Origin of the sequence: Micromonospora sp. DT43 (assembly GCF_049841645.1) — a bacterium.
Taxonomy (GTDB): domain Bacteria; phylum Actinomycetota; class Actinomycetes; order Mycobacteriales; family Micromonosporaceae; genus Micromonospora.
Genome location: NZ_JBNCKR010000006.1, coordinates 280,930 through 337,815 on the forward strand (window position 1 = coordinate 280,930; position 56,886 = coordinate 337,815).

The 56,886-nt window shown below is 72.3% G+C and carries 51 protein-coding genes (2 of these 51 cut by a window edge); 25 read left to right on the forward strand and 26 right to left on the reverse strand.

What is annotated here, in order from left to right:
* The 4 genes from ACLQ26_RS17580 to ACLQ26_RS17595 all read left to right on the forward strand — a co-directional run.
* Positions 1-397, forward strand: partial view of a BMP family lipoprotein gene (locus ACLQ26_RS17580; protein ID WP_425745507.1) — the end only. 674 nt of this gene lie to the left of the window's left edge; 397 of the gene's 1,071 nt are visible here — the last part of the coding sequence; its start codon lies off the left edge, out of view; its stop codon occupies positions 395-397.
* Between the two features lie 95 nt (positions 398-492).
* Complete coding sequence (locus ACLQ26_RS17585; protein ID WP_425745419.1) at positions 493-2,199, forward strand: ABC transporter ATP-binding protein; 1,707 nt, start codon at positions 493-495, stop codon at positions 2,197-2,199.
* Complete coding sequence (locus ACLQ26_RS17590) at positions 2,196-3,548, forward strand: ABC transporter permease (RefSeq protein ID WP_425745420.1); 1,353 nt, start codon at positions 2,196-2,198, stop codon at positions 3,546-3,548. The genes ACLQ26_RS17585 and ACLQ26_RS17590 overlap by 4 nt, the downstream gene beginning before the upstream one ends.
* A 3-nt stretch (positions 3,549-3,551) precedes the next feature.
* On the forward strand, positions 3,552-4,832 hold the full coding sequence (locus tag ACLQ26_RS17595; RefSeq protein WP_425745421.1) for an ABC transporter permease: 1,281 nt from the start codon (positions 3,552-3,554) through the stop codon (positions 4,830-4,832).
* Between the two features lie 58 nt (positions 4,833-4,890).
* On the opposite strand, the gene ACLQ26_RS17600 is transcribed toward ACLQ26_RS17595, so the two are convergent.
* Complete coding sequence (locus tag ACLQ26_RS17600; protein WP_425745422.1) at positions 4,891-5,397, reverse strand: nitroreductase/quinone reductase family protein; 507 nt, start codon at positions 5,395-5,397, stop codon at positions 4,891-4,893.
* Positions 5,398-5,783: 386 nt separating this feature from the next.
* On the opposite strand from ACLQ26_RS17600, the gene ACLQ26_RS17605 reads away from it, so the two are divergent.
* From ACLQ26_RS17605 to ACLQ26_RS17615, 3 genes are all read left to right on the forward strand, one after another.
* Entirely contained in the window at positions 5,784-6,488 is a 705-nt protein-coding gene (locus ACLQ26_RS17605; protein WP_425745423.1) for a cytidine deaminase, read from the forward strand.
* A 140-nt stretch (positions 6,489-6,628) separates the two neighbouring features.
* Positions 6,629-7,909, forward strand: coding sequence for a thymidine phosphorylase (locus ACLQ26_RS17610; protein WP_425745424.1), 1,281 nt, complete (start codon positions 6,629-6,631; stop codon positions 7,907-7,909).
* 111 nt (positions 7,910-8,020) lie between these two features.
* Positions 8,021-8,701 carry a DUF4272 domain-containing protein gene (locus ACLQ26_RS17615; protein ID WP_393293363.1) on the forward strand — a complete coding sequence of 227 codons (681 nt, stop codon included), beginning with the start codon at positions 8,021-8,023 and terminating at the stop codon, positions 8,699-8,701.
* 3 nt (positions 8,702-8,704) lie between these two features.
* Here ACLQ26_RS17615 and ACLQ26_RS17620 read toward each other — a convergent pair whose 3' ends face one another.
* Together ACLQ26_RS17620 and ACLQ26_RS17625 are read right to left on the reverse strand one after the other, a co-directional pair.
* Positions 8,705-9,553 carry a putative RNA methyltransferase gene (locus ACLQ26_RS17620; protein WP_425745425.1) on the reverse strand — a complete coding sequence of 283 codons (849 nt, stop codon included), beginning with the start codon at positions 9,551-9,553 and terminating at the stop codon, positions 8,705-8,707.
* A gap of 1 nt (position 9,554) precedes the next feature.
* On the reverse strand, positions 9,555-10,052 hold the full coding sequence (locus ACLQ26_RS17625) for a MarR family winged helix-turn-helix transcriptional regulator (RefSeq protein WP_425745426.1): 498 nt from the start codon (positions 10,050-10,052) through the stop codon (positions 9,555-9,557).
* Positions 10,053-10,161: 109 nt separating this feature from the next.
* On the opposite strand from ACLQ26_RS17625, the gene ACLQ26_RS17630 reads away from it, so the two are divergent.
* Positions 10,162-10,575: a PPOX class F420-dependent oxidoreductase gene (locus tag ACLQ26_RS17630; RefSeq protein ID WP_425745427.1), complete on the forward strand. Its 414-nt coding sequence runs from the start codon at positions 10,162-10,164 to the stop codon at positions 10,573-10,575.
* A gap of 52 nt (positions 10,576-10,627) precedes the next feature.
* Positions 10,628-11,701: an adenosine deaminase gene (locus ACLQ26_RS17635; RefSeq protein WP_425745428.1), complete on the forward strand. Its 1,074-nt coding sequence runs from the start codon at positions 10,628-10,630 to the stop codon at positions 11,699-11,701.
* Positions 11,702-11,703: 2 nt separating this feature from the next.
* Here the strand turns inward: ACLQ26_RS17635 and ACLQ26_RS17640 are convergent, their stop codons facing one another.
* Positions 11,704-11,997 (reverse strand): hypothetical protein, encoded by a 294-nt coding sequence (locus tag ACLQ26_RS17640; RefSeq protein WP_363678352.1) that lies wholly within the window; start codon positions 11,995-11,997, stop codon positions 11,704-11,706.
* A 502-nt stretch (positions 11,998-12,499) separates the two neighbouring features.
* Between ACLQ26_RS17640 and ACLQ26_RS17645 the strand changes: the two genes are divergently transcribed.
* From ACLQ26_RS17645 to ACLQ26_RS17660, 4 genes are all read left to right on the forward strand, one after another.
* Entirely contained in the window at positions 12,500-16,144 is a 3,645-nt protein-coding gene (locus ACLQ26_RS17645; RefSeq protein WP_425745429.1) for a nitrate- and nitrite sensing domain-containing protein, read from the forward strand.
* Positions 16,141-16,545: a roadblock/LC7 domain-containing protein gene (locus ACLQ26_RS17650; protein WP_007455462.1), complete on the forward strand. Its 405-nt coding sequence runs from the start codon at positions 16,141-16,143 to the stop codon at positions 16,543-16,545. Before ACLQ26_RS17645 ends, ACLQ26_RS17650 begins: the two co-directional genes overlap by 4 nt.
* Positions 16,546-16,643: 98 nt before the next feature.
* Positions 16,644-17,018 (forward strand): DUF742 domain-containing protein, encoded by a 375-nt coding sequence (locus tag ACLQ26_RS17655; RefSeq protein WP_354817333.1) that lies wholly within the window; start codon positions 16,644-16,646, stop codon positions 17,016-17,018.
* A gap of 1 nt (position 17,019) precedes the next feature.
* Entirely contained in the window at positions 17,020-17,613 is a 594-nt protein-coding gene (locus tag ACLQ26_RS17660) for a GTP-binding protein (protein WP_007455465.1), read from the forward strand.
* Between the two features lie 252 nt (positions 17,614-17,865).
* Here the strand turns inward: ACLQ26_RS17660 and ACLQ26_RS17665 are convergent, their stop codons facing one another.
* Together ACLQ26_RS17665 and ACLQ26_RS17670 are read right to left on the reverse strand one after the other, a co-directional pair.
* A complete protein-coding gene (locus ACLQ26_RS17665) occupies positions 17,866-20,301 on the reverse strand; it encodes a transposase (RefSeq protein WP_425745508.1) in 2,436 nt (811 codons plus the stop codon).
* A 39-nt stretch (positions 20,302-20,340) separates the two neighbouring features.
* Entirely contained in the window at positions 20,341-21,306 is a 966-nt protein-coding gene (locus ACLQ26_RS17670) for a DNA primase (protein WP_425745430.1), read from the reverse strand.
* A 160-nt stretch (positions 21,307-21,466) separates the two neighbouring features.
* Between ACLQ26_RS17670 and ACLQ26_RS17675 the strand changes: the two genes are divergently transcribed.
* Positions 21,467-21,808 carry a PadR family transcriptional regulator gene (locus ACLQ26_RS17675; RefSeq protein ID WP_363678359.1) on the forward strand — a complete coding sequence of 114 codons (342 nt, stop codon included), beginning with the start codon at positions 21,467-21,469 and terminating at the stop codon, positions 21,806-21,808.
* 28 nt (positions 21,809-21,836) lie between these two features.
* On the opposite strand, the gene ACLQ26_RS17680 is transcribed toward ACLQ26_RS17675, so the two are convergent.
* From ACLQ26_RS17680 to deoC, 10 genes are all read right to left on the reverse strand, one after another.
* Positions 21,837-22,511, reverse strand: coding sequence for a permease prefix domain 1-containing protein (locus ACLQ26_RS17680; protein ID WP_425745431.1), 675 nt, complete (start codon positions 22,509-22,511; stop codon positions 21,837-21,839).
* Positions 22,512-22,579: 68 nt separating this feature from the next.
* Positions 22,580-24,370, reverse strand: a complete 1,791-nt coding sequence (gene cydC / locus ACLQ26_RS17685) for a thiol reductant ABC exporter subunit CydC (protein WP_425745432.1) — start codon at positions 24,368-24,370, stop codon at positions 22,580-22,582.
* Complete coding sequence (gene cydD / locus ACLQ26_RS17690; RefSeq protein WP_425745433.1) at positions 24,367-26,043, reverse strand: thiol reductant ABC exporter subunit CydD; 1,677 nt, start codon at positions 26,041-26,043, stop codon at positions 24,367-24,369. The genes cydC and cydD overlap by 4 nt, the downstream gene beginning before the upstream one ends.
* Positions 26,040-27,047: a cytochrome d ubiquinol oxidase subunit II gene (locus ACLQ26_RS17695; protein ID WP_425745434.1), complete on the reverse strand. Its 1,008-nt coding sequence runs from the start codon at positions 27,045-27,047 to the stop codon at positions 26,040-26,042. The genes cydD and ACLQ26_RS17695 overlap by 4 nt, the downstream gene beginning before the upstream one ends.
* Positions 27,048-27,067: 20 nt before the next feature.
* Complete coding sequence (locus ACLQ26_RS17700; protein WP_425745435.1) at positions 27,068-28,315, reverse strand: cytochrome ubiquinol oxidase subunit I; 1,248 nt, start codon at positions 28,313-28,315, stop codon at positions 27,068-27,070.
* Positions 28,316-28,619: 304 nt separating this feature from the next.
* A complete protein-coding gene (locus ACLQ26_RS17705; protein WP_425745436.1) occupies positions 28,620-29,525 on the reverse strand; it encodes a M56 family metallopeptidase in 906 nt (301 codons plus the stop codon).
* Positions 29,526-29,535: 10 nt separating this feature from the next.
* Entirely contained in the window at positions 29,536-30,000 is a 465-nt protein-coding gene (locus ACLQ26_RS17710) for a BlaI/MecI/CopY family transcriptional regulator (RefSeq protein ID WP_363678371.1), read from the reverse strand.
* Between the two features lie 438 nt (positions 30,001-30,438).
* Positions 30,439-31,263, reverse strand: coding sequence for an aldehyde dehydrogenase family protein (locus tag ACLQ26_RS17715; RefSeq protein WP_425745437.1), 825 nt, complete (start codon positions 31,261-31,263; stop codon positions 30,439-30,441).
* Positions 31,256-32,686 carry an aldehyde dehydrogenase family protein gene (locus tag ACLQ26_RS17720; protein WP_425745438.1) on the reverse strand — a complete coding sequence of 477 codons (1,431 nt, stop codon included), beginning with the start codon at positions 32,684-32,686 and terminating at the stop codon, positions 31,256-31,258. Before ACLQ26_RS17720 ends, ACLQ26_RS17715 begins: the two co-directional genes overlap by 8 nt.
* A gap of 6 nt (positions 32,687-32,692) precedes the next feature.
* Positions 32,693-33,652 carry a deoxyribose-phosphate aldolase gene (deoC, locus tag ACLQ26_RS17725; protein ID WP_425745439.1) on the reverse strand — a complete coding sequence of 320 codons (960 nt, stop codon included), beginning with the start codon at positions 33,650-33,652 and terminating at the stop codon, positions 32,693-32,695.
* A gap of 123 nt (positions 33,653-33,775) precedes the next feature.
* Here deoC and upp point away from each other — a divergent pair, with 123 nt between their 5' ends.
* Both upp and ACLQ26_RS17735 read left to right on the forward strand, forming a co-directional pair.
* The gene (upp, locus tag ACLQ26_RS17730; RefSeq protein ID WP_425745440.1) at positions 33,776-34,408 is read left to right on the forward strand and encodes a uracil phosphoribosyltransferase; all 633 of its coding nucleotides are present in this window, start codon (positions 33,776-33,778) and stop codon (positions 34,406-34,408) included.
* A 73-nt stretch (positions 34,409-34,481) separates the two neighbouring features.
* On the forward strand, positions 34,482-35,159 hold the full coding sequence (locus ACLQ26_RS17735) for a GOLPH3/VPS74 family protein (RefSeq protein ID WP_425745441.1): 678 nt from the start codon (positions 34,482-34,484) through the stop codon (positions 35,157-35,159).
* Positions 35,160-35,169: 10 nt separating this feature from the next.
* Here the strand turns inward: ACLQ26_RS17735 and ACLQ26_RS17740 are convergent, their stop codons facing one another.
* The gene (locus ACLQ26_RS17740) at positions 35,170-36,843 is read right to left on the reverse strand and encodes a phospho-sugar mutase (protein WP_425745442.1); all 1,674 of its coding nucleotides are present in this window, start codon (positions 36,841-36,843) and stop codon (positions 35,170-35,172) included.
* A 48-nt stretch (positions 36,844-36,891) separates the two neighbouring features.
* Entirely contained in the window at positions 36,892-38,961 is a 2,070-nt protein-coding gene (locus ACLQ26_RS17745) for a protein kinase domain-containing protein (protein WP_425745443.1), read from the reverse strand.
* Between the two features lie 206 nt (positions 38,962-39,167).
* On the opposite strand from ACLQ26_RS17745, the gene ACLQ26_RS17750 reads away from it, so the two are divergent.
* Positions 39,168-40,751, forward strand: a complete 1,584-nt coding sequence (locus tag ACLQ26_RS17750) for an acyl-CoA mutase large subunit family protein (RefSeq protein ID WP_425745444.1) — start codon at positions 39,168-39,170, stop codon at positions 40,749-40,751.
* Between the two features lie 445 nt (positions 40,752-41,196).
* On the forward strand, positions 41,197-42,456 hold the full coding sequence (locus ACLQ26_RS17755) for an amidohydrolase (RefSeq protein WP_425745445.1): 1,260 nt from the start codon (positions 41,197-41,199) through the stop codon (positions 42,454-42,456).
* On the opposite strand, the gene ACLQ26_RS17760 is transcribed toward ACLQ26_RS17755, so the two are convergent.
* Positions 42,413-43,369, reverse strand: coding sequence for a DUF4349 domain-containing protein (locus tag ACLQ26_RS17760; RefSeq protein WP_425745509.1), 957 nt, complete (start codon positions 43,367-43,369; stop codon positions 42,413-42,415). The two genes, ACLQ26_RS17755 and ACLQ26_RS17760, sit on opposite strands and share 44 nt — an antisense overlap.
* A 93-nt stretch (positions 43,370-43,462) precedes the next feature.
* Between ACLQ26_RS17760 and ACLQ26_RS17765 the strand changes: the two genes are divergently transcribed.
* The 4 genes from ACLQ26_RS17765 (at position 43,463) to ACLQ26_RS17780 (ending at position 46,928) form a co-directional block, all read left to right on the forward strand.
* The gene (locus tag ACLQ26_RS17765; RefSeq protein ID WP_425745446.1) at positions 43,463-44,095 is read left to right on the forward strand and encodes an MBL fold metallo-hydrolase; all 633 of its coding nucleotides are present in this window, start codon (positions 43,463-43,465) and stop codon (positions 44,093-44,095) included.
* 4 nt (positions 44,096-44,099) lie between these two features.
* Positions 44,100-45,074: a hypothetical protein gene (locus ACLQ26_RS17770; protein WP_425745447.1), complete on the forward strand. Its 975-nt coding sequence runs from the start codon at positions 44,100-44,102 to the stop codon at positions 45,072-45,074.
* A 98-nt stretch (positions 45,075-45,172) separates the two neighbouring features.
* On the forward strand, positions 45,173-45,910 hold the full coding sequence (locus tag ACLQ26_RS17775) for an SCO6745 family protein (protein WP_425745448.1): 738 nt from the start codon (positions 45,173-45,175) through the stop codon (positions 45,908-45,910).
* A gap of 58 nt (positions 45,911-45,968) precedes the next feature.
* Complete coding sequence (locus ACLQ26_RS17780; RefSeq protein ID WP_425745449.1) at positions 45,969-46,928, forward strand: GNAT family N-acetyltransferase; 960 nt, start codon at positions 45,969-45,971, stop codon at positions 46,926-46,928.
* A gap of 72 nt (positions 46,929-47,000) precedes the next feature.
* Here ACLQ26_RS17780 and ACLQ26_RS17785 read toward each other — a convergent pair whose 3' ends face one another.
* A complete protein-coding gene (locus ACLQ26_RS17785) occupies positions 47,001-47,456 on the reverse strand; it encodes a gamma-glutamylcyclotransferase (protein ID WP_425745450.1) in 456 nt (151 codons plus the stop codon).
* A 166-nt stretch (positions 47,457-47,622) separates the two neighbouring features.
* On the opposite strand from ACLQ26_RS17785, the gene ACLQ26_RS17790 reads away from it, so the two are divergent.
* Entirely contained in the window at positions 47,623-49,026 is a 1,404-nt protein-coding gene (locus tag ACLQ26_RS17790; protein ID WP_425745451.1) for an NAD(P)H-quinone dehydrogenase, read from the forward strand.
* Here the strand turns inward: ACLQ26_RS17790 and ACLQ26_RS17795 are convergent.
* The gene (locus ACLQ26_RS17795; protein ID WP_425745452.1) at positions 49,004-49,624 is read right to left on the reverse strand and encodes a DUF998 domain-containing protein; all 621 of its coding nucleotides are present in this window, start codon (positions 49,622-49,624) and stop codon (positions 49,004-49,006) included. The genes ACLQ26_RS17790 and ACLQ26_RS17795 overlap by 23 nt on opposite strands.
* Positions 49,625-49,700: 76 nt before the next feature.
* Here ACLQ26_RS17795 and ACLQ26_RS17800 point away from each other — a divergent pair, with 76 nt between their 5' ends.
* Complete coding sequence (locus tag ACLQ26_RS17800; RefSeq protein ID WP_425745453.1) at positions 49,701-49,904, forward strand: hypothetical protein; 204 nt, start codon at positions 49,701-49,703, stop codon at positions 49,902-49,904.
* 42 nt (positions 49,905-49,946) lie between these two features.
* Here the strand turns inward: ACLQ26_RS17800 and ACLQ26_RS17805 are convergent, their stop codons facing one another.
* Entirely contained in the window at positions 49,947-50,567 is a 621-nt protein-coding gene (locus tag ACLQ26_RS17805) for a DedA family protein (protein ID WP_425745454.1), read from the reverse strand.
* A 518-nt stretch (positions 50,568-51,085) separates the two neighbouring features.
* Between ACLQ26_RS17805 and thrS the strand changes: the two genes are divergently transcribed.
* Entirely contained in the window at positions 51,086-52,303 is a 1,218-nt protein-coding gene (gene thrS, locus ACLQ26_RS17810; RefSeq protein WP_425745455.1) for a threonine--tRNA ligase, read from the forward strand.
* Positions 52,304-52,363: 60 nt separating this feature from the next.
* Here the strand turns inward: thrS and ACLQ26_RS17815 are convergent, their stop codons facing one another.
* The 4 genes in view from ACLQ26_RS17815 to ACLQ26_RS17830 are tightly spaced (at most 25 nt apart) and all read right to left on the reverse strand, a layout consistent with a single transcriptional unit that may run on beyond the window.
* Positions 52,364-54,436, reverse strand: coding sequence for an ABC transporter ATP-binding protein (locus ACLQ26_RS17815; protein ID WP_425745456.1), 2,073 nt, complete (start codon positions 54,434-54,436; stop codon positions 52,364-52,366).
* On the reverse strand, positions 54,433-56,166 hold the full coding sequence (locus ACLQ26_RS17820; protein ID WP_425745457.1) for an ABC transporter ATP-binding protein: 1,734 nt from the start codon (positions 56,164-56,166) through the stop codon (positions 54,433-54,435). The genes ACLQ26_RS17815 and ACLQ26_RS17820 overlap by 4 nt, the downstream gene beginning before the upstream one ends.
* Positions 56,160-56,642, reverse strand: coding sequence for a MarR family winged helix-turn-helix transcriptional regulator (locus tag ACLQ26_RS17825; protein ID WP_425745458.1), 483 nt, complete (start codon positions 56,640-56,642; stop codon positions 56,160-56,162). The genes ACLQ26_RS17820 and ACLQ26_RS17825 overlap by 7 nt, the downstream gene beginning before the upstream one ends.
* Positions 56,643-56,667: 25 nt before the next feature.
* Positions 56,668-56,886: the 3' end of a DoxX family protein gene (locus ACLQ26_RS17830; RefSeq protein ID WP_425745459.1), read on the reverse strand. The gene runs 228 nt beyond the window's last position; 219 of the gene's 447 nt are visible here — the last part of the coding sequence; the start codon falls outside the window, past its right edge; its stop codon occupies positions 56,668-56,670.

Sequence of the window (56,886 nt, forward strand, 5' to 3'; positions counted from 1 at the left end):
GGTCGCCCAGGGCGCGGACATCATCATGCCGGTCGCCGGCGGCTCCGGCCTCGGCACCACCTCCGCGGCCAAGGCGTCGGGTGGCAAGTACAACACCATCTGGGTGGACGTCGACGGCTGCGAGAGCACCCCGGACTGCGCCGCGATCATCACCACCGTGGTCAAGAACATCCCGGAGGCCGTCAAGGAGGCCGTGATCAAGGCCGCCGGTGGCGAGAAGCTGCAGGCCAAGCCGGGCTTCGTCGGCACCCTGGCCAACACCGGTGTCTCGATCGCCCCGTTCCACGACTTCGAGAGCAAGGTTCCGGCCGAGCTGAAGACCGAGGTCGACAAGATCAAGGCGGACATCGCCGCCGGCACCATCACCGTCACCTCGAAGGCTCAGCCGACCAAGTGACACCCGGCCGGCGCCTCCGGTGAGATCATCGCAGGGGCGGCGGGGGACAGGTACGACCGATCAGGCCGCTCCGGCACCACGGGTGACCACCCGGGGTGCCGGAGCGGCCGATCGCGCGCCACGGTGACCGGCCTGGTCCGGCCCGGTCGACCGGCAGCTACGCTGCACCATCGCTCGCACTCCAGGAGGTTGCGCTGAGACTCGAACTGCGCGGCATCACCAAGCGGTTCGGTGATCTGGTCGCCAACGACCACATCGATCTGACGGTGGAGCCTGGAGAGATCCACGCCCTGCTCGGCGAGAACGGCGCGGGCAAGTCGACCCTGATGAACGTGCTCTACGGGCTCTACCAGCCCGACGAGGGCGAGATCCTGGTCGACGGCACGCCGCTGAAGCTGAAGGGCCCGTCCGATGCCATCGGGGCCGGGATCGGCATGGTGCACCAGCACTTCATGCTGGTGCCGGTCTTCACCGTGGCCGAGAACATCATGCTCGGGGCCGAGCAGGTTCGGGGCGGCATCGCCGGTTTCCTGGACCGGCGGCGCGCCCGGCGCGAGGTCACCGAGGTGTCCGAGCGCTACAACCTGCGGGTCGACCCGGACGCGGTGATCGAGGACCTGCCGGTCGGCATCCAGCAGCGCGTCGAGATCGTCAAGGCGCTCACCCGCGACGTCGACCTGCTCATCCTGGACGAGCCGACCGCGGTGCTCACCCCCCAGGAGACCGAGGAGTTGTTGACGGTCATGCGGTCGCTGAAGGCGGCCGGCAAGTCGATCGTCTTCATCACCCACAAGCTCGGCGAGGTCAAGGCGATCGCCGACCGGATCACGGTGATCCGGCGCGGCAAGACCGTCGGCACGGCCTCGCCGGAGACCAGCCGGGACGAACTGGCCGCGCTGATGGTCGGCCGCAGCGTGCGGCTCACCGTGGACAAGGAGCAGGCCACGCCGGGTGAGCCGGTGCTGGAGGTGGCCGGGCTGGTCGTCGACGACGACCGGCAGATCCGGGCGGTCGACGGCGTGGACCTGACCGTGCGCGCGGGCGAGGTGCTCGGTGTGGCCGGCGTGCAGGGCAACGGCCAGACGGAGCTGATCGAGGCGATCATGGGCCTGCGCCCGGTGCTCGCCGGCACGGTCAGCCTGGGCGGCGACCGGATCGACGGCTGGGCGACCAAGAAGGTGCTCCGCGCCGGCGTCGGGTACGTCCCCGAGGACCGCAGCGTGGACGGCCTGGTCAAGGAGTTCAGCGTCGCCGAGAACCTCGTGCTGGACATCTACGACCGGCCACCGTTCGGCGCCGGGCTCGCCCTCAAGCCGGACGCCATCGCGTCCTCGGCGAAGGAGCGGATCGAGCAGTTCGACGTCCGCACGTCATCGGCGGACGCGGCGGTGGGCACCCTCTCCGGTGGCAACCAGCAGAAGGTGATCGTGGCCCGGGAGCTGTCCCGGCCGTTGAAGCTCTTCATCGCCGCCCAACCGACCCGTGGCGTGGACGTCGGGTCGATCGAGTTCATCCACAGCCAGATCATTCACGAGCGGGACATCGGCACCGCCGTCATGGTGGTCTCCAGCGAACTCGACGAGGTGGTCGGGCTGGCCGACCGGATCGCGGTGATGTACCGCGGACGGATCATCGGCATCGTCGGCCCGGACACCCCGCGCGAGGAGATCGGCCTGCTGATGGCCGGCATCCAGCCGGAGGCGGCCGCCGCGGCCGGCGCGACCCCCGCCGCCGGCGAGCCCGGCGTGGACGACGGGAGCCCGGCGGGCGACGCGGGCTCCGCGAGCGAGGACGAGGCATGAGCGACAATCCGCAGTCGGGTTCCCCGGACAAGGAGCCGGCGAGCGAGGCGCAGGCGGCGCAGAACGCGCTCGGCAACACCGAGCGGGCCGGCACGACCACCGTGCCGAAGGCCCCCGAGTCGCAGCCGAATCCGTCCCTGGGCCGGCTCTTCCTGGACAACCTCTGGGCGGCCAACACCTTCACGGTGACCCTGCTGTCGCTGGTGCTGGCGGTCGTCGTCGGCGCGGTGCTGATGATCATTTCTGATCCGGACGTGCTGCACACCTACTCCTACATCACCGCCCGACCGTCGGACGCCTTCAGCTCCAGCTGGACGCTTGTGAGCGAGGCGTACGCGAACCTGTTCAAGGGTTCGATCTTCGACCCCGAGGCGTTCTCCGGCTGGGTGAACGGCAGCAACGGCTGGCAGGCCGTGCTCGCGCCGATCTCCGAGACGCTTACGTACGCCGCGCCGCTTGTCTTCACCGGCCTGGCGGTCGCGCTTGCCTTCCGCGGCGGCCTGTTCAACATCGGCGCGCAGGGTCAGGCCACCATCGGCGTGATCCTGGCCGCGCTGGCCGGCTTCCTGCTGCCGCTGCCGCCCGGCCTGCACCTGCTGGTCGCGGTGCTGGCGGGCGCTCTGGGCGGGGCCCTCTGGGGCTTCATCCCGGGCATCCTCAAGGCCCGCGCCGGCGCGCACGAGGTGATCAACACGATCATGCTCAACTACGTCGCCACGTACTTCCTGACCTGGCTCATCGTGCAGAACGGTGTGCAGGACCCGAAGCGGACCGACGCGATCAGCAAGGCGGTGGACACCTCCGCGCAGCTGCCCCGCCTGCTCGGCGACAACCTGCGGGTGCACGCCGGCATCCTGCTCGCCGTGCTGGCCACCTGGGCGGTCGCCTGGCTGCTCAACCGGTCCACGCTCGGCTTCGAGCTGCGAGCGGTCGGCGCCAACCCGGACGCCGCGCGGACCGCGGGCATCAGCGTCACCCGGACGTACATCCTGATCATGGTGTTCTCCGGGATCCTGGCCGGTCTGGGCGGCTCGAACATGGTGCTCGGCTCGACCGCCAGCGCGTTGACCCCGCTGGTGGTCGCGCAGATCGGCTTCGACGGCATCCTGGTGGCGCTGCTCGGCCGGGTGAAGCCCTGGGGCGTGCTGCTCGCCGCGCTGCTGTTCGGCGCGCTGCAGGCCGGAGGCAACCGGATGCAGTCGTACTCCGGCATCTCGCTGGAGTTGGTGACAGTGCTCCAGGCGCTGATCGTCATCTTCATCGCCGCACCCGCCCTGGTGAAGGCGATCTTCCAGCTCCGGGCCGCACGGGCCGCCCGGTTGCAGACGAGCCTGGCGAAGGGCTGGTAACGCATGTCCACCATGGCTGTCCCCGACGTCGCCGTCGCCCGGGTCGACGAGGGCTTCTGGACCCGGACCCGCAAGGCCGGCCTCACGCTGCTGGCCCTCGGCCTGCTCTCGGCGGTGCTCTTCGGCGCCCTCGCGACCGACCAGCAGGCCCGTTTCACGCTCAGCGACGACGCGGCCGGCGCGGCGCTGGAGATCAACGGCACGATCGGCGCGATCCTGTTCGGGATCATCACGATCGCCGCAGGCGCGGCGCTGCTCGCCGGAGTGCCGAAGCGCTGGTTCCTCCCCGTGCTCGGCGTCGGGCTTGTCGGCTTCGTGCTCTCCTTCCTCTGCTGGCAGGTCTCCGCCGCGCCGACCGGGCAGAACTTCATGCCGCTGGTCAACATCATCCGGGGCACGTTCATCCTGGCCCTGCCGCTGATCTTCGGTGCGCTCGCCGGGGTGCTCTGCGAGCGGTCCGGCGTGGTCAACGTGGCCATCGAGGGGCAGTTGCTGATGGGCGCGTTCAGCGGCGCCCTGTTCGGCAGCATCTCCGGCAACGTCTGGGTGGGTCTGGTCGCCGCCGCCATCGGTGGCGCGTTCATCTCGCTGCTGCTGGCCGTCTTCGCCATCCGCTACCTGGTTGACCAGGTCGTCATGGGCATCGTGCTGAACCTGCTCGCGGTCGGCGTCACCGGCTTCCTCTACGAGCGGCTGATGCAGACCGACGCGGAGAAGTACAACAGCGCGCCGCGCTTCAGCAACTGGGAGATCCCCCTGCTCAAGGACATCCCGGTGCTCGGGCCGGCGCTGTTCCGCGGCAACATCTTCCTCTACCTCGGCCTGCTCCTGGTCCTGGTGATCCACATCGGGCTGTTCCGCACCCGCTGGGGGCTGCGTACCCGGTCGGTAGGCGAACACCCGATCGCCGCCGACACGCTCGGCGTCAAGGTGCTGCGGGTGCGCTACCGCAACGTCCTGCTGGCGGGCGTGGTCGCGGGCATCGGTGGCGCGTCCTACACGCTGGCGCTCTACTCGTTCACCAAGAACATGATCGGCGGCAAGGGCTTCATCGCGCTGGCCGCGCTGATCTTCGGCCGGTGGAACCCGACCGGAGCGCTGCTCGCCGCGCTCTTCTTCGGTTTCGCCGACCAGCTCGCCACCTACCTGGGCGCGATCAACAGCTCGATTCCCAGCCAGTTCCTGGCCATGCTGCCCTACCTGGCGACGATCCTGGCGGTCGCCGGCCTGGTCGGCCGGGTTCGCGCACCGGCTGCCGACGGCAAGCCGTACATCAAGGGCTGACCCCTGAGCCGTGCCCGGCGGGACTCCCGTCGGGCACAGCCCAGGGCTGCGCCCGGTGTCATGACCCCACTGGCCCCTCGTCACGGGCGTTCGGGCTGCTCACGGGCACCTCTTCGACCCGGAACGCGGGGTACTGCGCCGCGATTGCTGCGAACTCGGCCAGCGGTGCGTGCCGGTCGACGGGGATGTGCGGCCGGGCTCCGGGGACCGTCGCCAGATACCGCTTGAGGATTGGTGCACGCTCATCGGCCGGCACCTCGACCAGACGGCAGATCCGGGCACGCCCGTGCCGGATGGTCACCAGTCCGTCGGCCGCACGCACGTTGCGGACCCAGTTGCAGCTCTCGCCCAACATCGGCACCAGATACCAGTCGCCCTGCCAGTCGGCCATACCCAGCGGGAACCGGGTGAGCCGACCGGTACGGCGTCCCGCGACCTCCAGCGTCACCCAGCGCTTCGGGTGCAGGCCAGCGGCGTACACGGCCGCCCACAGCCGGGCGAATCGGCGGGCCACCGCGTTACCGCGGCCACCCACGTACATTGCGCGGACAGCGTTCTCGGACAACGGCCCATTCCATGACTTCGCCATCAGATCCCCCTCGGGGCGCACGTGCCGGTCCTCGGGTTCAGGATTGGCGATCCCACGCGGGAGATGCAGAGTCGAAGGTCCCCTTCAGCCCGACCGGCGCGCCTTTCTTCGCTTTCGCCGACCAGCTCGCCACCTACCTGGGCGCGATGTGCATCAAGGGCTGACGCACCTCCGGGCCCAGCCCCCACCGTGATCAAGTGATGAGAAGTAGGTGCCAAGGCGGTCTCTGACCTACCTTTCATCACTTGATCATGAAACGACGCTCCGGTGCCGCGGGCCACCTTCGCCGGGCTGGGCCGTGCCGGGTCGGGGAGGTGGCCCTGCTCGCTTCTGACCTGGGCTACTTCGGCAGAATGGCCGGCATGACCGACATTGACTGGGCGCGACTGCGCGCCGCCGCCACCGAGGCGATGCGGAACGCGTACGCGCCGTACTCGACGTTCCCGGTCGGCGCGGCCGCGCTTGTCGACGACGGGCGCATCGTGGTCGGCTGCAACGTGGAGAACGCCGCGTACGGGGTGACGCTCTGCGCCGAGTGTGGAGTGGTCTCCTCGCTGCACGCCACCGGTGGCGGTCGCCTCGTCGCGCTCTCCTGCGTCGACGCCACGGGTGAGCCGCTGATGCCGTGCGGCAGGTGCCGACAACTGCTGTGGGAGCACGGTGGTCCGGACTGCCTCATCGAGTCGAAGACCCGCCCGCTCACGATGGCGGAGCTGCTGCCACACGCCTTCGGTGTGGAGGACCTGGAGGCGGTGACCGGCGAGACGCCGTTGCCTGTGGTCCCGGAGCGGCTGGCCGCGTGGCGGGGACGTGGCACGGTCTTCGTGCACCCGGACATGTCGGCGGGGCAGCAGGTCTGGACGGCGTACTGGGAGCGGTCGGCCGGGGACGACGCGGGCGCCGAGACCGGCGTGCTGGAGGAGGCCCCGAGCTGGAACGATCCGGCCGAGGCGATCACCTGGGGGATGGCTCGCACACCCCGCGTGGTCGTGGTCGACGCGACCGGGACGATCTTCTGGGCCGGCGAGGGGGAGCCGCCTGCGGAGATCCCGGTTCGTTGGGGTTGAGGTTGGGGGGCGGGGGCCGACCGTGCCCGGCTCCGGGCGGTCAGGCTTGATCCCTCCGCCGGGCACGGTCGGCCCCCGCCCCGACGTGGTCACGGGCCGCCGGTCTGGATCTGCACGACGACGTGAGAAGGAACCACAGGGTGAGCGGGTTTGCTGCTGTTGACGTTATTCGGGTCAAGCGGGACGGGGGTGTGCTGTCGGACGCGCAGATCGACTGGGTGATGGACGCGTACACCCGGGGGGTCGTCGCCGACGAGCAGATGTCGGCGCTGGCCATGGCGATCCTGCTCAACGGCATGACCGGGCCGGAGATCGCCCGGTGGACCGCCGCGATGATCGCCAGCGGTGAGCGGCTCGACCTCTCGGCGGTACGTCGCCCGACCGTCGACAAGCACTCCACCGGCGGCGTGGGCGACAAGATCACGCTGCCGCTCACGCCGCTGGTGGCCGCCTGCGGCGCCGCCGTTCCGCAGCTCAGCGGGCGCGGCCTCGGGCACACCGGCGGCACGCTTGACAAGCTGGAGTCCATCCCCGGCTGGCGGGCCGCGCTGAGCAACGACGAGTTCATCGCCCAGCTCGGTGAGGTCGGCGCGGTGATCTGCGCGGCAGGCGCCGGGCTCGCCCCCGCCGACCGCAAGCTGTACGCGTTGCGCGATGTGACAGGCACCGTGGAGGCGATCCCGCTGATCGCCAGCTCGATCATGAGCAAGAAGATCGCCGAGGGCACCGGCGCGCTGGTCCTCGACGTCAAGGTCGGCTCGGGCGCGTTCATGAAGTCCGTCGACCAGGCCCGCGAGCTGGCCCGCACGATGGTCGAGCTGGGCGGTGCGCACGGCGTGCGGACGGTCGCCCTGCTCACCGACATGTCCACCCCGCTCGGCCTGGCCATCGGCAACGCGGTCGAGGTGACCGAGTCGGTCGAGGTGCTGGCCGGAGGTGGGCCGGCCGACGTGGTGGAGCTGACGCTCGCCCTGGCCCGGGAGATGCTCGACGCCGCCGGCCTGCCGGACGCCGACCCGGAGGCGGCCCTGCGCGACGGCCGGGCCATGGACTCGTGGCGGGCGATGATCCGCGCGCAGGGCGGCGACCCGGACGCGCCGATGCCGGCCGCGCCGGAGGTCGAGGTGGTCCACGCCGAGCGGGACGGGCACGTCGCGGCCGTCGACGCGTACGCCATGGGGGTTGCGGCCTGGCGGCTCGGCGCGGGTCGGGCCCGCAAGGAGGACCCGGTGAGCGTGCCGGCCGGGGTGGTGTTGCACAAGCGGCCCGGCGATCCGGTGCGGGCCGGTGACGCCCTCTACGAGCTGCGCGCCGAGGACCCGTCGCGGATTCCGGCGGCCCTGGCGGAGGCAAGTCGCGCGGTGCACATTGCACCTACCGCGCCAACCACGACGCCGCTGGTCATCGAGCGGATCGGCTGACCGGGGCGGGGGTCGGGGCGGCGTGGTGCTCGTCACCTGGGAGCGCTATTCTCGCAGGCCAAGGGGGGACCGCCGGCCTTGAGCCGTCGCGAGCAGACAGGAAGTTGCCCCGTGACCGTACCTGCCCCCGACCCGCGCGAGGTGCGCGAGGCGAGCCTGGACGAGTTGTCCCGGCTCGGGCTTCCGCTGCCACCGGCACAGTTCCCGCTCGTGTGGGAGCCGGGTGACGCGATCGAGCTGCGCCCTCGGGCGGAGATCGAGGCGCGGATCGCCGTGCTGCACCTCATCCTGGCCCGCTGCTTCGGGATGCCCCCGCAGGCGGCGATGAGCTGGCTGCTCGGCTCGCACCTGGTCGAGATGGTCACCCCGCCCGAGTGGCAGTTCGTGATGGGCGGCAAGGGCGACCACCGGTCGTTCGTGCTGCACCACGACGCGCTCTTCGCGCTGGCCTGGGTGCTGGGGCTGAGCAAACAGCTCGATCCCACCCTGGCGGTGGACGAGCGGCTGGTCGAGCGGCTGCCGCACATCGCCGAGGGGGAGACCTTTCCGCGCTGGCAGTCCCGGATCCTCGCCGCGCCGCAGCACCCGGCCGACGCGGCGGCCCTGCTCGATCTGCACTACTGCCTGGACTGGGCCTACCTGGAGACCGAGCGCGGCGGCCGGCGGGCGCCGGGCCTGGTCGACGCGAACGCGATCGGGCAGCGGCGGTGGGCGCTGGAGTGGGCGGTGATCCTGCGCGGGCCGTACCACGACGAGCCGCCGGGCTGGGAAGAGGTCGACCTCTCCACCTGAGCCTCAGCTCGGTCGGTAGGCGTCCAGCTGGACCGCCACGCGCACCCGGATCGGCTCGGGCAGCGCGGCGAGCCGTTCGGCGAGGGCTGTCGGGTCGGTGTGCCAGGCGCTCGGGCCCATCCCGACCAGCGTGGCGATCTCCGGCCGGGTCAGGGCCAGCTCCGCGCGGTGCACCGACGAGCCGACCGGCGTGAAGTGCCCGCCGAGGCTGGCGGCCACCCGGTCGGCCTTGTCCGGGTCCACCCGCAGCAGGTCGAGGGCGTCCACCAGTTCGTCGAGGTGGTCGGCGGCTGGTGTCACCACGAGCAGCGTGCCGGCCGGGTCGAGCACCCGGTGGAACTCGGCGCCGTTGCGCGGGGCGAACACGTTCAGCAGCACTGCTGTCGAGCCGTCCGCGAGGGGCAGCCGTTGCCAGGTGTCGGCGAGCGCCGCGGCGGCCCGGGGATGGACGCGGGCCGCGCGGCGCAGCGCCGGCTTGGACACGTCCAGGGCCAGACCCACGGCGTCCGGCAGCGCCGCCAGCACCGCGCCGAGGTAGCTGCCGGTGCCCGCGCCGGCATCCACCACCAGGGGGTACGCGTCAAAGCCCGCCACCGCCTGCGCCGCCGCCTCGGCCAAAGCGGCCGAGATGACGTCGTAGTGCCCGGCGGCGAGGAAGTCCGCCCGGGCGGCCACCATCTCGGCGGTGTCACCGACGTGCGGGGCTCGGCCGGTGAGCAGGTTGACGTAGCCCTGGCGGGCGACGTCGAAGCTGTGTCGGCGCGGACAGCGCAGCGCCCTCGTGTCGGTGGCCTGCCCCAGTGGGTCGCCGCAGACCGGGCAGCGCAGCCGGTCGAGGATGCGGGGATCCACGTCAGGCCTCCGTTGCGGGCTGCGGCCGGGACGCCCGGAGGCCCGGATCGGCGAGGTGGTCGACCACCCGGTGGGTGAGCGCGCCGAGGGCGTCGACCTCCGACGGGGTGAGCAGGTCGATCAGGTGCCGTCGGACGGCGGCCACGTGACCGGGGGCGGCGGCCTCGATGGCCCGCCGGCCCGCCGGGGTGAGCACGACGATCGAACCGCGGGCATCGTCGGCGCACTCCTCGCGGGTCACCAGGCCGCGCTGCTGCATCCGGCTCAGGTGGTGGGAGAGGCGGCTACGTGACCACAGCATCCTGTCCGCCAGCTCGCTGAGGCGCAGACGCCCCCGGGGTGTCTCGGAGAGGTCGGACAGCACGTCGTAGTCCGGCTCGGAGAGGCCGGCGTCCTGGGTCAGCTCCCGGGCCAGCTCCAGGTCGAGCAGTCGACGCATCCGGCGGTAGCCGCGCCAGGCGCGCTCCTCCCGTTCGTCCAACCACCGGGCCGCGTCCATACGTCGAGTCTAGTGCTTTCGTTGACATGTCATCGATCTGCCTCTAGTTTAGATGACATGTCAACAAATTCTCCCGGACGATCCGGACAACGGCCTCGCGGGTGCCGCAGTGAGTGACCGACTGTGGGAGCTGTTCGGTAAGCGGGGGCGCGGGGTGCTGGTCACCCTGCGTCGGGACGGGCGGCCCCAGCTGTCCAACCTCGACTACCTGGCCGAGCCGGGGCTGATCCGCTGCTCCACGACCGGTGACCGGGCGAAGGTGCGCAACCTGCGCCGCGATCCCCGGGCCAGCTTTCACGTGACCACGCCCGACGGCGGCGCGTACGCGGTCGCGGAGGGAACCGTGACGCTCACCGACCCGGCCGTGGCCACCACCGACGACACGGTCGAGGAACTCGTCGAGGTCTACCGGCGGATTCGCGGTGACCACCCGGACTGGGCGGACTACCGCGCCGCCATGGTTGCCGACGGGCGGCTCGTGATCCGCCTCGACGTGCACAGGGTGTACGGCTGGCGGCCGTGACTCCCGGCCGGTCCCGTACCGGTCGGCCCAGGCCGCTGACTAGGGTCTGAGCATGGTCGCAACTATCCGGTACGAGGACATCGTCAAGGTCCCGAAGGCGCTGCTGCACGACCACCTCGACGGCGGGCTGCGGCCGGCGACGATCGTCGAGCTGGCCGCGGAGGTGGGCCACGAACTGCCCACCACCGATCCGGAGGCGCTCGGACGCTGGTTCGTCGAAGCCGCCGACTCCGGGTCGCTGGAGCGGTACCTGGAGACGTTCGCGCACACCGTGGCGGTCATGCAGACTCCGCCGGCGCTGCGCCGGGTGGCGCGCGAGTGCGCTCTGGACCTGGCCGCCGACGGGGTGGTCTACGCCGAGGTGCGTTTCGCTCCCGAACAGCACCTGGAACGGGACCTGAGCCTCGACGAGGTGGTCGAGGCCGTGCTGGCCGGGTTCGCCGAGGGCACCGCCCAGGCGGCCGAGGCCGGCCTGACCATCCGGGTGGGCACCCTGCTCACCGCCATGCGGCACGCGGCGCGCTCGCAGGAGATCGCCGAGCTGGCCGTGCGGCACCGCGACGCCGGGGTGGTCGGCTTCGACATCGCCGGCGCCGAGGCGGGCTTCCCGCCCACCCGTCACCTGGACGCCTTCGAATACCTCCAGCGGGAGAACTTCCACTTCACCATCCACGCCGGTGAGGCGTTCGGTCTGCCGTCGATCTGGCAGGCGATCCAGTGGTGTGGCGCGGACCGGCTCGGCCACGGCGTACGGATCGTCGACGACATCGCCCCCGACGGCTCGCTCGGCCGACTGGCCGCGTACGTGCGGGACAAGCGAATCCCGCTGGAGCTGTGCCCCTCGTCGAACGTGCAGACCGGCGCGGTGGCCTCGATCGCCGACCATCCGATCGGGCTCCTGCGCGACCTGCGGTTCCGGGCCACCGTCAACACCGACAACCGGCTCATGAGCGGCACCTCCATGTCCCGGGAGATGTCGCTGCTGGTGGAGACGTTCGGCTACGGCTGGCGCGAGTTGCAGTGGTTCACCATCAACGCGATGAAGAGCGCCTTCATCCCGTTCGACGAGCGACTGCGGATCATCGACGAGGTGATCAAGCCGGCGTACGCGGAGTTGCTGGCCTGAGTTCAGCCGTGCGGGTGGCCGGCGAGCAGGCCGGCCACCCGACGCAGCACCTCCCGGGCTCGGGCGGCCTCGGCACCCAGCCCGGTCTGCCGGCGCAGCACCGCCGGCTCCGCCCGCAGCAGGGCCACGCCACGTCGGACCAGCACCCGGGGCGCCTTGCGCTGCTCGGCCAGGTCGCGGGCCAGCCGGCGCAGGAAGGTCGCCCCGCGCGGGCGGCGCAGCGCGTACGCCCCGGCGAGCAGGCCACGGCTGCGGCACTCCTCGACGATCTCGGCGGCGAAAATCCCTTCGGCCACGAAAAGTGGCGATCCGTCGACATCAAATGGCCGGGTGGCCACCCGTCGATCCGCGCCGATCGCATAAACCGGCACATCGGCACGGCCCTCGCGGGCAAGTCGAGCAATCGTTTCGACGGCGGTCAGGGCGTCCCAGGACAGCGGCGACTCCCAATCGACCTGGCCGTTTCGTAGCGGCAACGTAGGGTCATCGCCGTCTTTGTAGAAGTCGTCCAAACACAGCACCGGCAAGCCTGTTTGCTGCGCTATGTACGACTTTCCGGAGCCTGAGGGGCCGGCGAGCAGGACAACGCGGTGGGGATGTTCCATTACCTTCAGTTACTCCGGCCAGACGGACTGCTATCAAATCGCATCAACATCTCATCACACTCCCGGCCGGTGACAACCTGGGCTTTCTTCTTGTCGACCGGCGTGATGGAATCTCGGGGGTCCGACCCGCCGGGTCGGTCGCTGGGCGTTGCCCGGGGCAACGCGTTCAAGCTGTAATCGCGAGGGCGGTGACGTGAGCAAACGGCCAAAGACGGCGGGCTCCTTCCTGTCGCGGCTGCGCCGGCCGGCCAGCCGGCTCCGGGACATGCCGATCTGGTCCAAGCTCGGTCTCATCATGATCGTGCCGACCATCGCCACGGTCGTCGTGGGCACCAGTGGTCTCGTCGACCACCTGGAGACGCTCAACAATGCCAACCGAGCCGGCGACCTGGCCAACCTGTCGAGCTACTCGGGTGACCTGGTCGACACGCTGCAGGACGAGCGGACCACCGCCGTGCTGCTGTTGCAGGCCACCGGGACGCAGCCGAAGGCGCAGTACCAGGAGGCCTACAACCGGGTGAACTCCCGGGTCGACCAGCGGACGGGCCCGTACCGGCAGCAGCGCGGTGAGATCGAGGACCTGCCGGGCAGCCTTGAGGGTCTGCTCGACAGCATCGACCAGAACCTGCAGGAGCTGCCGGGCACCCGCAGCCAGGTGTTCAACGGCAAGCTCAGGCTCGCCGACGCCCTCCAGCAGTACGAGGGTCTGATCAACGACCTGCTCGCCATCCGTGACTCGGCCACCCAGCTCGCCGGCAACAGCGACCTGAGCGACCGGATGCGCGCCGCCGCGGCTGTCGCCCGGGAGAAGGAGTTCCTCGCCGTCCGCCGGGTCGTCGTGCACCGCGCACTGGGCGTGCAGGGCGGGCAGCGGCTGACGCCGGCGCTGCGCACCGACTACATCGCCAGTGGCACCGGCCAGCAGCAGGCGCTGCAGAGCTTCAAGGCCGTCGCCACCCCGGACGAGGCGAAGTTCCACGACCAGACGGTCGCCGGTGGCGATCGCCGCCAAGCGCAGAACTACGTCGGCTGGATCGACGGCAACACCAACGGCGACATGCGCGGCGCCCCGTTCGGCCCGGACCAGTGGGATTCGGCCATGACGGCCAACGCCAAGCTGATCCGCACCGTCGAGACCAAGCTCGACGGCGACGTGGTCAACGAGGCCGACAACCTGCGCTCGGACGTTCAGCGTCAGGTGTTCCTGGAGACCGGCCTGCTGCTCAGCATGCTGCTGCTGGCCATCCTCTTCGCGTACCTGGTCGCCCGCTCGATGGCCCGCTCCCTGCGTGAACTGCGCCAGGGCGCCCTCTCCATCGCCCAGTACGGGCTGCCGCAGGCGGTCGCCCGACTCCGTGACCCGCAGGTCGTCGGGCAGCTCTCGCCCGTGCAGTTGGCCAACCAGATCGCCGAGCCGTTGCCGGTCCGCAGCAAGGACGAGTTCGGCCAGGTGACCGAGGCGTTCAACGCCGTCCACCTGGAAGCCGTCCGGACGGCCGCCGAGCAGGCTGCCCTGCGTGCCTCCGTCGCGACCATGTTCGTCAACCTGGCCCGCCGTTCGCAGATCCTGGTCGACCGCCTCATCGGTCACCTCGACCGGTTGGAGCGCGGCGAGGAGGACCCGGACCGGCTGGCCGAGCTGTTCCAGCTCGACCACCTGGCCACCCGGATGCGCCGCAACGACGAGAACCTGCTCGTGCTCGCGGGCGCCGACTCCACCCGCGTGCAGCGCGAGCCGGCCGCGCTCATCGACGTGCTGCGCGCCGCGCAGTCCGAGGTCGAGCACTACACCCGCATCGAGTTCGGGGTCATCGACCGGGACATCGAGGTCGCCGCGCACGCGGTCAACGACCTGGTGCACCTCGTCGCCGAGCTGTTCGACAACGCCACCGCGTTCTCCCCTCCGGACTCGCAGGTCATGGTCGAGGCCCGCCGGGTCGGCGACCGCGCCTCGCTCTACGTGGAGGACCGCGGCATCGGCATCAGCCGCGAGCAGCTGCACGAGCTCAACGACAAGCTCGCGACGCCGCCGCAGGTGGATGTCGCCGTGTCCCGGATGATGGGCCTGGTCGTGGTCGCCCGTCTGGCGTCGCGGCACGGGGTCCGCGTCGAGCTGCGCCCCGGCGCCGACCGTGGCACGGTCGCCGACGTGACGCTGCCGACCTCGGTGCTGGTGCCCCGGGCGCTGTCCGGTCGGCAGCAGCAGCCGCCGGCCCTGCCCGCCGCCGGCCCGCAGCACGGCGGGCCCCCGCCCGCCCTCGGCGCCCTGCCCGCGCTGGGTAACGGTCCCCGCCCCAGCGAGTCCGGCAACCAGGTCACCCTGGGCGGTCGGCCGTTCGACCCGGCTTCGCGCAACGGCGCCGGCACGCCCGCCAACACCGGCGCGTACCGTTCGATGCCCGCCTGGTCGGACCTGACCGGCGCGAGCGCCAGCAACGGGGTCAACGGCGGCGACGGGTTCACGCCCCGGACGGCCAACGGCCAGTCCATCGACCCGCTGCCGCAGCGCCGGGCCGGCGACGAGCCGACGACCACCGGCCAGCAGCCGACCATCCCCCGGCAGTTGCCCAGCAGCCCGGAGGCGCACCCGTACTCCGCGCCGCCGGTCTCCGCGCAGCCGTACTCCGGTGCGCCGGTCTCCGCCTCGCCGGCGTCCGGTCAGCCGTACTCCGGTCAGCCCTACTCGGGTGCGCCGTACGGCGGTCCGCCGGTGTCCGCCGCTCCGGCCTCCGGTCAGCCGTACGGTGGTCCGCCGGTGTCCGCGTCGCCGGTCTCGGCCTCTCCGGCGTCGGCTCAGCCGTACTCGGCGCCGCCGGCCTCCGGCCAGTCGTTCAGCGGCTTCACGCCCCGGTCCGCCCCGCCCGCCCCGGCGCCCAGCGCCCCGGCACCGCCGGCCTGGCCGCCGGTGCCCAGTGGCGAGCGCGACACGCAGACCCCGCCGGTGCCCGAGCGGCTCGCCGCCGCTCTGGACATGACGACGGAGCTGCCCCGGATACCGCGCCCCGGCGACCAGCCGAGCACCGCGGCCCAACCGCCGGCGCCCCAGGCTCCGCAGACCCGAGCCCCGCAGGCTCAGGGCCCGCAGGCCCAGGTGTCGCCGCCGCCGGCGCAGACCCGCCCGGCACCGCAGCAGCCGCAGGCCCAGAACCGCCAGCGGTACGCGGACGAGACCATGGAGCTGCCGATCTTCCGGGAGCTCGAGTCCGCCTGGTTCCGTACCCGCCGTTCGGGTTCGGACGAGCCCGCAGCCGCCGACAAGCCGGCGGCGAACGGCGGTGGCGGTGCGAACGGCGGTGGCGGTGACGCGACCCAGCAGTTCGCGACGGTCGAGGCCACCGGTCGGGCAGTCCACAAGACAGCACCCGGGACGACAGGTAACACGCCGATGGCAGACACTCCGACGGCCGGAGGAGCGCCGCGGGACAACGGGTCGACAGCGAACGGGGGCACACGCCCCGGCCTCGCCGAGAGCCTGCCGAACCGCCGGCCCCAATCGCAGACCAACGGCTGGCAGACCGCCGCCGACGACGGCTGGCGTGCCGCCTCCGCAGCGGCCACCGCCGTGCCGGTGAACGAGACCACCACGACCGGTCTGCCGAAGCGCAAGCCGATGGCGCAGCTGGTGCCGGGCGCGGTGGAGAAGCCCGCCACCTCGGTCCAGCGGCGATCCCCGGAGGCGGTCCGTGGCCTGCTCTCCGCCTACCACCGGGGCGTGCAGCGAGGGCGTAGCACCTCGGACAACCCGACCAGCCCGGAGGCGACTCCGGGAGGGCAGCAATCCTCGCAGTCTGGCTCAGGCTCAGCGGCCGGGAGCGGGCAGAAGGAGCAAGAAGGATGACAACTACGCAGGATCTTGGTTGGCTGCTTGCCAACTTCGCCGACCGGGTGCCCGGTGTCGCACATGCGGTCGCCGTCTCGGCGGACGGCCTGCTTCTCGCGTCGTCACGGGATCTGCCGCGGGACCGGGCCGACCAGCTCGCCGCGATCGCGTCCGGTCTGGTCAGCCTGACCCAGGGGGCGGCCCGCTGCTTCGAGGGAGGCGCGGTGCTCCAGACCGTCGTGGAGATGGACAATGGCTTCCTGTTCCTGATGTCCATCTCGGACGGTTCGTCCTTCGCCGTGCTGGCGGCCCGCAGCTCCGACGTCGGGCAGGTTGGTTACGAGATGGCGCTCCTGGTCGACCGGGTGGGCGACGCCCTGACCCCGCAGCCGCGTGCGGCCGCGGGCATGCTGGGCTGACGCCTCGCCGATCGTGCGGTCGGCGCAACTGAAACGACAAGAACGACGAGTTCCACCGGTGGGAGCCGGTACGGGGTGCGAAGGAGGTGAGCGGCGACATGGCCGATCGTGACGAACCGACCGGAGCGTTGGTCCGTCCATACGCCGTGACCCGTGGTCGAACCCGTCCCCGGCTCGACATCGCGCTGGAGGCGCTCGTCGAGACGACGGTGCGCGGTCGGGCCGCTGCCAATGGCAACGGCGGCGGCCGCGAACACCAGTACATCGCCGCACTGTGTGACGGACGCGTGCAGTCGCTCGCCGAGATCGCGGCGCGGATGCAGCTACCGCTCGGTGTGGCCCGGGTGCTCATCGCCGACATGGCGACGGACGGCCTGGTCGCGGTCCACGAGCCGACCATCCTGGACGACTCCGACGACGCGGTGGGCACTGAACTGCTGGAGAGGGTGCTGAGTGGACTTCGCAGGCTCTGACATGTCGCACCGCCCACCGAACCCGAGTGGGCGCGTGACGTCGGCGAAGATCGTTATCGCCGGTGGATTCGGCGTCGGTAAGACGACGCTGGTCGGCTCGGTCTCGGAGATCACGCCGCTGACCACCGAGGCCATCATGACCTCCGCCGGCGTGGGCGTCGACGACACCCGGCAGGTGCCGGGCAAGACGACGACCACGGTGGCCATGGACTTCGGCCGGATCTCGATCGACCGTGACCTGATCCTGTACCTGTTCGGTACGCCGGGTCAGACCCGATTCTGGTTCATGTGGGACGAACTGGTGCGGGGCGCGATCGGCGCGGTCGTGCTGGTGGACACCCGCCGGCTGGCCGACTGCTTCGCGGCGATCGACTTCTTCGAGCACCGGCGGCTGCCGTACCTGGTGGCCATCAACTGCTTCGACGGAATGCAGTACCACGACCCGCAGGACGTCCGGGACGCCTTGGCGATCTCGAGCGACGTGCCGGTGGTGGCCTGCGACGCCCGTAACCGGGAGTCGACGAAGCACGTGCTGATCTCGCTTGTCGAGTACGTGCTCACCATGCGCCGTACGCGCGCCGTCGCCCCGGCCTGATCGGGACGCTCTCGCGCCCGGTGGTGGCTCCGGCCGCCACCGGGCGCTGAATGCTGTCCGCCGCCCCACGCCCCAGAGATCTTGGAAGGCGACGGCCCCTCCGAGGGCGGTTTCCTTCCAAGATCTCTTGCGTTGGCGCCGGACCGGTAGCCCGTACGTGCGCCGTGCCCGTTCTGCTGGCTCCTGAACGCACTTCCGCCCCTAGCCGGTGTACGGCTGAGGGCGGAAGGAACGCGTACGCGAGAGCGACGCTCAGGACTGGTAGCCGGCGGAGCGGTACTCGTACTCCCGGTCGTCGTCGCGGTCCCCGTGGTCGCGGCTGAAGTCCCAGCCACCGGCGGCCTCCCGGCCCGGTCGGCCACCCACCGCGAACCCGCCGATCTCCTGCCCGCGACGCCAGCCGCGGAAGTAGCCTGTGGTGTTCTCCGCGAGGCTCGCCGCGTCACGCACTATGCGCAACGGGCGCTCCTCGCGTAGCGGGGAGCCTGGAACCAGGTTGGCCTGGGGGACGCGCTTCGGCAGCCCGGCGTTGGTCTCGGCGCCCACCGCGGGACGGGCTGCCTGCTCGGCGGCCTGCCACCCGGTGTCGGCAGTGGTCGACCAGTCCAGGTCGGACTCTTCCTCGGTGTGCCCGACGAACCACGCCGACTTGGCCTGCGCGAAGATCAGCAGATCACCGTCGCCCTCGTCGGCCACCGGCGGCGGCCGGTGCTCCATCGGCGGCGGCCGGTGCTCCATCGGAGGAGGCGGCCGGTGCTCCATCGGAGGAGGCGGCCGGTGCTCGGCGGTCCGCTCGACGCGGGGCGCCTGACGGTTGCGGGCGGCCTGCTCGCGGTCGACGAGTCGTAGCGGCGGCGTGTCCAGGCGGGGGTCGCCAGCGGGCGGGTTGAGCCCTTCCCGCAGTGCCCGGTCCGCCAGCGGCGGCGGCTCGACCAGCCGCAGCATGGGGGGCTCCTGAGGCAGGTCGTCGGCCAGCCAGGGCGGCGTGACCCGACCGTCGGCCCGGCCCGGATCGGTCGGGGCGTCGACGCGACCGCCGCCGTACGGGTAGGCGACCGGGTTGTTCGGCGAGCTGTCGGCCGGGTCCTCCGGGTTGTTGACCAGGGGCCAGTTCGCCCGGGAACCCGGGGGCGCCGACTCCTGGCCCGGTCGGGGAGCGGGCACCGGGATGCTGAGGTCGGTGGCGCTGAACCCGCCGGTGGGCGGCTCCTCGACCGACCGCTGCACGTGGCTCTGCCGCTCGCCGTTGGTCTTCGGGCGGGGCGGAATGACCGTACGCTGCCGTTCGGCCCGCGCGTGGTTGATCGCGGCGGTGGTCAGGGTCGGCCGGAACGGCTCGCCCGCCTCGGCCGGCGGCACACTGCCGCGCTGCGCCGGCGCGATGGGGGTGATCCCCGGCGGCGGGGGCGGCGGCGACGAGACCGGTCGGTTGGTCGGGCCGTCGATCCGGCTCGGCATCGGTTCGGCGCGCCCGGGCGGCGCGGACACCGGCGGGCCGGCGACCGCTGCCGGTGCGATCGGCGCGGGCGCGACAGGCGGCGGGGTGACCGGAGCGGGGGCGACCGGTGGCGGTCCGAGCGGGCGCGGCGAGGCCAACGGGGCGCTGCCCGGTGCCGGCTCGGGCCGGCTGCGCCGGCCGGTGACGGGTGTGGGCTCGGCGGTGACCGGGGTCGGTCGGAGCGACCGCAGGCCGGCGCTGGTGCCGGCGAGGCCGGTCAGGTCGCCTACCGATTCGCCACGACGGGCGGCGGCCCGGCGGCCCGGAGCCGGGGCGGGGTTGCTGACCCGCGCGCTGAGCGCGCTGACCAGGGCCTCGCAGCCGGCGTCGCAGGCCCGTACGGAGGCGACGGCCTGCCGGACGGTCTCGGCCACGGCGGAGGTGAGCGCCCGGTTGACGGCGGCGCGGCGCGGCGTCTCCGAGATGGCGACCCGCAGCGCGGTGACCGCCTCGTTGATCTCTGCGGCGTCGGCGACCCCGTCCGCCGCGAGATGCGCGGCGATGGCGTCCGCGGCGACGGACACCTCGCGACCACGGGCGATGGTGCCGCCGAGCATGCCCGGCTCGGGCAGCGCGTCCAGCACGGCCAGCGACACCGGCTCCGCCGGGTCCGGATAGGCGCGCAGCGCCGCCGGGTAGAGCTCCCGCAGCACCTCGCGCAGCGCCACGGCGGCGGAGTGCCGGCCGCTGGCCAGGGCGGCGTGCGCGGCGAGCACCTGCTTGTAGCCGGCGAGGTCCCGGGGAGCCGGCAGCGTGACGGCGGAGAGCGCACCGGCCTGCAACGCGCGGGCCAGACCGACGGCCCGGCGCTCGGCCGGGGGTGACTGCATCTCCTCCAGCGAGTCGTCGTCGGCGAACCGCTCGGCGAAGTCGTCCACGGAGTCGTCGTCGGCGATCGCCAGAGGCCGACCCGCCGCGCTCAGCAGCGAGGTGACCGTGTGGTCGTCGCTGTCGGCGGCGATGGCCGCACCGCTCGGCCCGCCCGAGCGTTCCACGAGCAGCGCGACGAGCTGGGCGTAGCCAGCCGCGTCGTCGCCGATCTCGCAGACATGCAGCAGACGGCCTGCGTCGTCGACCACAGCGGACGTCAGCGTCGAACCGGCCGAGGCCGGTCGGTCAGCCGGATCCGCCGAGGCCAGACCGCAGTACACGCGCACGAGCGCCACGGCGTCGTCCTCCTCCCGGGACAGGTCTTCCTACTGCCAGCAACTGATGCTCCCCGGTACGGGTCAGTCGCGCCAGTCCACCACCGCAGAGATCTTGCCGACAATGGTGCGCCAACCCAAACTCGCGGTCTGTGCCCCGATCTTCTTCAGCCGACGCCGGCCCATGAAAGCGCCGATCCCACCGTTGGCGGTGGCCCGCAGCGCCTCGTCCAGGTCGTCGAGGCTGGAGCCTGCGGAGAGCATGTCCAGAACCGCAGGCAGGCGCAACGCGTACGACAGGTCGCGGGCAGCCTCGCCGGCCTCGATCAGCAGGGTCGAATCCCAGCTGTCGTGACCGCCGCGCAGGTTCTCCACGACGAGGTCGAGTTCGTAGGTGTCCTCGTCGAGCGGCGCGATGTCGGCCGGCTCCACCCGTTCGGACAATTCATTCCAGCTGTCCAGTTGGGACAGATCGTTGGGCGCGCCGGAACGGATGAAACTGACAAGCGACTCAGGGGTCTTGAACAGCAGCAGCTTGCCCCGGTGGCTGAGGAAGACCGGCACCTCCTCGTCGTCCGCCTCGTCGGTGACGTCCTCGGCCTCGGCCTCGTCGTCATCATCGGCGGTCGCGTCGGCGTCCGTGGCGCTGTCGCGGCGACGGCGCGACGACTCGTCCTCGTCGCTGTCGGCGAACTCCTCGGCCAGCTCCTCGTCGAGGATGACGACCGTCTCGTCGTCCTCCTCCTCGATCACCTGCCGGCGGGCGAGGAACGGGTCGTCCTGGTCGCGCTCGGTCACGTCGGTAGGGGTCAGCGACCCGGCCGGCCGGTACGCCCGCAGGGTGAAACCGGTGCCGGCGGGGAGGGCGATCTCCACCGGGTCGATCCGCAGCTCGTCCCAGAGCGACCGGTCGGCCGACGCGCGGGGGGCCTCGTCGGCCTCGTCTGGCTCGGCCGAACCTGTGGTGTCGTCGAGCTCGGGCTCGTCGGCGTCGGGCCGTTGGGGCGACTGGCGGGCCACGCTGACCTCCGTGTGCTTCGGGTTGCCCACCCGCCGGCGTCTCCGGCCGGCGAGTGACTCTGGGCACATACCCTAGTCGGCGGTTCGGGAAGCCCGGAGCCCGCACCCCGGTGACCGGCCGGGCAACGTGTCGGGCCTGCGGGTGGGTGACGGTGGCGAACCGGGCGTTTGACAAGTAGCGTAGCTACACATGAAGGCCCAGGCGCTGCACGGCCACCTCGACGCCCTTCTGCTCGCCGTTCTCGAACAGGGCGCCCAGCACGGCTACGCCATCATCGAGTCCCTGCGGGAGCGCAGTGACGGCGGTCTCGACCTGCCCACCGGCACGATCTATCCGGCGCTGCGCAGGCTGGAGCGCGCCGGTCACGTGGCGAGCACCTGGAGCACTGTGAACGGTCGGGAGCGGCGGACGTACCAGCTCACCGACTCCGGCCGGCGCGCGCTGGCCGGCGAGCGCGCCGGATGGCAGGAGTTCCGTGTGACTGTCGGCCGGTTCCTCGACCCCGGCAGCCCACCTGTCACCCCCGCCTGAGCCGTCAGCGGCTCACCTCAGGGGCCGGTCAGCGGGCGGTGGCTCGCACCCAGACCCGCGCGGCGCGGGTCAGGGAGAAGTACGCCCCACCGGCCACCACCATCCCTATGATCATCGGCGGCCAGGTCAGCGCCGCGTCCCACATGTCGACCGACCAGGTGAAGAGAGCCCCGCCGGCCACGATGCCGAGGGCCAGTGTGCCGGTCAGGGCGGTGCCCACCGCACGCTGCGCCGCCGCCAGGCCCGGTCGCGATGATCGAGCGCTCGCCCAGACCACCAGCAGGCCGGTCACGGCCAGCAGCAGCTCGCCGAACCAGATCCAGTCGACCGAGGCGGACAGCAGCCGGTAGAGCGCCGGCGGCTGCGGACCGGCGGTCCAGCTCGCCCCGCGCCAGGTCAGGTCGCCGGCCGCCACCAGGACCCCGGCCACGGCCAGCATCCGCAGGGACAGGCCGCGCAGGGCGGCCACCGCCAGCTCCGCCTGCCAGGAGGGCAGCAACTGCGCCGGTGAGCCGAACTCGGCCACCGCCCGGCGCTGCGCCTCCGTGGGTGGCACACCACTCTCGCGGTACGCGTCGACGGCGTCCAGCAGATCGTGCCGCGCCTCGGTGAGCAGGTCGGACTTCATTCGCGCCGGCCCCTGCAACCGGGACTCCAGCTCGCGCAGGTGCTCCTCGACCAGGAAGCCCTCAGCATGCCGCATGACACCAGACTGCCACGGATGCGAGGGCACCCACGTCGGGGAGAACCCTGGTCCGTCCCCGAAGCGGGTCAGGGAGCCAGCGCCAGGTACCCGCGCTCGGCCGCCACCTGCAGAGACCACTGGTCCCGGTACCAGCCGGGGGTGGCGACCAGCTCGGCGTGCCGGCCGCGCTGGATCACCCGGCCGCCGTCGAGGACGACGATCTCGTCCAGGTCGGCCAGCCCGCTGAGCCGGTGACTGATCAGCAGGACCGAGTGCCCGGCGGGGGTGGCCGCGAGGGCGGAGGCGAGCACCGCATCGGCGGCGGCCGGGTCCAGCCCCTCGGTGGGCTCGTCGAGCACCAGCACCGGCGGCGCGGCGAGCAGGGCCCGGGCGAGCGCGAGTCGTTGCCGCTGGCCGCCGGAGAGCTGGCCGCCCTCCTCGCCGACCACTGTGTCCCAGCCGGCCGGCTGGGCGCGTACCCAGTCCAGCAGGCCGGCGGCCGTCATCGCCCCGGTCAACTCGTCGTCGCCCGCCCCGGCCCGCCCGAGCAGCAGGTTCTCCCGGACGGTGGCATGGAAGACGTACGCCTCGGCGAGCAGCCCACCCACGCTGTGGGGCAGCTCCTCCTCCGCGTACGAGGACAGGTCGCGGTCGGCAAGCGTGACGTGGCCGGTGCTGGGTCGGACCGCCCCGGTCAGTACGGCCGCCAGGGTGCTCTTGCCGGCGCCGCTCGGGCCGACGACGGCGATGCGCCGGCCGGCGGGCAGGTCCAGGCTCACCCGGTCCAACGCGGGTGCCGCGCCGGCCCGGTAGCGCACGCTCACCTCGACGAAGCGCAGGTCGTGCGGGTCGGCCCGGTCGGTCACCGGGGAAGTGGGCGTGGGAGCGGGCGTGTCGGCGGCGAGGAGGGCTGCCACCCGGGCCAGGCCGGGCCGCAGCTGGGTCCACTGCCGGGCGGCCGAGACCACTGCCAGCGCCACCTCCACGGCGGCCAGGGTGCCGACGGCCAGCACGCCGACCAGGACGCCCGGCACGTCGGAGGCCAGCGCGACGAGCACCACCGCGGCGGCGGTCAGCCCGGCGACCAACACGCCGGCCGCGTCCACCGCGAAGCCGGTTGCCGCCAGCCGGCGTTCCAGCCGGGCCAGTCGGGCGGCCCGCTGCTCGGCGGCGCGCAGCGCGGCGTCTGTCGCCCCGAACGCGGCGAGGTCGGCGGCGCCGTGGGTGAGGTCGACGGCGTCGGTGGCCAGCGCGCCGCGCAGTGGGGCCACCTCGGCCGCGCTGCGCCGGGTGACAGCGGTGGCCAGCGCGGGCAGTGCCACACCGGCGACCACCAGCCCGAGCGCGAGCACACCGGCCGCTGGTGGCGAGATCAACGCCGCCCCGGCCACCGCGAGCACCCCGACCACTGCCGCCGCCGAGGCGGGCACCAGCACCCGCAGCAGCAGATCCTGGACCGCCTCGACGTCGGAGACCAGCCGGCTCAGGACGTCCCCCGAGCGGTGTTGTGCGTCGCGGCGGGCCGTGAGGGTGGCGAAGACCCGGGCCCGCACGTCGGTGATCATGCGGAGGACCGCGTCGTGCCCGGCGAGCCGTTCGGTGTAGCGGAACACGCCCCGGCTGATCGCCAGCGCCCGGACCGCGACGATCGCCACGGTGAGCCGGTCCAGCGGAGGCTGCCCGGCGGCGCTCATCAGCAGCCACGTCGCGGTGGCCATCAGGGCGAGCCCGGCGAACTCGGTGGCGGCGGCGAGCAGCCCGGCGCCGACGAGCCGACCCAGGTACGGGCGGGCCAGCCGCAGGACCGCGCGCTCGGCGGTGGCCTTCCCGGCCGCTGTCACGCGGGCCACCGCCTCCGGCCCGTGGTCCGCGCTCATCGAGCCGCCTTTCCGGTCGGTTCGGGCGTCAGCTCGGTGACCCGGCCGTCCTCGACACGCAGGACCCGGTCGGCGTCGGCCAGCAGCGCCGGCCGGTGCGCCACCAGCAGCGCCGTTCGCCCGGCGACCAGCCGGCGGGTGGCGTCGAGCACCACCGCCTCGGCGGCCGTGTCCAGCCGTGCCGTGGGCTCGTCGAGCAGCACCACCGGGGCGTCGCGCAGGAACGCCCGGGCCAGCGCGACGCGCTGCCGCTGGCCGCTGGACAGGCCGTGCCCACGCTCCCCGAGCAGCGTGGTCAGCCCGTCGGGCAGGCCGGCCACCACGTCGTCGAGGGCCGCGTCGTGGACCGCAGCGGCGAGCGCCTCGGGCGACGTGTCCGCTGCGCCGAGCCGGATGTTGTCGGCGAGCGAGGCGGCGAAGAGGTGAGCGCGCTGCGGCACCCAGGCGAGCTGCCGACGCCAGGCGTCCTGGTCGGCGGTGGCGAGGTCGACGCCGCCGACGGTGATCCGGCCGCTGGTCGGGGCCACGAAGCCGAGCAGCAGACCGAGCAGGGTGCTCTTGCCGGCGCCGCTGGGCCCGATGATCGCGATCCGTTCGCCGGGTCGGACGGTAAGTGTCACGTCGCGCAGCGCGGTGGTCCGCTCGTACGCCACTGTCACGGCCTCGAACCGGATCTCACCGCGACCGTCCGGGATGGCCGCGCCCTCGGCGGCGCGTGGGGTGGTGGGCGCGGCCGAGACGGTGAGCGCCTCGTCGAGCGCGGTGAGCCCCTCCATGCTGGCGTGGAAGCGGCTGCCCGCGGCCCGCAGCGGCAGGTACGCCTCGGGGGTGAGTAGCAGCACCAGCAGCGCGGTGTGCAGCGCCAGCCCGCCGCCGAGCAGCCGGATACCGACCGGCACCGCGACCAGGGCCACCGAGAGGGTGGCGACCAGCTCCAGCACCAGCGCGGAGAGGAACGCGATCCGCAGCGTCTTCATCGTGGCGACCCGATGCCCGTCGGCCATCCGGCGGACCACCTCGGTCTGCGCCCGCGCCCGGCCGAACGCCCGCAGGGTGGGCAGCCCGGCGACCATGTCCAGGAAGTGCCCGCCCAGCAGGGAGAGTCGACGCCACTGCCGCTCGGTGGCAGCCTGTGCCTGCCAGCCGAGCAGCGCGCCGAAGACCGGGATCAGCGGCAGCGTCAACGCGATGATCAGCGCGGAGCTCCAGTCGGCGACGACGATGCGGGCCAGCACGGCCACCGGCACCGTCACGCTGAGCACCAGCTGCGGCAGGTACCCGGTGAAGTAGGCGTCCAGCGCGTCGAGCCCGCGCCCGACCAGGGTGGCCAGCTCGCCGGCCCGCTGCCCTGCCACCCAGCCCGGCCCGTGCCGTCCCACGGCGCCGAGCAGGTCGGCCCGCAGCGTGGCCTTGACCGTGGCGGCGACCCGCGCCGAGACCGTGCCCTGTGCCCAGACCAGCGCCGACCGGGCGGCGACCGCGACCACGAAACCCGCAAGCGCCGCCTGGTTCAGGCGCCCGTCGAAGGCGGTGGCGAGGACCGCCGCCAGCGCGGTGGCCTGCGCGACGATCAACGCGGCGGCGAGCACGCCAAGGAGCGCGAGCACGGCAAGATCGCGCCGGGCCGCGGGGACCCGACGCAGCAGACGCGGGTCGAAGGGACGGCGGTTCACCAGTACACCGGTGCCCTGCCGTCGGTCCGTCCCCGGAAAACCCACCAGCACATCGCCTGGAAGCCTAGTAGGGCCGGCAGCAGCGGCAGCGTCACCCAGCTAAGCAGCCGTAGCGTCGGCGCGCTGGCGGCGGCGTCGGCCACCGTCAGCGAGGCGCCCGGGTCGGTCGTGGACACCAGCACGTAGGGCCAGAGGGCCGCGCCGACAAGCGCCACCGGCAGCGCCAGGGCCGCGCCGGTGGCGATCAGGGCCCACCCCGGCCGTCGCCGCGCCAGCGCCGCGCGGGCCGCCAGCAGCGCCACGACCAGCAACACCGGCAGGAGTACGCCCAGAGCCGGTCGCTGCACGGCGTCGCGTACCCGGGAGGAGAGCAGGCCCACGACGGTGGCCACGGCGACCGCGCAGAGCGCCACCGGCACCAGCCGGCGGGCCGTGCGGCCGGCCACGGCGGCGGCGTCGGCCGGCAGTCGCAGCGTGAGGAAGGTCGCACCGTGCACCGCGACCAGGGCGACCATGGTCAGCCCGACGATCGCCGCGAACGGGGTGGCCAGGTGGGACACCCCGGCGACGTGCCCGTCGGCCTGACGGGGGACGCCCTGCAACAGCGCGGCCAGCACCGCGCCCCAGCCGAGCGCGGCGAGCGCGCTGCCGACCACGATGACCCGGTCCCAACGGGCGCGGACCCGCTCTTCGCTCGGCCGGCTGCGCAGTTGCACCCCGGCGGTGACCAGGATGACGCCGACCAGCGCGCCGGCGACCGCCGGGTAGCAGCCGGCGAGCAGTTCGCCCTCCAGCACCGGGAAGGCGCCGAACAGGATGCCCACGGCGGCGACAAGCCAGACCTCGTTGCCGAGGAAGAACGGGCCGAGAGCTGTGAGCGCGGCCCGTCGCCCGGCCGGAGAGTCGCCCCGGGCGAGCAGCAACCCGACGCCGTAGTCGTACCCGGCGAGCACGAGGTAGCTCGCGAAGAAGAGACCGAGCAGGGCGTACCAGGCGAGGTCCACGGTGAGTCTCCTTCAGTCGCTCAGGCGAGGACGGGTTCGGGGTGGGCCGGTTCGTCGGCAGGTGGGCGGCCGAGAGCCGGGTCGGCCGCGCCGCGTCCCGCGTGCCGGGCGAGCAGCACCCAGTTGGTGACGGCGAGGGTGCCCAGCAGCAGGCTGAAGCCGATCAGCGAGGCGAGCATCACCGGCGCGCCGACGGGGGAGACCGCCTGGTCGGTGGGGAGCAGCCCGTACGCCACCCAGGGTTGGCGGCCCACCTCCCGGGCGATCCAGCCGAGGATCACCGCGACGAACGGCAAAGGAACGGCGAGCAGGACGAGCCAGAGTGGGAAGCGCAGCCGGATGATCCAGTCCCGGAAGAGCAGCGGCAGCAGCAGCCAGACGCAGCCGAGGGTGAAGCCGATCAGGATCATGAAGCCCAGCCCGACGCTGGACAGGACCGGCGGGGTGTAGTCGCCGGGGCCGAACCGGGTGGTCCACTGGGCGATCAGCGCCTGCGCCTCCGGGCTGTCCCCGCCGAACTTGGTCGGCTGTACCGAGCCGACCGGGCCGAACTGGGCGAAGCCGAAACCCTGCACCATCGTGATCGCCAACGCCGCAGTGACCAGGCCGATCCGCAGGGAGGTGCGGAAGAGCGCGAAGTCGGGCGTACGCCGGATCAGGTGCCAGGCGCTGACGGCAGCCATCAGCATCCCGCCGACCAGCAGCCCGGCGGAGACCACGTGCCCGAACGCCATGCCGAGGCTGGGATTGGTGAGCAGCGCGCCGAAGTCGGTGAGGTGGGCGATCCCGTCGCGGACCTCGTACCCGACCGGGTGTTGCAGCCAGGAGTTGGCCACCATGATCCAGAAGGCCGAGGCGTACGCGGTGAGCGCCACGCCCCACAGCAGCGCGAGGTGCACGCCCTTGCGGAGCCGGTGCCAACCGAAGATCCACATTCCGAGGAACGTGGACTCCAGGAAGAACGCCACGAGCGTCTCGATCGCCAGCGGCGCGCCGAAGACGTTGCCGACGTAGCGCGACAGGCCGCTCCAGTTCAGCCCGAACTGGAACTCCATCACGATGCCCGTGGCGATGCCGAGCACGTAGTTGATCACGTAGAGCTGGCCCCAGAACCGGGTCAGCCGCTCCCACTTCTGGTTGCCGGTGAGCACCCAGGCCGTCTGCATCCCGACCAGCAGGGTGACCAGTCCGAGCGTGACGACCACGAACAGGAAGTGGATCGACGTGGTGGTGGCGAACTGCAGGCGGGCGAGGAGCAGCGTGTCCATGGCCGGCTCTCCCTAGATGTTGTCTCCCTTGTCGTAGCAACCCTACACGTAGCTTGCCTACATGTAACTCCTACTACGGCCCGTCGTAATAGATTCTACGACGGGCCGTAGTAGTAAGAGGGTGGCGGGCACGACCGCGCTCGGTCCTGGATGTGGTGGTGTCGCGGCGCGGGGATGCCCCTGCATGCTGGTTCGAGCGCGATCTCGCGCGGGTGCGCGAGGTGCGCGGCGTGTGACGCGAGGGCTGCGCGGCCGCGACGACTGCCTGGCCGCGAGGACTGCGCGGCCGCGAGGGGGCCGCGGGTCAGCTCAGGAAGAGCGTGACCGGAAGGGCGACCAGCATGGCGGCGACCGCGAGGGCCGTCGCGCCGAGGGCCCGGGGCGGCCGGTCGGCCACGAGCAGGCGCTGGACGCGTACGTCCAGGTCGCGGTCGCCCAGGCCCAGCGCACCGGCCGGAGTGACCCGGTGTCCGGCGGCGGCGAAGCGGCGTAGCGCGCCCGCCAGCGGGGCCTCGGCGTGCAGCTCGCGTGCCTTGTCGTCGGCGCGCATCTCGACCAGCAGGGCCACTCGCTCGTGCGCGTCACGGACCCAGCCGAACCACGGCAGCGCCCGGCAGAGCGCGGTGAACGGCAGCAGCACCAGATCGTGTCGTTCGTGGGCGTGCGCGCGCTCGTGGGAGAGCACGGCGGCCAGTTCGGCGCGGTCCAGCAGACTCAGGGTGCCGGCGCTCACCACCACCTGTGGCTTCACCCCCGGCAGGCAGTACGCGGCGGCGCTCGGATGGTCCAGGACGAGCGCCCCCGGCGCGGCCGGATCGTCCCGGGCCACCAGGGTCAGCAGGTCCCGGTGCCGGCGCTGGGCGCGGATGGTGCCGTGGATGCTGCGGATGGTCGTGGTGACGAGCACCGCTCCGATGCCGAAGCCCACCCCGACGCCGGCGAGGTGGAGGGCGGTCACCCCGATCGGCAGGGTGCCGTGGAAGAGGTCGGTGGTCAGCGCGAGCAGTGCGCTGCCGGTCGGCAGGTCGTACGTGCTCAGCCCGAGGGCCATCGGCAGGCCCATCGCGGAGAGGCCCAACGCCAACCCGACGGCCTGCCAGCAGACGATCGCCACCCGCGGACTGCGCCACGTCCAGGTCGAGCGGGCCAGCACCTGCGCGGTCAGATAGCAGGCCAGCATGGTGGCGGCGAAGTGCACGGCGTAGGCCATGGCGCGCGCCCTACCGTTCCGCTGCCTCGCCGGCCGGCCGCCGGCCCACCGGCCGATCCACCCGGTCGGTCAGGGCGTCGGCCCCGCCCGTGGCGGTGTCGCCGGAACTCAGCCCGGCCTCGCTGCCCAGGGCCGCCCGCAGCACCTCGGCCTCGGTGCCGGTCACCGAGCGGGCGAAGCGCACCAGCGCGGCGTCGCGGCTGCCGCCCAGGTCGAGGGCGTCGAGCATGAGCTGTGCGATGTGCGCCTCGCGGCTGGCCGCCGGCCGGTACCGCCAGGCGCGGCCCTCCCGCTCCCGCTGCACCATCCCCTTGCCGGCGAGGCGGTCGAGAACTGTCATCACAGTCGTGTACGCAAGCTCGCGGCCGTCGAGCGCGTCGGCCACCTCGCGCACGGTCACACCGTCGGACGTACCCGGGACCACGTCCCACAGCACGTCCATCACCGCACGCTCAAGATCGCCCAACCGAGTCACAACCCAATCCTACCCCCGGTAGTAGTCCCCCCACTCCCCACGCCCACCCACGCCCACCCACCCCACCCCTTGCCTGGCGGTGATCATGAGGTTGACCGGGCGGAGCGAGATCAAACACCCCGCCAACCCCATGATCACCAACCAGGGGTCGGCGGACCGGCGCAAGATCCACACAAGAACAGGGATGTTGCTGCCTCCAACGCCTCGGAGGCAGCAACATCCCTGAAGTTACGCAGATCGTGACCGCCCCACCCGGCCGCACGCCGCTGACCGGCAACCCAACCCGAGGCAGAACCCCCAAGCCGACCACCCGACGAACCCGGCCCACGTCAGGTTTTCCGGGGGGAGCCCGCCCACGCAGGGATCAAGCCTGACCGCCCGGAGTGGGCGGGCTCCCCCCGGAAAACCTCCCCCGGAAACCCAAGGCCGGGACCAGACTCACACCCCCTTGGGGTGCCACACCGTCTTCGTCTCGAGCAGCGTGGTCATCCGAGCCACGCCAGGGTCGACGGTCCAGTCGTGGTCGGCCGGGGCCGGTCGGAGCACCCGCTTGAGGTTCTCCGCGGCCCTGACCTCCAGCTCGGTGGCGAGCGAGGCGTCGGTCACGCCGGTCAGGTCGATCGCGTTGACGTCCATGTGCGCCGCCAGCGCCGGCGCGGTCTCGGTGATCGCGCCGGTGAGGATGTTCACCACCCCGCCGGGCAGGTCGGAGGTGGCCAGCACCTCGGCAAGCGTCACCGCCGCCAGCGGCTCCGACGGCGAGGCCGCCACGACCACCGTGTTGCCGGTGACGATCGCCGGGGCGATCACGCTGACCAGGCCGAGCAGCGCCGGACGTTCCGGGGCGACCACGGCGACCACACCCGTGGGCTCGGGCGCCGAGATGTTGAAGTACGGGCCGGCGACCGGGTTGGCGCCGCCGTACACCTGGGCCAGCTTGTCGGCCCAGCCGGCATACCAGACCCAGCGGTCCACTGCGGCGTCCACCTCGTCGCCGGGGATGCCCAGGGCGACGAACTGCTCGCGGCGGCCCTCCAGCATCTCGGCGGCCCGGTAGAGGATCTGACCCCTGTTGTACGCGGTCGCGCCGGCCCAACCCTTGACGGCGGCGCGGGCGGCTACCACCGCGTCCCGGGCGTCCTTGCGGGAGGCCAGTGACACATTCGAGGACTGCACGAGATACGACCGTCCCGACTCGCTGCGCGGGAACTTCCCGCCGATGAAGAGCTTGTACGTCTTGCGTACGGCGACCCGCTCAGACATTGAGGTACCCCTCCAGCCCGTGCCGGCCGCCCTCGCGACCGTAGCCCGACTCCTTGTAGCCGCCGAACGGCGAGGTGGGGTCGAACTTGTTGAACGTGTTGGCCCAGACGACGCCGGCGCGCAGCCGGTCGGCCATCCACAGAATGCGCGAGCCCTTGTCGGTCCAGATGCCGGCGGACAGCCCGTACGGCGTGTTGTTGGCCTTCTCGACGGCCTCGGCCGGTGTGCGGAAGGTGAGCACCGACAGCACGGGGCCGAAGATCTCCTCGCGGGCGATGCGGTGGGCCTGGGTGACCCCGGTGAAGATGGTGGGCGCGAACCAGAAGCCACGGTCGGGCAGCTCACACGGCGGCGACCAGCGCTCGGCGCCCTCGGCGGAGCCGGCGTCGGACAGCTCGCGGATCCGCTCCAACTGGGCGGCGGAGTTGATCGCGCCGACGTCGGTGTTCTTGTCCAGTGGGTCGCCGACCCGGAGTTGGGCCATCCGCCGCTTCAGCGACTCCAACACCCGGTCGGCCACGTTCTCCTGGACCAGGAGACGGGAGCCGGCGCAGCAGACGTGCCCCTGGTTGAAGAAGATGCCGTTGACGATGCCCTCGACGGCCTGGTCGATGGGCGCGTCGTCGAAGACGATGTTGGCGGCCTTGCCGCCCAGCTCAAGGGTCAGCTTCTTGCGGGTGCCGGCGATCGACCGGGCGATGGCCCGGCCGACCTCGGTGGAGCCGGTGAAGGCGACCTTGTCCACGCCGGGGTGTTCGACAAGCGTGCGGCCGGTGTCGCCGGCGCCGGTGACGATGTTGACCACACCTGCCGGCAGGTCGGCCTGCTGGCAGATCTCGGCGAACAGCAGCGCGGTAAGCGGGGTGGTCTCGGCGGGCTTGAGCACCACCGTGTTGCCCGCCGCCAGCGCCGGGGCGATCTTCCACGCCAGCATGAGCAGCGGGAAGTTCCACGGGATGACCTGCGCGGCGACGCCGATCGGCTGCGGGTTCGGGCCGAAGCCGGCATGGCCCAGCTTGTCGGCCCAGCCCGCGTAGTAGAAGAAGTGCGCGGCGACAAGCGGCAGGTCGACGTCGCGGGACTCGCGGATCGGCTTGCCGTTGTCAAGCGACTCCAGGACGGCCAGCTCGCGGGAGCGTTCCTGGATGAGCCGCGCGATGCGGTACAGGTACTTCGCCCGGTCGCGGCCCGGCATGGGACCCCAGACCTTGTCGTACGCCTTCCGGGCGGCGCGGACCGCACGCTCCACGTCCTGGGCGCCGGCCTCGGCGATCTCGGCGAGCACCTCCTCGGAGGCGGGGTTGATCGACTTGAAGCTGCCGCCGTCGGCAGGGTCGACGAACTCCCCACCGATATACAACCCAGAGGCGTTTTTGATTTCCACCACCGAGCGGGACTCGGGGGCGGGGGCGTATTCGAACATCGGCTATCAGTCCAGGGTGAAGTAGTCGGGACCGGAGTAGACGCCGGTCGTCAGCTTGGTGCGCTGCATGAGCAGGTCGTTGAGCAGGCTGGACGCGCCGAAGCGGAACCAGTCCGGGTCGAGCCAGTCCGCGCCGACGGTCTCGTTGACCATCACCAGGTACTTGATGGCGTCCTTGGTGGTCTTGATGCCGCCGGCGGGCTTCACGCCCACCTGCCGTCCGGTTGCCGCGCGGAAGTCACGAACCGCCTCCAGCATCACCAGCGTCACCGGCAGTGTGGCCGCGACCGGCACCTTGCCGGTGGACGTCTTGATGAAGTCGCCGCCGGCCAGCATGGCCAGCCAGGAGGCGCGACGCACGTTGTCGTACGTGGCCAGCTCGCCGGTCTCCAGGATGACCTTGAGGTGGGCGTCCCCGCAGGCTTCCTTGGTGGCCACGATCTCGTCGTAGACCTCCTTGTAACGCCCGGCCAGGAACGCACCCCGGTTGATCACCATGTCGATCTCGTCGGCGCCGGCCGCGACGGCGGCCCGGGTGTCGGCGAGCTTGATCTCCAGCGGTGCCTGACCCGACGGGAACGCGGTCGCCACGCTCGCCAGGTGTACGGCGCTTCCCCGCAGCACCTCCGCCACGTACGGGACCATGGCCGGGTAGACGCAGACCGCGCCGACGTGCGGGCAGGACGGGTCGGCCGGGTCCGGGCGCAGCGCCTTCGCGGCCAGCGCGCGCACCTTGCCGGGGGTGTCCGCCCCCTCCAGGGTGGTCAGGTCGACCATCCGGATCGCCAGGTCGATCGCCTGTGCCTTCGCGGTGGTCTTGATGGAGCGGGTGCCGAGCTGTGCCGCCCGCTGCTCCGCGCCGACCTGATCCACGCCCGGTAGGCCGTGCAGGAAGGTCCGCAGAGCGGTCTCGGATCGTCCCAGCTCGGAGAGGTCCGACCGGGCCGACGTCGTTGTCGCCGTCATGCCGAGAAGTCTACGCACCGGACGGCTGAGTGATCTTGGTCACGGTGGGCTCGGCGTGAGCGACGTCGCCGGTCCGACCGCACCCGCACCTGCGTGCCGAACGGACCGGTAGGTTGAGCGATCGTGGACGTACACGTCATTGACCACCCGCTGGCCCAGTCCCGGTTGACCGCCATGCGGGACGCGCGCACCGATTCTTCGACGTTTCGGGCGGCGCTGCACGAACTGACCACCATGCTGGTGTACGAGGCGGCGCGGTCCTTCCCCGTCGAGCGGTACGAGGTGCAGACGCCTGTCACCGGCGCCGAGGGCACGCGGCTGGCCAACCCGCCGCTGCTCGTGCCGGTGCTGCGGGCCGGGCTGGGCATGGCGGACGCCGCGCTGGGCCTGCTGCCCGAGTCCTCGATGGGCTTCGTGGGCCTGGCCCGCGACGAGGAGACCTACGAGCCGCGCGCCTACATGGAGTCGCTGCCCCGCGACCTGGCCGGGCTGCCGGTGCTGGTGCTCGACCCGATGCTGGCCACCGGTGGCTCCCTGGAGCACTCCTGCCGGTTGCTGGCCGACCGCGGCTGCACCGACATCACCGTGCTCTGCGTGCTCGCCGCGCCGGTCGGCATCGAGCGGCTGAGGCGTTCGGGTCTGCCGCTGCGCCTGGTCACGGCCTCGATCGACGAGGGGCTCAACGACAGCATGTTCATCGTCCCCGGGCTCGGCGACGCCGGTGACCGCCAGTTCGGCGGCATGCCTCGATTCTGATCGTCCACCCGGTCGGTGCCGGGTGACGGCGGGTCCGCGCGCGTGACGCGCGGACCCGCTACCGTCTCGGGCCATGACTGGTGTTGCGCTCGCCGAGGAGTTGCTGCTCCTCGCCTACGACGACTCGACCGGCAAGGCCACCATGCCGCGGATCAGCCTGGACCTGGGCATGGCGGCCGCGGTGCTCGTCGAGCTGGCTCTGGCCGGCCGGATCGCGTACGACAACGGGAACCTTGCCGTCGTCGACCCGACGCCCACCGGCGAGCCGGTCACCGACGAGGTGCTGGGCCGGATCGCCGCTGACACGCCGCACACGCCGGCCTCCTGGGTGCAGCGGCTGCGGCACGGCCTGCGCGACCGGATCCTCGGCGACCTGTGCAGCCAGGGTGTCGTGCAGGACGTCGACGAGACCGAGTTGGGCTTCATCCACGTGCACCGCTACCCGGTCGTGGACGCCTCCGTCGAGGCGGACACCCGGCAGCGGCTGACCGAGGCGCTGACCGGCGCGGCGGCCCCGGACGAGCGGACCGCCGCGCTGGCCACCCTGGTCGTGGTGCTGCGGATGGAGTCCGCGTTGGGCATCAGCGGTGCGGAGGCCGCCGACGCCCGCCGCCGGCTCCAGGAGATCGCCACCGGCGCGGGATTCTCCGGCGAGGTGAGCACCGACGACTCGGTGGTCCGTCCCTCGGTGGGCCTGGTCGTCGCCGCCCTGGGCATCGCCGTCGACCAGGCCCTCGGCCCGCGCCGCTGACCCTGCGTCTCTACACCCCGAGGGCGGCGGCGATCTCACCGCGCAGCTGCGCGATCGCCGCGCCGGCCCGGGTGCGCGCGGCCGCGACATCGCCGTCCACGACCGGCTCCACCACCTCGAGGTACGCCTTGAGCTTCGGCTCGGTCCCGGAGGGGCGGATCACCACCCGGGCCGTCGCGGTACGCAGGATGACCACGTCCGCCTCGGGCAGCAGGTCCCGGGCACTGTCGATGGGCTGCCCCAGCAGCGTGGTCGGGGTGGCCGCCCGGATCCGGGCCATCGCGTCGACGATCTCCCGCAGGTCGTCGACCCGGACGGAGAGCTGGTCGGTGTGGTGCACGCCGAACTCGGCGGCCAGCTCGTCCAGCCGGTCGGTCAACGTGCGACCCTGCGCCTTGAGGCCGGCCGCCAACTCGGCCACGGTCAGCGCGGCGGTGATGCCGTCCTTGTCCCGGACGTGCTCCGGGGCGACGCAGTAGCCGAGCGCCTCCTCGTAGCCGAAGACCAGCGGCGCGCTTCCGCCGCCGGCCCGCACGATCCACTTGAACCCGGTAAGCGTCTCGTCGTAGGGCAGGCCCCGGGCCGCGCACATCGCCCGCAGCAGCGACGACGACACGATCGTGGTGGCGTAGAGCCCGGTCACCCCGCGCCGCATCAGGTGGTCGGCGAGAAGCACGCCCACCTCGTCGCCCCGCAGCATCCGCCAGCCCCGCCCGTCTTCGCCCTCCCGGACGACCACGGCGCAGCGGTCCGCGTCCGGGTCGTTGGCGATGGCGAGGTCCGCGCCAGTGGCGTCGGCAAGCGCGATCAGCCGGTCCACCGCCCCCGGCTCCTCCGGGTTGGGGAACGAGACGGTGGGGAACGCCGGGTCCGGCTCGGCCTGCTCGGGCACCACGCCGGGGACCGGGAAACCGGCCCGGGCGAACGCCGCCGTGAGCACCGCCGCGCCCACACCGTGCAGCGGGGTGTACGCCACCGACAGGTCCCGCGGCCCGTCCGGCGCGATCACCGCGGTGGCCCGCTCGACGTACGACGCCACGAGGTCGTCGCCGAGCACCTCGCCGGGCCGGCCCAGCGGCACCTGGGTCAGCGGACCGACCGCCCGGATCGCAGCCTCGATACCGGCGTCGGCAGGCGGCACGATCTGCGCCCCGGCGCCCAGCTCGCCGCCCAGCTCCGCGCCAAGGTAGACCTTGTAGCCGTTGTCCTGGGGAGGGTTGTGGCTGGCCGTGACCATGACGCCGGCCACCGCGCCGAGCTGACGCACCGCGTACGCCAGCACCGGGGTGGGCAGTGGGCGGGGCAGCAGCAGCGCCGGCCGGCCGGCGCCGGTGGCCACCTGGGCGGTGCGCTCGGCGAACTGGCGGGAGCCGTGCCGGGCGTCGTACCCGATCACCAGGGGGCCGGTGCCGCCCTGGGCGGTGAGCCAGCCGACCAGCCCTGCGGCGGCCTGGGTGACCACGGCGAGGTTCATACCGTTCGGGCCGGCGCGCAGCGGGCCGCGCAGGCCCGCGGTCCCGAAGGTCAGCGGGCCGGCGAACCGGTCGGCCAGCTCCGGGGCGCTCGCCGGCAGCCGGTCGAGCACCGCTGTCAGCTCGGCCCGGCTGGCGGGGTCGGGGTCGTCGGCAAGCCAACGTCGGGCTTGCTCGCGAATGTCGTCGATGTCAGTGGTGTCCGCCGCCATGCCTCTTGATAGCACGGCGGCGGTTCACCGCTGTCGGTTCCCTCCGGCTCAGCCGTCGCCGGTGAGCTGGAACGTCCGCACCATCTCGTCGAAGATCGGCTTGCTCTCGGCGAACTTGGCGTCGTTCGCGGTCAGGTAGAACGAGTACGCCTTGCCGTCCTGCGCCACGCCGAGCCAGATGCCGTGCCGCATGGTGTCACCCGCGCCGCAGGTGTACTCGAATTCGGCGGCCGGCTTGTCGGCCAGCTTGGTTTCCCTGGACGCGATCTGCGCGTACGGCTTCACGCAGGTGGTCTTGGTCTTCAGGCCGTTCTCGGCCGTCTCGGCCCAGCGGGTGGAGCTGCTGGTCCACTTCTCGGTGATGATGCGCACCTTGCGGCCGCTGTCCTCCGGGTCGATGTAGTCGGTGTACGAGCCGCCGGTGGCCTTCTTCCAGCCCTTCGGCACCATGACCTGGATGCCCCGGGCCGTGTGCTCCTGCATCTCGACGGCCGAGGCCGCGGGAGCGGACGAGGTGGGCTGCGCCTGCGGGGCGCTCGGGGCGGGGTCGTCGCCGCTGGAGAGCGCCACGATGCTGATCAGCAGCACCACGGCCAGGCCGCCGGCCGCGGCGAGCTGCATCTTGCGCGGCCAGCCCTTCACGGTGGTGACGAGCTGGCCTCCGGTGGCGCGGACCTTGTCCAGGGCACTGCCGCTGCCGGCGGCCGGGGGTGGCGTCGTCGTCCAGGGCTGGCCGGTGCCCGGAACGGACCACTGGTTGCCGCCGCCGTAGGTGCTGCCGCCGATGCGCTGGGTGGCCTCCGGCGCGCCGTAACCGACCGGCTGCGTGGCGTCGGGCCGGCTGCCATAGGTGACCCGCTGGGTGGCGTCGGGGTGCGCGCCGGCGTCCACCCGCTGGGTGGCGTCCGCGCTGCCGCCGTAAGTGCGCCCGGCGGCGGGACGCTCGGGGGTGGGCATCGCGCCGGTGGGCGTGTGCAGCGGACCGGCGAGCGCGTCGGCGCTGGTCTCGTCCAACGCGGCGGCAGCGGCGGCGGCGGTGCCGGCCGGCTGTGGGCGTTCGCCCCGCCGCAGCGCGGCCAGCCGGTCGGTGAGCGACTCACCCGGGGCGAGCATGGCCCGACCGCCGATCTGGTCCTCCGGCTTCGCCTCCGGCTGGGCCGGCGGGTGCACGGGTGCCGGGCGCTGCTGCACGGGCACCACGGCGTACGGGTCGGTGACCGAGTGCACGGCGGTGGCGGTGCTGCCCAGCGGGCCGGCGAGCAGCTCCCGCAGCATTCCCCGCGAGGTGTGCACGTCCAGTCGGCGGGCCGGGTCCTTCTCCAGCAGACCCATCAGCACCCGGGTCAGGGCGCCGCTGCGCTGCGGCGGGGCCGGCGGGTCCTCCACGACGGCGTGCATGGTCTCGATGGGGTCGCCCTTGTCGAACGGCGGACGACCCTCGACCGCCGTGTAGAGCGTCACGCCCAGCGAGAAGAGGTCGCTCGGCGGGCCGAACTCCTGGCCCATGGCCCGCTCGGGTGAGATGAAGTGCGGCGAGCCGAGCACCATGCCGGGGGTGGTGAGCTGCACGTCGGTGGGCATCCGGGCGACACCGAAGTCGGTGAGCACGCACCGCCCGTCGGAGCAGATCAGCACGTTGGCCGGCTTGACGTCGCGGTGCAGCACGCCGATGGCGTGCGCGACCTCCAGGGCGCCGAGCAGCGCGATGCCGATCTTGGCGACCGCGCGGGGCGCGACCGGACCGTCCTCGATGACCATGTCGGCGAGGCTGCGGGCGTCCAGCAGCTCCATGACGATCCACGGCCGACCGGCCTCGGTGACCACGTCGTACACCTGCACCACGGCCGGGTGCTGGATGGCTGCGGCCGCGCGGGCCTCGCGCAGCGTCCGCTCGTACATGGCGTCGCGGTCGCTGGGCGCCAGACCCGGGGGAAGGACGACCTCCTTCACCGCCACGTCACGGCGCAGCAGGGTGTCTGTGGCGCGCCACACCGTGCCCATGCCGCCGTTGCCCACCGCGGACCGCAGCGAGTACCGGCCACCGATGGTGGTGCCGGGCGCTGCTCGTCCGCTGGCGGGACTTACCTGTCCGCCGCTCCACGTCGGGATCTGAGTCACAGAAAAGCCACCGGGGGAAATCGAGGGGGGCTGGGACACAACCCCCCTATCTTGCTGGTTCCGACGCCCGATGCGAAAGCCGACGCGGCGGACGTTTACCGAAGTCCACAGATCGTGCCCAGCCGTTCACCTCCCGTCGAGGTGTCGGGACGCACTGTGCGGTATCCCTCACGCGACCTTGAGCCGGGGCGTCCTACCATCCGGGGATGAGCGAACGGCGGTCAAGCGAGTCCGGTTTCCCGATCAAGGGCGTCTACACGGCGGCTGACCTTCCGGAGGACCTGGACTCCCGGCTGGGCGGCCCGGGCGAGTTCCCGTACACCCGGGGGGTCTACCCCACGATGTACACCTCCCGTCCGTGGACCATGCGCCAGTACGCCGGCTTCGGCACCGCCACCGAGTCCAACGCGCGCTACCACCAACTGTTGCGGGCCGGCACCATGGGTCTCTCGGTCGCCTTCGACCTGCCGACGCAGATGGGGTACGACTCCGACGACCCGATCGCGCACGGCGAGGTCGGCAAGGTGGGCGTGGCCATCGACTCCATCGAGGACATGCGGCTGCTCTTCGCCGACATCCCCCTGGACAGGGTGTCCACCTCGATGACCATCAACGCGCCCGGTTCGGTGCTGCTGCTGCTCTACCAGCTCGTCGCCGAGGAGAACGGGGTGCCGGGCACCGCGCTCAACGGCACCATCCAGAACGACATCCTCAAGGAGTACATCGCCCGGGGGACGTACATCTTCCCGCCGAAGCCGTCGTTGCGCCTGGTCGCCGACACCTTCGCGTACTGCCGCAAGGAGGTGCCGAAGTGGAACACGATCTCCATCTCCGGCTACCACATGGCCGAGGCCGGCGCGACGCCCGCGCAGGAGATCGCGTTCACCCTGGCCAACGGCGTGGAGTACGTCCGCGCCGCGCTGGCCGCCGGGCTCGCCGTGGACGACTTCGCGCCCCGACTGTCGTTCTTCTTCGTGGCCCGTACGACGCTGCTGGAGGAGGTGGCGAAGTTCCGTGCCGCCAGGCGGATCTGGGCCCGGCTGATGCATGACGACTTCGGCGCAAAGGATCCGAAGTCGATGATGCTGCGCTTCCACACCCAGACCGCCGGTGTGCAGCTCACCGCCCAGCAGCCGGAGGTGAACCTGGTCCGGGTCGCGGTGCAGGGCCTGGCCGCGGTGCTCGGCGGCACGCAGTCGCTGCACACCAACAGCTTCGACGAGGCCATCGCGCTGCCCACCGAGAAGGCCGCCCGGCTCGCGCTGCGCACCCAGCAGGTGCTGGCGTACGAGACGGACCTGACGGCCACCGTCGACCCGTTCGCCGGCTCGTACGTGGTGGAGGCGATGACCGCGGAGCTGGAGGCCGCCGCCGTGGAGCTGATGGAGCGGGTGGCCGACCACGGTTCGGCCGTCGACGCGATCGAGGCCGGGTTCCAGAAGCGGGAGATCGAGCAGTCGGCGTACCGGATCGCTCAGGAGATCGACTCCAGCGAGCGGGTGGTGGTGGGGCTCAACCGGTTCGCCATCGACGAGGAGGAGCCGTACGAGCCGCTGCGGGTCGACCCGACGATCGAGGCGGCGCAGGCCGAGAAGCTGGCCCGGCTGCGCGCCGAGCGGGACGCCGACGCGGTGACGCGGGCCCTCGCCGAGCTGCGCGCCGCCGCCGAGGGCTCGGAAAACGTCCTCTACCCGATGAAGGAGGCGCTGCGCGCCCGGGCCACGGTGGGCGAGGTCTGCGGCACGCTGCGCGAGGTCTGGGGGCTGTACCGGCCCACCGACCGGTTCTGACCGGTTCCGACCCGGGTGTGTCCGCCCGGGTTTGCGGGTACGCCGACGGGGTGCGTGCCGGAACGCACACGGTGTGCGGTCGGGGTGGGCGGGCGTATGTGAGCGTCCTTGTCCGGCCCGTTGCGGAGAGTGGTCGGCTTATTGTCGGAGTGTCAGTTCATCACCCCGACTAATGCGACAATTCGCAGCGTGCGGTCCATGGGTCGCGTCTCGACTCGTGGCCACCCGGTCCGGTTACGCGTAGTAGGAGGTGAGGGGGCGGATGACGGCGTTCGAACGCGATCTACCTGCGGTCCCGCACCTCGACGAGCGTCCTCAGCAGGGCATACGTGACGCTACGCGATCCGATCATCACCATAACGAGGTTGCGCAGCGTCACCGCCGGAGGTCTAGGCTGTCTGCTGTCCCCGATGATCCATCCATCTCTAGTGATCGAGAATTCGACGTGACGAGTGCGTTGACGCTGCCCACCGGCGGCCAGCTGGCGTCGTCCTGGCCGGAGACTCCGCCCGGGTCCCAGCCCCTGCCCCGCGACCTGGACCACCTCCTCGCCCTTCGGGTACCGGGGCTCATCGCCACGCGCCGTCACCTCCACTCGCACCCCGAGTTGTCAGGTACGGAGTTCGAGACGGCGGCCCTGATCGCCAGGGAGCTCTCCCTGGCCGGCCTGCACCCTCGGCTGCTGCCCAAGGGCAACGGCGTGATCTGCGACGTCAACGGCCGCTCCGACGGCCCGATCATCGCGCTGCGCGCCGACATCGACGCCCTGCCTCTGGACGACCCCAAGGACGTGCCGTACCGCTCCACCGTCGAGGGCGTCTGCCACGCCTGCGGCCACGACGTGCACACCACGATCCTGCTCGGCGTCGGCATGCTGCTGGCCCAGCTCGCCGACCTCGGCGAGTTGGACGGCCGGGTCCGGCTCATCTTCCAGCCGGCCGAGGAGATCCTGCCCTGCGGTTCGCTTGAGGTCATCGAGGCCGGCGGCCTGGACGACGTCGTGCAGATCTTCGCGCTGCACTGCGACCCGAACCTGCCTGTGGGCCAGGTCGGCCTTCGGGTCGGCCCGATCACGGCGGCCGCCGACAACGTCACCGTCCGGCTCTCCGGGCCGGGCGGGCACACCGCCCGCCCGCACCTGACAGTCGACCTGGTCGACGCCCTCGGTCGGCTGATCACCGAGGTGCCGGCCCTGGTCAGCCGCCGGGTGCCGGCCAACAGCGGGCTGCTGCTGGTGTTCGGCCACGCCTCGGCCGGCACCCGTTACAACGTGATCCCCTCCGAGGCGTCCGCCTCGGGCACCCTGCGCGTCATGGACCGCGACACCTGGGAGCAGGCTCCCAAGATCGTGGCTCAGGTGGTGCGGGACGTGATCGCCCCGACCGGCGCCACCGTCGACCTGGAGTACCTGCGCGGCAGGCCGCCGGTGAGCAACGACTCCCGCGCGATCCAGGTGCTCACCGCCGCCACCGGCGCCGCGCTCGGCCCGGAGGGGATCGCCGAGACACCGCAGAGCATGGGCGGCGAGGACTTCAGCTGGTATCTGGAGTACGTCCCCGGCGCCCTCGCCCGCCTCGGCGTGGGCCGCACCGGGCCCAACGTCGACCTGCACCGCGCGTCCTTCGACGTGGACGAGCGGGCCATCCCGGCCGGCGTACGCGTCATGGTGCAGACCGCGCTGCGGGCACTGGCGGCGGCGCGCTGACCCCGGCGGTGAGCGTCGGCGACTTCCGTCGCCGGCGCAGCACCAGCAGCAGAACCGCCAGCGGTACGCCGAACGCCACCAGCCACGGCAGCAACGCCCCCAGGACGGTGAGCAGGATCGTCATCGAGGTGACGAACGCCCCCCAGCCACCCTTGAGCCCGACCAGGAAGCCGGTCTCGGCCCTCTCCTCGGTGGTCTTCGCCGCCGGCCCGGCCAGTGACACAGTGATCGTGGACAACGCGGTCAGGTCGGCCAGTCGCCGCTTCTTGGCCTCCAGCGAGGCCAGGTCCGCCTCCCGGCGACCCAACTCGTTCTCCAACGACACCAGGTCGGCGATCGAGCTGGCGCGGGCGAGAAGCCGCCGTGCGCTGTCCACGCGCGCCCGCTGAGTGATGATCCGGGCCTCCAGGTCGACGGTCTCCTCGGTGACGTCCTGGGTGTTGATCTCCCGGCTCTCCTGCCGGCCGAGCTTCGCCACCTCCTCGACGACCCCGGCGAACTTCGCCGCCGGCACCCGTAGCTGCAACTCCGCCACCGCGTCGGCCTCGGCGCTACGCCGCTGGTCGCCGCCGATGAAACCGCCGGCCCGAGTGACCGCCGCGTTGACCTCGCGGGCGGCGTCGTCCACATTGGCCACCTGCACCCGCATCGTTCCGGTGTAGATGATCGCCCGCTGGTCGACCCGCAGGTCCGGAGCACCGGCCCCGGCCCCCGCGTCCGCGGCGCTGCCCTTGTCGGCCGCCCCGCCCTCCGCCAGCGGGGCCTTGGCCGCCGGGGCCGCCGAGTCCGCCGACCCGCTGTCGCCGGCGCTGCACCCCGCGAGAGCCAGCGCCGCCGTTAGTGCCCCTGCCGCCAGTAGTGCGCCGCGGCGTCGTCCTGCCCGTCCGTCCATCCCCGCTCCCATCGTCGTCAGCTTCAGTGGCGATAGCTCGGACGTGACGCGCACGCCGGCTGGTTCCGGCAGACTGCGCTGAGGACATCACGATTCGACAGCCGAGGAGTCACGATGCGGCTCACCAAGTACGCCCACTCCTGTCTGCGGGTGGAACACGACGGGGGAGTGCTCGTCATCGATCCCGGAATGTTCAGCGACCCCGCGAGGGCGTTGGACGGCGCGGACGCGGTGCTGATCACCCATCAACACCCCGACCACCTCGACCTGGCGGCGGTGCGCCTGCAACTGGACCGGCAGCCGTTTCCGATCCACGGGCCCGCCTCGCTCGCCGAGGCCCTGGGCGACGCGGCCGAGGCGTTGCGCCCGGTCGACGCCGGTGCGTCGTTCACCGCCGCCGGGATCGCCGTCCGCGCGTACGGCGGGCGGCACGCGGTGATCCATCCCGACATCCCGGTGGTGGACAACCTCGGCTACCTGATCAACGACGTGGTCTACCACCCGGGAGACTCCCTGGTGGTGCCCGACGAGACACCCGTCGACACGCTGTTCGCGCCGATCCACGCCCCCTGGTCGAAGTTCTCCGAGGTGGTCGACTTCATCCGCGCGGTCGCGCCCCGACGCGCGTACGCCCTGCACGACGCGTTGCTCAACGACAACGGGCTGGCGGTGCTCGACAGGCAGTACGCCGCGCTGTCCGGCACCGACTACCAGCGGCTGGAGCCCGGTAGCCGGGTGGACGTCTGACGCGATGCCGGGCCCCTCCGCGGAGCTGGTGCAGCAGCTCTACCGCACTCCACCGGACCGGTTCGTGGCCGCCCGGGACGCCGCCGTGGCCGACGCCCGCCGGGCCGGCGACCCGACCACCGCCCGGGAGCTGGCCCGGCTGCGTCGCCCCACGGTCGCCGCCTGGCTGGTGAACCTGCTCGCGATCCGACGTCCCGAGCTGGTCGCCGACCTGGTCCAACTCGCCGACGCCCTGCGAGCCGCCCAGCGGGAGCTGCGCGGTCCCCGACTGCGGGAGCTGTCCGCCCAGCGCCGGGCGGTGGTCGGCGCCCTGGTCGCCGAGGTCCGCAAGCTCGCCGCGGCGGAGCCGGAGGCCCCGCCGGCCGGCCGACTGCCACTCGCCGAGGTGGAGGCGACCCTGAACGCGGCGCTCTCCGACGCCGAGGTCGCCGAGCAGGTCCGGACCGGCCGGCTGCTCCGCTCGGCCAGCTACGCCGGCTTCGGTGAGGTGCCCCGACCGCAGCTGCGACTGGTCACCGGCGACGAGGAGCCGGAGGCCGGGCGCCCCACCCGCCGGCCCGGTGTCCAGCGCGAGGGTCGCAGCGCGCCCCCCGACCGGGCCGGGGAGCGGGCCGCGCAGGCCGAGCGTGCGGCGCAGCGGGCGGCCCGGGCCGAGCGCGCCCGCCGCCGCCGGGCGCTGGACCGCGAGTGGGATCGCGCCCGGGCCGACCAGCAGCGGGCCGAGGACGAGTTGACCGAGGCGACCGGGCAGGAACGCGACGGTGTCGCCGTCCTCGACGGGATCGAGACCGAGCTGGCCGAGCTGGAGCGACGGCGGGCGGTCGCCGAGCAGGACCTCAGCCGGGCCAAGCTGGCCCGGCGGGCGGCCGAACGGGCGGTCACCGTCGCGCGGCGGCGGGCGGGCGAGGTCGAGGCGGCCGTCGAGGCGTTGGCGGCCGAAGAGGGGGATGCGGACGCGGGTGATGGCGCGGCAGACTGACAATCGATGGACGACGACGAGCGGACGGGCCGTCCGGGGCCAGCCGACCCCGAGCGGAGCGCCGCCGCCGTGCCGCGACGCCCACGGGCGGCGCCCCGGTGACGCCGGAGCAGATCGCCGCCGCCAGCAAGCCCGTCATCCTCGATCTCGGCGACGGGTTCAGCAGGTGCCCGAGCACGCTGCGCCGGGCCCGGCAGCTCGGCATCTCCGGTTGGGCCTTCTACATCACCGGGCGGGCCGGCGCGCTCGGTGACGTACGGGCGGAGACGGCCGCCGCCGCCATCGGTTTCGTGGCACCGGATGCCGTCGCCGACGGCTGGGACGCCGCCGCCCGGGTCCTACGACCAGCCGAGGTGGCAGCCGCGAGTCTCGTCGAGTGCTGCCGGTGGGGGACGCAGCAGCTCGCGGTGCTACCGGGGGCCGAGCGCCTGGCCGGCCTCGTCGAACGGGCCGTGGCCGCCGCGGACGCCAGCGGCATGCCGCTCTTCGCCGCGTGGCGGGCCATGCCACTGCCGGATCTCTCCCCGGGCGCCCGGAGCGCCGCCGGGCTACGACTGCTGCGTGAACACTTCACGGGCGCCTACCTGCTGGCGGTACGCGCCTCCGGCATGACCCCGCTGGAGGCGGTGCTGGCCGGGCCCGAGGGCGAGGCAGGCGCGGTGGCGTGCGGCTGGCCGCCGCCGTACCCCCCGATCGGGCCGTTGGTGCGTCGGCGGCTCTGGGCGGAGGCGGTGACCAACCGGCTGGCCGCACCGGCGTTCGCGGCGCTCGGCCCCGCCGACGGCGGCGAGCTGGTGGAGCTGCTGCACCGCACCCGCGCCGGCCTCGCCGGCTGAGCCGCCCCGGCGGAAAATGGGCGGCGTCGTCGGCCAGCGGCTGCCAGGATCTTCTGCCGTGACGCTTCCCGCCGGCTGGACCACGCGCCGCCCCACCCTCGACGACGTACCGGCGATCCTCGCGGTGGTGCACGCGGCCGACACCTTCGCCATCGGCCATCCCGACTTCGACGCCGACGACGTCGAGGCGTCGCTCACCGCTCCCTACTTCGACCCGAGCCAGGACTCCTGGCTGGCGCTCGACCCGGACGGCACAGTGGTCGCCTGGGCGACGGTGGACAACCCGACAGGGGTCGGCCGTGAGTTCGTGGAGGTCTACGTCGACCCGCAGCGGGCCGCCACCCTCCGCGCGCCGCTGCTGGCCCGGCAGCTCGACCGGGTCGCCGAGCGGGCCGCCGAGCGGCGACTGCCGGCGCTCACCGTCCGGTGCGCGGTGTGCGCCCCGGAGCGCGACTGGGCCCGGGACCTGCGTGCCGCCGGATTCACACTGACCAAGCGGTACGTCCGGATGCGCCGTTCGCTTGCCGACCTGCCCGCCGAGCCGTCGCCGCCGCCCGGGGTGACGGTGCGGCAGGTCCGCCCGGACGACGAGGCCGAGCTGCGGGAGTTCCACCGGATCCACGACGTCGCGTTCGGCGACACCCCGGACCACGAGCCGCTGTCGTACGAGCGGTGGCGGGCCCGCATCGGTGACGCGACAGCCTGGGACGAGTGGTTCGTCGCCGAGGTCGACGGGGTGCTCGCCGGCGCGTTGCAGTCCTCCGACCAGGCGCTCGACCAGCAGCAGGGCTGGGTGAAGGGTCTGTCGGTGCTGCCCGCGTACCGCCGGCGGGGTGTGGGTGCGGCGCTGCTGCGCCGCGCGTTCGCCCGTTACGCGGAGAAGGGGCGGACGTCGGCCGGTCTGGGGGTGGACCTGACCAACCCCACCGCCCCGCTGTCGCTGTACGAGTCGGTGGGCCTGCGGGAGACCCTCTGGACCGACATGTACGAGCGGGTCGTCCCCGCCGCCGGTGTGTGATTGGCGACCCCGGCCGGGCCCGACGGGCCACCCGAGCCGCGACGGTTGCAGACTGGGGGCGTGGGATACGCGCTACGGGGACGCGGTGCCGGTGGGACGGGACCGCAGCTCGGTGACGTAGTCGTCCGGCGCGCCCGCCTTCTCGGCGGCGTTCGCGATCTCGGACAGGTACCACGAGGTCGGCAGGCCGCCCTCGTACCCGTCGAACACGTAGACCCACGCGGTCACGTCGCCGTCGAGGGTCGAGATCCGGACGTGCAGCTTGCGGTACGTGCCGGCGGTCACCCCCTCGATCTCGTCGAGCTGGGCCGCGTCGTACGGGTGGATGTCGTAGATCGCCACGAAGACCCGGTCGCCGGGGGACTCGACGACGGTGCTCACCGCGCCCTCCCAGCCGATCAGGTCGGCGCCGGCGAAGGTCAGCCGCCACCCCTCCAGCCAGCCGGTGCCCACCATGGGCGAGTGCGGGCAGTAGGCCCGCATCCGGGCCGGGTCGAGGTTTGAGCCGTAGGCGGCGTGATGACGCACGGCGATGACGATAGCCCGGCGGGTGGGTGGGGGAGAATACGACTGTGCGTGTCGGACGCGTTCGGGAGAAGAAAGTCACTGTGAGAATCGATCGGGGGGCGAACGTGATGAGCGCGAGGAGTGCAGCGGAGCGGAGCCCCGCAGTCGCGAGCGAAGGGATGGCTCTGTGAGCCGGATCGTGATCATCGGCGGTGGGCCGGCCGGGTACGAGGCAGCGTTGGTCGCCGCCCAACTGGACGCCGATGTCACAGTGGTCGAGGCCGACGGCGCGGGCGGGGCCTGCGTGCTCTCCGACTGCGTGCCGTCGAAGACGTTCATCGCCAGCTCGCAGGTGGTCACCGGTTACCGGGACACCGAGGAGTTCGGGGTGCACTCGGACGGCCTGGAGGCGGTCACCGTCGACGCGCAGGCCGTGCACGAGCGGGTCAAGCGCCTCGCGTTGGCGCAGTCCGCCGACATCCACGCCAAGCTGCTCAAGGCCGGGGTCACGGTCGTGGCCGGCACCGCCCGGATGGGCGAGGACGCCCTCGGGCACACCCACCTGGTCATCGTCACCCCCGCCGACGGCGGCGAGGAGTACTCGATCGCCGCGTCCACAGTGCTGGTGGCCACCGGCTCGACACCCCGCCAGTTGCCCACCGCCGTACCGGACGGGGAGCGCATCCTGACCTGGCGTCAGGTGTACGACCTGCCGGAGCTGCCCGAGCACCTGATCGTGGTCGGTTCCGGCGTGACCGGCGCCGAGTTCGCCAGCGCGTACCTGGCCATGGGGGTCGAGGTCACCCTGGTCTCCAGCCGGGACCGGGTGATGCCGCACGAGGACGCCGACGCGGCGTCGGCCATCGAGCGGGTGTTCCGTAACCGAGGAATGAACATCCTCAACAACTCCCGCGCCGACGCGGTCCGGCGTACCGCCGACGGGGTCGAGGTGGAGCTGTCCGACGGTCGCAAGGTCACCGGCTCGCACGCGCTTATCGCGGTCGGCTCGATCCCCAACACGGCGAACCTGGGCCTGGCCGAGTACGGCGTGGAGCTGGGCCGGGGCGGCTACGTCACTGTCGACCGGGTCTCCCGGACGAACGTGCCAGGCATCTACGCCGCCGGTGACTGCACGGGCGTGCTGCTGCTGGCGAGCGTTGCCGCCATGCAGGGCCGGATCGCGATGTGGCACGCACTCGGCGAGGCGGTCCGTCCGCTGCGGTTGCGGACCGTCGCGGCGAACGTCTTCACCGACCCGGAGCTGGCCACCGTGGGTGTCTCGCAGGACGAGGTGGACGCCGGCAAGACCCCGGCCCGGCAGGTGATGCTGCCGCTGTCCGGCAACGCCCGGGCCAAGATGGACGACCTGTCGGACGGTTTCGTGAAGCTGTTCTGCCGGCCGGCGAGCGGCCAGGTGATCGGCGGTGTGGTGGTCGCCCCGAAGGCCAGCGAGCTGATCCTGCCGATCACCATGGCCGTGGAGAACAACCTGACTGTCAACGAGCTGGCCCAGACCATCACGATCTACCCGTCGCTGTCCGGGTCCATCACCGAGGCCGCCCGGCAGCTCATGCTGCACGAGCTGGAGTGAGCCGTCGGGCCTGGACGATCGCGATCGTCGCCAGGACCGCTACCTCGGTGAGGATGAGGAGGCGTTCGGCCAGGCCGATCAGCACGCGGTCGCCGGGGTAGGCGGACCAGACCATCGCCGCCGCCAGCGCGAGGCTGAGCAGGACGAGGGTGCGCAGCGTGCGGGCGGCGGGTGTCAGGTCGGGTCGGCGGGCCAGTAGCCAGCCGCCGACCGGCAGCGCCAGGAAGGCGACCACCGACGCGTACCGGTGCAGGTAGGCGGCGGTGGTCATGGCGGTACCAGGCTCGTTGGTCGGCACCACGGCGGCCAGCAGCAGACCACCCACCCATGCCCCGAGCAGCAGCTCGGCCGTTGGACTGGAACGGGGTCGGGTCGGGTCGGCGCGGCGCAATCCGTACAGCAGGGCCACGGTGGCGAGCGCCAGCACCACCATGGCGACGTCGATGACGCCACCCCGGTCGGAGACCGCGAAGTCGCTGATGGTCAGCGCCCAGGGGTTGAGGTCGTCGTTGACCTCGAAATGACCGATCACGGTGAGCAGCGCCGCCAGGGCGATTCCGCCGAGCGCCACCACACCGGTGTTCCAGGTTCGAGACATGCCTCAGCCTGCGGCCGATGACACCCGAGCCGGATCGGGGAAGCCCACCGAAATCGCCCGGAGGGATCACCCCTAGATGAATGGGCTCGAAGAGCGCAGTGGATGTCCTGCCCGCGATCTGTGCCGCTCCGACGTACGGATCCTGGCGGACCTGTTCGGCATGTTGGAGCGTTATCCAGACCGGCGCTTCGCCGCCTACGGTGCCGCTTCGGCCCACATTCAAGAGATGCGCGAACGCTTCGCGCAGTGGCGAGAAGAGCTCACCGCCGACCTGCCGTAGGCGTCTATTTCGAGGCGTTCGACCTGCCAGAGCGGTTGCGGCTCAGTCGATCGGGATGTCGGTTCCGGTGGCGGCGCGGGCGTGGCGGGCGCTGACAAGCGTCATGGCCCATCCCGCTGCCGCGAAGCCGGCCGCCGCGGCGGTGGCGATGATGGCCAGCCGCCAGGCGGACTCGGTAAGCGCGGTGCCGCCCAGATGCCCGACCAGCGCGCCGTAGGTGGCCCAGCCCAGGGCGGCGATCGCCTCGTAGAGCGCGAACAGCCGGTACGGATAGCGGCTGCGGCCGGCCGAGAAGCAGGCCGCCATGCGCCCACCGGGCACGAAGCGGCAGAGCAGGATGACAAGCGGCCCGGGTTGGCGTAATCCCTGCGTGACCCGGCTCGCCATCCGGCGGGCCCGGCTGGGCTCGGCGTGCCGTGGCGCCCGCCGGTCCGGTGCTCCACGCCCAAGCAGGTAGCAGGCGAGGTCACCGGCGAACACGCCGAGCGCGCCGACGGCGATGGTGACCGGCAGGCTGAGGCCGCCGTACACGGTCAGCGCGCCACTGGTGATCATGACGATCTGGGTGGGTATCACCGGCACGAAGGCGTCCGCGATCAGGAGGCCGAGCAGCACCAGGTACGCCCACGTCGGCGACGCGACGTCAGTCAGTAGTTCGGGCATGCCTGCCACCTCGCCGGATGCGGCCGATTGGGTGTCTTGAGCCTGACGGCGTGGCCGGCATCACCGTGGACAACCCCGTCGCGTCGTGACCGTCGACACCACTGGGCCACCCCGGTCCAACGAGGCGAACACCCCTCGGGTGACGGGTCGGCGACTGTCCCACAGCGTGCCGAGGCGGTCGGCGGATCGGCGTCCGTCGGCGTACCGTTGTCGGAGCGGCCCAGCCCGTCGGGTCCCCCGTTCCTGACGATTGGGCTCGCCCAGGGCCGCCGGCGGGTCCCGCGCCGGCGGCCCGCCCCCTCTCCCACAGCCGCAAATCCGGGTGCGTCCTCGACGGCCCGACGGGTAGCGTCGCCGTATGCGCAGCGCGGTAGTGGTGACCACGACGCCGGGTGTCCCCGGCGTGCCGCTCTGACGTAACCACCGTCGACCAGGCCCCGGGGCGATCCGCCCCGGATGGCCGCGCGGCGTTCGGTGTCCAGGTCGCCTCCGGGTCGTCCCCGATCCAGGAGCCCGACATGATCGACCACCGTAGGCTCGGCCGTGAGCTGGACCTCTTCGTCTCCGATCCGCTGGCCGGCGCCGGCCTGCCGATCTGGCTGCCGGCCGGCGCCGCGGCCCGGCACGCCGTCGAGGAGTACGTCCGGGAGTTGGAGCGCCGCTCCGGCCACCAGCACGTCTACTCGCCGCCGCTGGGCAAGCGCGAGCTCTTCGAACTCTCCGGCCACCTCGGCTACTTCGCCGACGACATGTTCCCGCCGATGCGGCTCAGCGCCGACGACGAATTCGTGCTCCGCCCGGCGCTCTGCCCACACCACGCGCTGGTGTTCCGGGCTCGGGGCCGCTCCTACCGGGAGCTGCCGCTGCGGATCGCGGAGCTGGGCGGGATGTACCGCTCGGAGCGCTCCGGGGTGCTCGGCGGGCTGTCCCGGGTACGTGCCATCTCGCTGAACGACGCGCACACCTTCTGCGCTCCCGAGCAGGTGGGTGCGGAGGTCGCCGAGATCCTCCGGCTGATCCGCGAGGCGCACGCCGCGCTCGGCGTCCGCCCGGCCGGGCTCCGGCTGTCGTTGCGCGGATCGGGCGGGAAGTACGTCGGCGACGACGCGCAGTGGGCCCGCGCCGAGGACCTGCTTCGGGGCGCGCTGGACGGGGTGGACTACGTCGAGGCGCCCGGGGAGGCCGCCTTCTACGGACCGAAGATCGACATTCAGATCGTGGACGCGGCCGGCCGCGAGTCGACCATCTCCACCATCCAGGTGGACTTCGACAAGCCCGAGCGGTTCGACCTGTCGTACACCGATTCCGACGGCAGCCGACGGCGGCCGGTGATGGTGCACCGCAGCCTGGTCGGCAGCATGGAGCGGCTGTTCGCGTACCTCATCGAGGTGCACGAGGGCGCGTTCCCGGCCTGGTACGCGCCCGTGCAGTTGGTGCTGCTGCCGGTGGACGACGCGCAGGCCGACGCGGCGGCCGAGCTGGCCCGGAGAGCCGTCGACGCCGGCCTGCGGGTCGAGGTCGACGCCGCCGGCTCGCTGGGCGCCCGGGTCCGGGACGCGGCCCGCCGCCGCGTCCCGTACCTCGGGGTGCTGGGTGCCCGGGAGGCGGCCGACGGACGCCTCGCGCTGCGCCTGCGCGGTGGCCGCGCCCTGGACCCGATGCCCGCCGCCGCCGCGCTCGCCCTGATCGGCGGGCAGGTCGCCGCCCGCGCGGCCGACCTGCTGCCGGCGGGCTGACCCGCCCACCGGCATGGGGCGGACCGTCGTCGATCGTGTGGCGCGCACGGCGGTCCGCCCTCAGACCGACGCCGGCTGGGCTCCGGCGGACGCGGCCGGTTCCTCGTCGACCGCGGCGCCCGTGAACTGCGAGCGGTAGAGCCGGTGGTACGCGCCCTGGGCGGCGAGCAACTGCTCATGGGTGCCCTGCTCGACGATCCGCCCGTCCTCCATCATCAGGATCAGGTCGGCGTCGCGGATGGTGGAGAGCCGGTGCGCGATGACGAAGCTGGTCCGGTCCGAGCGCAGCGCGGCCATCGCCCGCTGGAGCAGCACCTCGGTGCGGGTGTCCACCGAGCTGGTCGCCTCGTCCAGGATCAGCAGGGACGGTTCGGCCAGGAACGCCCGGGCGATGGTGATGAGCTGCTTCTCGCCAGCGCTGACGTTGCTGCCCTCCTCGTCGATGACCGTGTCGTAGCCGTCCGGGAGGCTGCGTACGAAACGGTCCACGAAGGTGGCCCGGGCCGCGGCGACGATCTCCTCCTCGGTCGCGTCCGGCCGGCCGTACGCGATGTTGTCGCGGATGGTGCCGCCGAAGAGCCACGTGTCCTGGAGCACCATGCCGATGCGTCCGCGCAGGTCGTCGCGGCGCATCGTGGTGATGTCCACGCCGTCGAGCGTGATCCGGCCGGCGTCCAGCTCGTAGAAGCGCATGACCAGGTTGACCAGGGTGGTCTTGCCGGCGCCGGTCGGGCCGACGATGGCCACGGTGTGCCCCGGCTCGGCGACCAGCGACAGGTCGTCGATCAGCGGCTTCTCCGGCGTGTACCGGAAGGAGACGTGCTCGAACTCGACCCGGCCGTGCGGGTCGACGACCCGGGCCGGCTCGACCGGGTCGGGGCTCTGCTCGTCGGCGTCGAGCACCGCGAAGACGCGCTCGGCCGACGCCACCCCGGACTGGAGCAGGTTGGCCATCGAGGCGAGCTGCGTCAGCGGCTGGGTGAACTGGCGGGAGTACTGGATGAACGCCTGCACGTCGCCGAGGCTCATCGTCCCGGAGGCCACCCGCAGCCCACCGACCACGGCGATCGCCACGTAGCTCAGGTTTCCGATGAACATCATCGACGGCATGATGATCCCGGAGACGAACTGGGCGCCGAAGCTGGCCCGGAACAGCTCGTCGTTCTTCGCGTGGAACTCGGCCTCCACCTCGCGCTGCCGGCCGAAGACCTTGACCAGCTCGTGGCCGGTGTACGCCTCCTCGATCTGGCCGTTCAGCTCGCCTGTGTGCTTCCACTGGGCGATGAACTGCTGCTGGGAGCGCTTGGCGATGCGCTGGGTGACAATCACCGACAGTGGGACGGCGACCAGGGCCACCAGGGCCAGCAGCGGTGAGATCCAGAACATCACGACAAGGACGCCGACCACTGTCAGCAGCGAGGTGAGCAGCTGGCTCAGGGTCTGCTGGAGGCTCGTCGAGATGTTGTCGATGTCGTTGGTGACCCGGCTGAGCAGCTCACCGCGCGGCTGCCTGTCGAAGTAGGGCAGCGGCAGCCGGTTGAGCTTCTCCTCCACCTCGGCGCGCAGCCGCAGCACGGTGCGCTGGACCACCCCGTTGAGCAGCCAGCCCTGCCACCACGACAGCACGCTCGCCGCCAGGTAGAGCCCGAGCGCCAGCAGCAGCACCCGGCGCAGCGCGTCGAAGTCGATGCCCACGCCGGGCACCACGTCCATCCGGGCCAGCATGTCGGCGAAGCTGTCGTTGCCGCTGGCCCGCGCCGCCGCGACGGCCTGCTCGGTGGTCGTGCCCGGGTCGAGCCGCCGACCGATCACCCCACTGAAGATCAGGTCGGTGGCGTGGCCGAGGATCTTCGGGCCGGCCACGCTGAACCCGACGCTCACCACGGCGAGAGTGATGATCGCGCTCAGGTGCAGCCGGTGCGGGCGCAGCCGACCGAGCAACCGGCGGGCCGACGGCCCGAAGTTCATCGACTTCTCGGCGGGCATCCCGGCGCTCATCCAGGGCGGGCCGCCGCCCGGACGGCCGGCAGGCAGCCGCTTCGGCGTCGCAGCGCCGGCGCCGGGTTGCTGCGCGTCGCCGCCGGGCTTCTGACTGGGTACGGTCGCGGTCCGCGACTCGTCCGGCTCGCTCATGCCGCCACCTCCGCCGTCTGCTGGGAAGCCACGATCTCGGCGTACGTCGGGCAGGTCTCCAACAACTGGGCATGTCGTCCCACTCCGACGACCCCTCCGTTCTCGAGCACGATGATCTGGTCGGCGTCGACGATCGTGGACACCCGCTGGGCCACGATCACCACCGCCGACTGCGCGGTGACCGGCCGCAACGCCGCCCGCAGCCGCGCGTCGGTGCCGAGGTCGAGCGCGGAGAACGAGTCGTCGAAGAGGTAGATCTCCGGCTGCCGGACCAGCGCCCGGGCGATGGCCAGGCGTTGCCGCTGGCCACCGGAGACGGTGCTGCCGCCCTGGGCGATCGGCGCGTCCAGGCCGCCGGGCATCTGCGCCACGAAGTCACGGGCCTGGGCGATCTCCAGCGCCGCCCACAGCTCCTCGTCGGTGGCGTCCGGATTGCCGTAGCGCAGGTTGCTGGCAACTGTGCCGGTGAACAGGTACGGCCGTTGCGGCACCAACCCGATGCGCCGCCACAGCTCGTCGGGTTCCAGCTCGCGGACGTCCACCCCGTCGACGAGCACCGCGCCGCCGGTGACGTCGACCAGGCGGGGAATGAGCGACAGTAGTGTCGTCTTGCCCGCGCCGGTGCTGCCGATGATGGCCGTGGTGGTGCCAGGGGTGGCGGTGAAGGAGATGTCGCGCAGCACCGGCTCGACCGCGCCCGGGTACTGGAAGCGCACCCCGCGCAGCTCCAACTCGGCCCGGGTGGGCAGGTCGCTGACCGGGGTGGCGGCCGGGACCACCGAGGAGTCGGTGTCCAGCACCTCGACGATCCGCTCGGCGCAGACCGCGGCCCGGGGCACCATCATCAGCATGAAGGTGGCCATCATCACGGCCATCAGGATCTGCATCAGGTACTGCAGGAAGGCGGTGAGCGCGCCGATCTCGATCGCACCCGAGTCGACCCGCTGCGCGCCGAACCAGAGCACCGCCACGCTGGACACGTTCAGCACCAGCATGACCACCGGGAAGATCAACGCCAACAACCGTCCGGTACGCAGGGCGGTGGCGGTCAGGTCGGCGTTGGCGACACCGAATCGGGCCGTCTCGTACGGCTCGCGGACGAATGCGCGGACCACCCGGATGCCGGTGATCTGCTCGCGCAGCACCCGGTTGACCGTGTCGATCCGGGTCTGCATCAGCCGGAAGCCCGGCACCATCCGCCGGATGATCGCGCTCAGCGCGACAGCCAGCACCGGAACGCTGACGAGCATCAGCCAGGAGAGCCCGATGTCCTCGCGCAGCGCCATGAACACGCCGCCGACGCTCATGATCGGTGCGGCGACAAGCATGGTGCAGCTCATCAGCACGAGCATCTGCACCTGTTGCACGTCGTTGGTGTTCCGGGTGATGAGCGACGGTGCGCCGAACCGGGCCACCTCGCGGGCGGAGAAGCGGTTGACGTGCGCGAACAGTCGGGCGCGGACGTCCCGACCGAAGCCCATCGCGGTCCGTGCGCCGAGGTAGACGGCGGCGATCGAGCAGATGATCTGGACCAGGCTGACCAGCAGCATCCAGCCGCCGGTGTGCACGATGTAGCCGGTGTCGCCCCGGGCCACGCCCTTGTCGATGATGTCCGCGTTGAGGCTGGGCAGGTAGAGCGAGGCCATGGTGCCCACGAACTGGAGCAGCACCACCGCCAGCAGCGGTCGTTGGTAGGCGCGCAGTTGCCCGCGCAACAGTCGGATCAGCACGACGGTTCCTTCGCGTCGGTGGGTCGTCCGGTCATCCGCGGGTCGTCCCCGCTGCCGATGACCTCGAGCAGGAACTCCCGGATCACCTGGGCCTTCGCCGGGTCGGCGTCGACCGAGGTGATGGGGCGCCCGGAGTGGATCATGGAGGTGAGTCTCGCCACCCGCTCCCGCCCGGCGGGGGTGATGGCCAGTCGGATGCTGCGCCTGTCGTTGTCGTCGCGCTGCCGCTCGACCAGCCCGTCGCGGGCCAGCGTGTCCACGATGCCGGTCAGGGTCGCCGGGCGGACGAAGCCCATCTCGGCGACCTCGCGGTGCGGCAGCTCACCGTGTCGGGCGAGCGTCATCAGGGTCACCATGCCGGCATGGGTGAGGCCGTGTTCCTCGGCGAGGTACCGGTTCCACCGCTGTTCGACGAGGTGCCCGGCCACGAGCAGCAGCCGGCCGAGCGGCGCGTCCTGGAGGGTCACGAGTTCCACGAGGCGTACCTTAGCTCCCTGATAGTCAGGGGCCAAACGAAATAGCCGCAGCAGTGGCCACGAACACGATCTGCAGGACCGTGCGCTGCGGAAGCGGGGTCACCGCGCGTCCGGCGAGGGTGAGCCCCCGGCGGGCGGCCGAGACGTTGGCCGGGAACATCGCGAGCAGGAGCAGGCCGAGCCCGGCGGCGGCCAGTCGGGCGGTCGCCGGGATCAGCAGCCCGACGGCGCCTGCCAGTTCCAG

What these genes read in the sequence shown, in the direction of transcription:
- ACLQ26_RS17715 (WP_425745437.1), bottom strand. Translation starts at nt 31,263, where the DNA reads ATGTCTGAGCGGGTCGCCGTACGCAAGACGTACAAGCTCTTCATCGGC.
- ACLQ26_RS17770 (WP_425745447.1), top strand. Translation starts at nt 44,100, where the DNA reads ATGCCGGGCCCCTCCGCGGAGCTGGTGCAGCAGCTCTACCGCACTCCA.
- ACLQ26_RS17655 (WP_354817333.1), top strand. Translation starts at nt 16,644, where the DNA reads ATGGCCGATCGTGACGAACCGACCGGAGCGTTGGTCCGTCCATACGCC.
- ACLQ26_RS17605 (WP_425745423.1), top strand. Translation starts at nt 5,784, where the DNA reads ATGACCGACATTGACTGGGCGCGACTGCGCGCCGCCGCCACCGAGGCG.
- ACLQ26_RS17595 (WP_425745421.1), top strand. Translation starts at nt 3,552, where the DNA reads ATGTCCACCATGGCTGTCCCCGACGTCGCCGTCGCCCGGGTCGACGAG.
- deoC (WP_425745439.1), bottom strand. Translation starts at nt 33,652, where the DNA reads ATGACGGCGACAACGACGTCGGCCCGGTCGGACCTCTCCGAGCTGGGA.
- ACLQ26_RS17720 (WP_425745438.1), bottom strand. Translation starts at nt 32,686, where the DNA reads ATGTTCGAATACGCCCCCGCCCCCGAGTCCCGCTCGGTGGTGGAAATC.
- ACLQ26_RS17675 (WP_363678359.1), top strand. Translation starts at nt 21,467, where the DNA reads ATGAAGGCCCAGGCGCTGCACGGCCACCTCGACGCCCTTCTGCTCGCC.
- ACLQ26_RS17625 (WP_425745426.1), bottom strand. Translation starts at nt 10,052, where the DNA reads ATGGACGCGGCCCGGTGGTTGGACGAACGGGAGGAGCGCGCCTGGCGC.
- ACLQ26_RS17700 (WP_425745435.1), bottom strand. Translation starts at nt 28,315, where the DNA reads ATGGACACGCTGCTCCTCGCCCGCCTGCAGTTCGCCACCACCACGTCG.
- ACLQ26_RS17680 (WP_425745431.1), bottom strand. Translation starts at nt 22,511, where the DNA reads ATGCGGCATGCTGAGGGCTTCCTGGTCGAGGAGCACCTGCGCGAGCTG.
- ACLQ26_RS17765 (WP_425745446.1), top strand. Translation starts at nt 43,463, where the DNA reads ATGCGGCTCACCAAGTACGCCCACTCCTGTCTGCGGGTGGAACACGAC.
- ACLQ26_RS17795 (WP_425745452.1), bottom strand. Translation starts at nt 49,624, where the DNA reads ATGTCTCGAACCTGGAACACCGGTGTGGTGGCGCTCGGCGGAATCGCC.
- ACLQ26_RS17650 (WP_007455462.1), top strand. Translation starts at nt 16,141, where the DNA reads ATGACAACTACGCAGGATCTTGGTTGGCTGCTTGCCAACTTCGCCGAC.
- ACLQ26_RS17815 (WP_425745456.1), bottom strand. Translation starts at nt 54,436, where the DNA reads ATGAGCGAGCCGGACGAGTCGCGGACCGCGACCGTACCCAGTCAGAAG.
- ACLQ26_RS17660 (WP_007455465.1), top strand. Translation starts at nt 17,020, where the DNA reads ATGTCGCACCGCCCACCGAACCCGAGTGGGCGCGTGACGTCGGCGAAG.
- ACLQ26_RS17635 (WP_425745428.1), top strand. Translation starts at nt 10,628, where the DNA reads ATGGTCGCAACTATCCGGTACGAGGACATCGTCAAGGTCCCGAAGGCG.
- ACLQ26_RS17740 (WP_425745442.1), bottom strand. Translation starts at nt 36,843, where the DNA reads ATGGCGGCGGACACCACTGACATCGACGACATTCGCGAGCAAGCCCGA.
- ACLQ26_RS17750 (WP_425745444.1), top strand. Translation starts at nt 39,168, where the DNA reads ATGAGCGAACGGCGGTCAAGCGAGTCCGGTTTCCCGATCAAGGGCGTC.
- ACLQ26_RS17705 (WP_425745436.1), bottom strand. Translation starts at nt 29,525, where the DNA reads ATGGCCTACGCCGTGCACTTCGCCGCCACCATGCTGGCCTGCTATCTG.
- ACLQ26_RS17590 (WP_425745420.1), top strand. Translation starts at nt 2,196, where the DNA reads ATGAGCGACAATCCGCAGTCGGGTTCCCCGGACAAGGAGCCGGCGAGC.
- cydC (WP_425745432.1), bottom strand. Translation starts at nt 24,370, where the DNA reads ATGAGCGCGGACCACGGGCCGGAGGCGGTGGCCCGCGTGACAGCGGCC.
- ACLQ26_RS17805 (WP_425745454.1), bottom strand. Translation starts at nt 50,567, where the DNA reads ATGCCCGAACTACTGACTGACGTCGCGTCGCCGACGTGGGCGTACCTG.
- thrS (WP_425745455.1), top strand. Translation starts at nt 51,086, where the DNA reads ATGATCGACCACCGTAGGCTCGGCCGTGAGCTGGACCTCTTCGTCTCC.
- ACLQ26_RS17735 (WP_425745441.1), top strand. Translation starts at nt 34,482, where the DNA reads ATGACTGGTGTTGCGCTCGCCGAGGAGTTGCTGCTCCTCGCCTACGAC.
- ACLQ26_RS17800 (WP_425745453.1), top strand. Translation starts at nt 49,701, where the DNA reads ATGAATGGGCTCGAAGAGCGCAGTGGATGTCCTGCCCGCGATCTGTGC.